General features: G+C 48.7%; 56 protein-coding genes and 2 tRNA genes. 40 read left to right on the forward strand and 18 right to left on the reverse strand.

The genetic code is table 11. The annotated features are described in order from the left end of the window. Positions 1-129: 129 nt before the first annotated feature. From ACTHS4_RS07205 to ACTHS4_RS07225, 5 genes are all read right to left on the reverse strand, one after another. Positions 130-1,383 carry an ABC transporter permease gene (locus ACTHS4_RS07205; protein ID WP_070826325.1) on the reverse strand — a complete coding sequence of 418 codons (1,254 nt, stop codon included), beginning with the start codon at positions 1,381-1,383 and terminating at the stop codon, positions 130-132. Then, positions 1,383-2,294, reverse strand: a complete 912-nt coding sequence (locus ACTHS4_RS07210) for an ABC transporter ATP-binding protein (RefSeq protein ID WP_070826324.1) — start codon at positions 2,292-2,294, stop codon at positions 1,383-1,385. The genes ACTHS4_RS07205 and ACTHS4_RS07210 overlap by 1 nt, the downstream gene beginning before the upstream one ends. A gap of 27 nt (positions 2,295-2,321) precedes the next feature. Next, positions 2,322-3,065 carry an SH3 domain-containing protein gene (locus tag ACTHS4_RS07215; protein ID WP_371460355.1) on the reverse strand — a complete coding sequence of 248 codons (744 nt, stop codon included), beginning with the start codon at positions 3,063-3,065 and terminating at the stop codon, positions 2,322-2,324. Positions 3,066-3,145: 80 nt separating this feature from the next. After that, positions 3,146-4,144, reverse strand: a complete 999-nt coding sequence (locus ACTHS4_RS07220; protein ID WP_371460354.1) for a BtrH N-terminal domain-containing protein — start codon at positions 4,142-4,144, stop codon at positions 3,146-3,148. A gap of 71 nt (positions 4,145-4,215) precedes the next feature. Next, the gene (locus ACTHS4_RS07225; protein WP_440365672.1) at positions 4,216-5,064 is read right to left on the reverse strand and encodes an RnfABCDGE type electron transport complex subunit B; all 849 of its coding nucleotides are present in this window, start codon (positions 5,062-5,064) and stop codon (positions 4,216-4,218) included. A 187-nt stretch (positions 5,065-5,251) separates the two neighbouring features. On the opposite strand from ACTHS4_RS07225, the gene ACTHS4_RS07230 reads away from it, so the two are divergent. Next, complete coding sequence (locus ACTHS4_RS07230) at positions 5,252-5,719, forward strand: YchJ family protein (protein ID WP_440365653.1); 468 nt, start codon at positions 5,252-5,254, stop codon at positions 5,717-5,719. A 265-nt stretch (positions 5,720-5,984) separates the two neighbouring features. On the opposite strand, the gene ACTHS4_RS07235 is transcribed toward ACTHS4_RS07230, so the two are convergent. Further along, the gene (locus tag ACTHS4_RS07235) at positions 5,985-6,773 is read right to left on the reverse strand and encodes an inositol monophosphatase family protein (protein ID WP_003684681.1); all 789 of its coding nucleotides are present in this window, start codon (positions 6,771-6,773) and stop codon (positions 5,985-5,987) included. 164 nt (positions 6,774-6,937) lie between these two features. Between ACTHS4_RS07235 and ACTHS4_RS07240 the strand changes: the two genes are divergently transcribed. The 4 genes from ACTHS4_RS07240 (at position 6,938) to ACTHS4_RS07255 (ending at position 9,763) form a co-directional block, all read left to right on the forward strand. Beyond that, entirely contained in the window at positions 6,938-7,663 is a 726-nt protein-coding gene (locus ACTHS4_RS07240) for a 16S rRNA (uracil(1498)-N(3))-methyltransferase (RefSeq protein ID WP_440365654.1), read from the forward strand. An 83-nt stretch (positions 7,664-7,746) separates the two neighbouring features. Next, on the forward strand, positions 7,747-8,037 hold the full coding sequence (locus ACTHS4_RS07245) for an acyl carrier protein (RefSeq protein ID WP_003748215.1): 291 nt from the start codon (positions 7,747-7,749) through the stop codon (positions 8,035-8,037). Continuing rightward, positions 8,034-9,092: a beta-ketoacyl synthase N-terminal-like domain-containing protein gene (locus ACTHS4_RS07250; RefSeq protein WP_440365673.1), complete on the forward strand. Its 1,059-nt coding sequence runs from the start codon at positions 8,034-8,036 to the stop codon at positions 9,090-9,092. The genes ACTHS4_RS07245 and ACTHS4_RS07250 overlap by 4 nt, the downstream gene beginning before the upstream one ends. Beyond that, the gene (locus tag ACTHS4_RS07255; RefSeq protein ID WP_070826319.1) at positions 9,074-9,763 is read left to right on the forward strand and encodes a hypothetical protein; all 690 of its coding nucleotides are present in this window, start codon (positions 9,074-9,076) and stop codon (positions 9,761-9,763) included. The genes ACTHS4_RS07250 and ACTHS4_RS07255 overlap by 19 nt, the downstream gene beginning before the upstream one ends. Positions 9,764-9,873: 110 nt before the next feature. Here ACTHS4_RS07255 and ACTHS4_RS07260 read toward each other — a convergent pair whose 3' ends face one another. From ACTHS4_RS07260 to cyaY, 4 genes are all read right to left on the reverse strand, one after another. Continuing rightward, entirely contained in the window at positions 9,874-11,187 is a 1,314-nt protein-coding gene (locus ACTHS4_RS07260) for a hypothetical protein (protein ID WP_371460352.1), read from the reverse strand. A 185-nt stretch (positions 11,188-11,372) separates the two neighbouring features. Beyond that, the gene (gene luxS / locus ACTHS4_RS07265) at positions 11,373-11,879 is read right to left on the reverse strand and encodes an S-ribosylhomocysteine lyase (protein WP_070826317.1); all 507 of its coding nucleotides are present in this window, start codon (positions 11,877-11,879) and stop codon (positions 11,373-11,375) included. Between the two features lie 21 nt (positions 11,880-11,900). Beyond that, on the reverse strand, positions 11,901-12,320 hold the full coding sequence (locus ACTHS4_RS07270; protein WP_070826316.1) for a DUF2251 domain-containing protein: 420 nt from the start codon (positions 12,318-12,320) through the stop codon (positions 11,901-11,903). 33 nt (positions 12,321-12,353) lie between these two features. Then, positions 12,354-12,677, reverse strand: a complete 324-nt coding sequence (gene cyaY, locus ACTHS4_RS07275) for an iron donor protein CyaY (protein ID WP_070585221.1) — start codon at positions 12,675-12,677, stop codon at positions 12,354-12,356. A gap of 50 nt (positions 12,678-12,727) precedes the next feature. Between cyaY and lptM the strand changes: the two genes are divergently transcribed. Beyond that, positions 12,728-12,919, forward strand: coding sequence for an LPS translocon maturation chaperone LptM (gene lptM / locus ACTHS4_RS07280; protein WP_003684659.1), 192 nt, complete (start codon positions 12,728-12,730; stop codon positions 12,917-12,919). A 17-nt stretch (positions 12,920-12,936) separates the two neighbouring features. Next, on the forward strand, positions 12,937-14,157 hold the full coding sequence (lysA, locus tag ACTHS4_RS07285; protein ID WP_070826315.1) for a diaminopimelate decarboxylase: 1,221 nt from the start codon (positions 12,937-12,939) through the stop codon (positions 14,155-14,157). 102 nt (positions 14,158-14,259) lie between these two features. Here the strand turns inward: lysA and ACTHS4_RS07290 are convergent, their stop codons facing one another. Both ACTHS4_RS07290 and ACTHS4_RS07295 read right to left on the reverse strand, forming a co-directional pair. Further along, the gene (locus ACTHS4_RS07290) at positions 14,260-14,487 is read right to left on the reverse strand and encodes a SlyX family protein (RefSeq protein WP_004518924.1); all 228 of its coding nucleotides are present in this window, start codon (positions 14,485-14,487) and stop codon (positions 14,260-14,262) included. A 1-nt stretch (position 14,488) separates the two neighbouring features. Continuing rightward, entirely contained in the window at positions 14,489-15,862 is a 1,374-nt protein-coding gene (locus ACTHS4_RS07295) for a Na+/H+ antiporter family protein (RefSeq protein WP_070826314.1), read from the reverse strand. Positions 15,863-16,209: 347 nt separating this feature from the next. Between ACTHS4_RS07295 and ACTHS4_RS07300 the strand changes: the two genes are divergently transcribed. Further along, positions 16,210-17,529: an MFS transporter gene (locus ACTHS4_RS07300; protein ID WP_371460351.1), complete on the forward strand. Its 1,320-nt coding sequence runs from the start codon at positions 16,210-16,212 to the stop codon at positions 17,527-17,529. Between the two features lie 317 nt (positions 17,530-17,846). Beyond that, on the forward strand, positions 17,847-20,462 hold the full coding sequence (adhE, locus tag ACTHS4_RS07305; protein ID WP_070826312.1) for a bifunctional acetaldehyde-CoA/alcohol dehydrogenase: 2,616 nt from the start codon (positions 17,847-17,849) through the stop codon (positions 20,460-20,462). 78 nt (positions 20,463-20,540) lie between these two features. Here adhE and leuS read toward each other — a convergent pair whose 3' ends face one another. Beyond that, positions 20,541-23,171, reverse strand: coding sequence for a leucine--tRNA ligase (gene leuS / locus ACTHS4_RS07310; RefSeq protein WP_070826311.1), 2,631 nt, complete (start codon positions 23,169-23,171; stop codon positions 20,541-20,543). A gap of 210 nt (positions 23,172-23,381) precedes the next feature. On the opposite strand from leuS, the gene dnaJ reads away from it, so the two are divergent. Next, positions 23,382-24,551, forward strand: a complete 1,170-nt coding sequence (dnaJ, locus tag ACTHS4_RS07315; RefSeq protein ID WP_070826310.1) for a molecular chaperone DnaJ — start codon at positions 23,382-23,384, stop codon at positions 24,549-24,551. 65 nt (positions 24,552-24,616) lie between these two features. Here dnaJ and ACTHS4_RS07320 read toward each other — a convergent pair whose 3' ends face one another. Continuing rightward, entirely contained in the window at positions 24,617-25,060 is a 444-nt protein-coding gene (locus ACTHS4_RS07320) for a MarR family winged helix-turn-helix transcriptional regulator (RefSeq protein WP_004518913.1), read from the reverse strand. Positions 25,061-25,209: 149 nt separating this feature from the next. Between ACTHS4_RS07320 and ACTHS4_RS07325 the strand changes: the two genes are divergently transcribed. The 5 genes from ACTHS4_RS07325 (at position 25,210) to ACTHS4_RS07345 (ending at position 28,163) form a co-directional block, all read left to right on the forward strand. Continuing rightward, the gene (locus tag ACTHS4_RS07325) at positions 25,210-25,665 is read left to right on the forward strand and encodes a hypothetical protein (protein WP_440365655.1); all 456 of its coding nucleotides are present in this window, start codon (positions 25,210-25,212) and stop codon (positions 25,663-25,665) included. Positions 25,666-25,688: 23 nt separating this feature from the next. After that, positions 25,689-26,126: a cytochrome b gene (locus ACTHS4_RS07330; RefSeq protein ID WP_070826308.1), complete on the forward strand. Its 438-nt coding sequence runs from the start codon at positions 25,689-25,691 to the stop codon at positions 26,124-26,126. 171 nt (positions 26,127-26,297) lie between these two features. Continuing rightward, positions 26,298-26,642, forward strand: a complete 345-nt coding sequence (locus ACTHS4_RS07335; protein ID WP_440365674.1) for an antibiotic biosynthesis monooxygenase family protein — start codon at positions 26,298-26,300, stop codon at positions 26,640-26,642. Positions 26,643-26,932: 290 nt separating this feature from the next. Continuing rightward, positions 26,933-27,511: a TMEM165/GDT1 family protein gene (locus tag ACTHS4_RS07340; RefSeq protein WP_128580150.1), complete on the forward strand. Its 579-nt coding sequence runs from the start codon at positions 26,933-26,935 to the stop codon at positions 27,509-27,511. Position 27,512: 1 nt separating this feature from the next. After that, positions 27,513-28,163, forward strand: a complete 651-nt coding sequence (locus ACTHS4_RS07345) for a TIGR01621 family pseudouridine synthase (RefSeq protein ID WP_440365656.1) — start codon at positions 27,513-27,515, stop codon at positions 28,161-28,163. Positions 28,164-28,241: 78 nt separating this feature from the next. Here the strand turns inward: ACTHS4_RS07345 and ACTHS4_RS07350 are convergent, their stop codons facing one another. Then, positions 28,242-29,168 (reverse strand): LysR family transcriptional regulator, encoded by a 927-nt coding sequence (locus tag ACTHS4_RS07350; RefSeq protein WP_003748251.1) that lies wholly within the window; start codon positions 29,166-29,168, stop codon positions 28,242-28,244. Between the two features lie 175 nt (positions 29,169-29,343). On the opposite strand from ACTHS4_RS07350, the gene ACTHS4_RS07355 reads away from it, so the two are divergent. The 6 genes from ACTHS4_RS07355 to ACTHS4_RS07380 all read left to right on the forward strand — a co-directional run bounded on the left by ACTHS4_RS07355 (position 29,344) and on the right by ACTHS4_RS07380 (position 34,379). After that, positions 29,344-30,093 carry a Nif3-like dinuclear metal center hexameric protein gene (locus ACTHS4_RS07355; protein ID WP_440365657.1) on the forward strand — a complete coding sequence of 250 codons (750 nt, stop codon included), beginning with the start codon at positions 29,344-29,346 and terminating at the stop codon, positions 30,091-30,093. 123 nt (positions 30,094-30,216) lie between these two features. Next, a complete protein-coding gene (gene petA / locus ACTHS4_RS07360) occupies positions 30,217-30,798 on the forward strand; it encodes a ubiquinol-cytochrome c reductase iron-sulfur subunit (RefSeq protein ID WP_070606098.1) in 582 nt (193 codons plus the stop codon). A gap of 18 nt (positions 30,799-30,816) precedes the next feature. Then, on the forward strand, positions 30,817-32,340 hold the full coding sequence (locus ACTHS4_RS07365; RefSeq protein WP_168163289.1) for a cytochrome b: 1,524 nt from the start codon (positions 30,817-30,819) through the stop codon (positions 32,338-32,340). 14 nt (positions 32,341-32,354) lie between these two features. Then, entirely contained in the window at positions 32,355-33,143 is a 789-nt protein-coding gene (locus ACTHS4_RS07370) for a cytochrome c1 (RefSeq protein WP_003748257.1), read from the forward strand. 214 nt (positions 33,144-33,357) lie between these two features. After that, positions 33,358-33,963 (forward strand): glutathione S-transferase N-terminal domain-containing protein, encoded by a 606-nt coding sequence (locus ACTHS4_RS07375; RefSeq protein WP_039861850.1) that lies wholly within the window; start codon positions 33,358-33,360, stop codon positions 33,961-33,963. An 11-nt stretch (positions 33,964-33,974) separates the two neighbouring features. Continuing rightward, positions 33,975-34,379, forward strand: a complete 405-nt coding sequence (locus ACTHS4_RS07380; protein WP_070826306.1) for a ClpXP protease specificity-enhancing factor — start codon at positions 33,975-33,977, stop codon at positions 34,377-34,379. A gap of 139 nt (positions 34,380-34,518) precedes the next feature. Here ACTHS4_RS07380 and ACTHS4_RS07385 read toward each other — a convergent pair. The 3 genes from ACTHS4_RS07385 to ACTHS4_RS07395 all read right to left on the reverse strand — a co-directional run bounded on the left by ACTHS4_RS07385 (position 34,519) and on the right by ACTHS4_RS07395 (position 35,935). After that, positions 34,519-34,594: transfer RNA gene (locus ACTHS4_RS07385), tRNA-Ala, on the reverse strand. Positions 34,595-34,600: 6 nt separating this feature from the next. Next, positions 34,601-34,677, reverse strand: a tRNA-Met gene (locus ACTHS4_RS07390). 106 nt (positions 34,678-34,783) lie between these two features. After that, positions 34,784-35,935 carry a class I SAM-dependent methyltransferase gene (locus ACTHS4_RS07395; protein ID WP_371460345.1) on the reverse strand — a complete coding sequence of 384 codons (1,152 nt, stop codon included), beginning with the start codon at positions 35,933-35,935 and terminating at the stop codon, positions 34,784-34,786. 401 nt (positions 35,936-36,336) lie between these two features. Here ACTHS4_RS07395 and mraZ point away from each other — a divergent pair, with 401 nt between their 5' ends. From mraZ to ACTHS4_RS07490, 19 genes are all read left to right on the forward strand, one after another. After that, positions 36,337-36,792 carry a division/cell wall cluster transcriptional repressor MraZ gene (gene mraZ, locus ACTHS4_RS07400; protein ID WP_003748265.1) on the forward strand — a complete coding sequence of 152 codons (456 nt, stop codon included), beginning with the start codon at positions 36,337-36,339 and terminating at the stop codon, positions 36,790-36,792. Next, positions 36,789-37,751, forward strand: a complete 963-nt coding sequence (gene rsmH, locus ACTHS4_RS07405; protein ID WP_371460344.1) for a 16S rRNA (cytosine(1402)-N(4))-methyltransferase RsmH — start codon at positions 36,789-36,791, stop codon at positions 37,749-37,751. Before mraZ ends, rsmH begins: the two co-directional genes overlap by 4 nt. A gap of 63 nt (positions 37,752-37,814) precedes the next feature. Beyond that, a complete protein-coding gene (gene ftsL / locus ACTHS4_RS07410; protein ID WP_003681879.1) occupies positions 37,815-38,078 on the forward strand; it encodes a cell division protein FtsL in 264 nt (87 codons plus the stop codon). Between the two features lie 78 nt (positions 38,079-38,156). Continuing rightward, positions 38,157-39,905, forward strand: coding sequence for a peptidoglycan D,D-transpeptidase FtsI family protein (locus tag ACTHS4_RS07415; protein ID WP_070826304.1), 1,749 nt, complete (start codon positions 38,157-38,159; stop codon positions 39,903-39,905). 26 nt (positions 39,906-39,931) lie between these two features. Continuing rightward, entirely contained in the window at positions 39,932-41,410 is a 1,479-nt protein-coding gene (locus ACTHS4_RS07420; RefSeq protein ID WP_070826303.1) for a UDP-N-acetylmuramoyl-L-alanyl-D-glutamate--2,6-diaminopimelate ligase, read from the forward strand. A 181-nt stretch (positions 41,411-41,591) separates the two neighbouring features. Continuing rightward, positions 41,592-42,113 (forward strand): M23 family metallopeptidase, encoded by a 522-nt coding sequence (locus ACTHS4_RS07425; RefSeq protein ID WP_440365675.1) that lies wholly within the window; start codon positions 41,592-41,594, stop codon positions 42,111-42,113. Positions 42,114-42,224: 111 nt separating this feature from the next. Further along, on the forward strand, positions 42,225-42,464 hold the full coding sequence (locus ACTHS4_RS07430; protein ID WP_168167207.1) for a hypothetical protein: 240 nt from the start codon (positions 42,225-42,227) through the stop codon (positions 42,462-42,464). Further along, entirely contained in the window at positions 42,410-42,784 is a 375-nt protein-coding gene (locus ACTHS4_RS07435) for a hypothetical protein (protein WP_070826301.1), read from the forward strand. Before ACTHS4_RS07430 ends, ACTHS4_RS07435 begins: the two co-directional genes overlap by 55 nt. A 364-nt stretch (positions 42,785-43,148) precedes the next feature. Next, a complete protein-coding gene (locus ACTHS4_RS07440) occupies positions 43,149-43,616 on the forward strand; it encodes a hypothetical protein (RefSeq protein WP_440365658.1) in 468 nt (155 codons plus the stop codon). A gap of 127 nt (positions 43,617-43,743) precedes the next feature. After that, entirely contained in the window at positions 43,744-44,241 is a 498-nt protein-coding gene (locus ACTHS4_RS07445) for an FG-GAP repeat protein (protein ID WP_141761466.1), read from the forward strand. Then, a complete protein-coding gene (locus tag ACTHS4_RS07450) occupies positions 44,216-44,848 on the forward strand; it encodes a hypothetical protein (RefSeq protein ID WP_440365659.1) in 633 nt (210 codons plus the stop codon). The genes ACTHS4_RS07445 and ACTHS4_RS07450 overlap by 26 nt, the downstream gene beginning before the upstream one ends. Positions 44,849-44,874: 26 nt before the next feature. Beyond that, positions 44,875-45,318: a hypothetical protein gene (locus tag ACTHS4_RS07455; protein ID WP_440365660.1), complete on the forward strand. Its 444-nt coding sequence runs from the start codon at positions 44,875-44,877 to the stop codon at positions 45,316-45,318. Beyond that, positions 45,315-45,683: a hypothetical protein gene (locus tag ACTHS4_RS07460; protein WP_440365661.1), complete on the forward strand. Its 369-nt coding sequence runs from the start codon at positions 45,315-45,317 to the stop codon at positions 45,681-45,683. The genes ACTHS4_RS07455 and ACTHS4_RS07460 overlap by 4 nt, the downstream gene beginning before the upstream one ends. A gap of 80 nt (positions 45,684-45,763) precedes the next feature. Then, positions 45,764-46,303, forward strand: a complete 540-nt coding sequence (locus tag ACTHS4_RS07465; RefSeq protein ID WP_070826296.1) for a lytic enzyme — start codon at positions 45,764-45,766, stop codon at positions 46,301-46,303. Between the two features lie 30 nt (positions 46,304-46,333). Continuing rightward, positions 46,334-47,701, forward strand: a complete 1,368-nt coding sequence (locus ACTHS4_RS07470; RefSeq protein ID WP_070826295.1) for a UDP-N-acetylmuramoyl-tripeptide--D-alanyl-D-alanine ligase — start codon at positions 46,334-46,336, stop codon at positions 47,699-47,701. A gap of 32 nt (positions 47,702-47,733) precedes the next feature. Further along, complete coding sequence (locus tag ACTHS4_RS07475) at positions 47,734-48,135, forward strand: hypothetical protein (protein ID WP_128580140.1); 402 nt, start codon at positions 47,734-47,736, stop codon at positions 48,133-48,135. A 16-nt stretch (positions 48,136-48,151) separates the two neighbouring features. After that, on the forward strand, positions 48,152-48,301 hold the full coding sequence (locus ACTHS4_RS07480; protein ID WP_003748282.1) for a hypothetical protein: 150 nt from the start codon (positions 48,152-48,154) through the stop codon (positions 48,299-48,301). A gap of 101 nt (positions 48,302-48,402) precedes the next feature. Further along, positions 48,403-49,485, forward strand: coding sequence for a phospho-N-acetylmuramoyl-pentapeptide-transferase (gene mraY, locus ACTHS4_RS07485; RefSeq protein WP_003685861.1), 1,083 nt, complete (start codon positions 48,403-48,405; stop codon positions 49,483-49,485). A 123-nt stretch (positions 49,486-49,608) separates the two neighbouring features. Continuing rightward, on the forward strand, positions 49,609-50,188 hold a 580-nt coding region (locus ACTHS4_RS07490; protein WP_440365662.1), incomplete at its 3' end, for a tetratricopeptide repeat protein.

The raw sequence follows: 50,188 nt of genomic DNA on the forward strand, positions 1-50,188 counted from the left end.
GAAGGTGCTCATGGAAAATCCCCTAAATGTCTTGGTGGGAATTTAGGGGATTTTGGGGAATTTTGCAAAGGTCTCAAGCAGTATGCTATGCATACTGCTTTTTTATTGGGTAAAAGGATATCAATAGGTTTAAAACCTTACCTGCGTCTGCAACTGCCTACGATAAACCAATACGGCAGCAGTCAGTGTAGCAAAAGAGAATGCAGACAATAAAAGCAGATAACGACCGATTCCGTCCAAGCCGCTGCGGTTGAGCAGCAGTTCTTGAAAAGCCTTTAAGCCCCAAGCCATCGGGGAAATCCAAGTGAGTTGCTGCATGGTTTCGGGCATGACGTGTGCAGGCACCATAATGCCGCCGATTGCCGCCATCAGGATGATGCCGCCGCCGCCGAGGACGACGGCGTGTTCGGTGGATTTGGCGCAGACGCTGATTAATAGCGCGTAGCCGAGTGCGGTGGCACTGACGGCGGCGGACAACAGCGCGTAGGGAACAAGGCTGCCGTTGAGTATGAGGGCGGGCACGCCGATTTCGGGCAGCAGGTAGCGGCCGAGCAGCAACATTCCGACAAACTGAAGCTGGTTAATCAGGAAATAGGGGACAAGTTTCGCTGCAATCAGGCCGGACGCGGAAGCGCGGGCGAGGCGCAGACGGGTGATGGTGTTGGTCTGGCGTTCCAGCGCCATGACGTTCGATAGCGGTATCATGATGAAAAACATACCGAAAATCAGCCATGCGGGGACGCTGTGCTGTACGGCGTTGGGTTTTTCCACTGTGCCGCTGCCTGCGCTCAGGTAATGCTCTTCCAGCATTTTCTTATCTAAAAAGCTGCGCACGGCGGCAAATTGTTCGTCGTTTTTTTCATCCACTTTTTTCTGGATGTCTTTGCGGATGGCGCGGGGCAGTTTTTTATTGTCGATTTTGATGCCGTCGTTGTTGTCGAAATAGGCGTCCAGCCGCGTTTCAGTGTAGTGCTGCTGCAAAACGCCTTTGACCGCCGCCAGCCATGAAGGCTCGGTATCGGGCGGTACATAGATTTGTAAGGCTTTGTTGTCGGCGATTTTGTCGGAGGCGAGGTTTGGGTTGTGCAGCACCAGTTGGAAACGCTTGTCGTGCAGGCCGTTTTGCGCGTCGGTCAGTTTTTCAGACGGCATCAGCGTAACATGGATCTGCTCTTTCTCCAGCGTGGCGGCCAGTGCGGTATTGATACTATCGTTTGCTGCGCCAACCAGTGCGATACGGCTGTCGGTGTGCGGGTCTTGGTCGCGGCTCAGCGCCAACGACATAATCAGCATGAAGGCGATGGGCATCACAAACAACACGGCCAAACCGTGCAGGTCGCGACAGAGCAGTTTGAGTTCTTTGAGGAGGGAGGAAATCGTCATTATGGATCTTGCTTATCTGTTGCTGGCTCGTCTTTGCGTAGGAAATCAAGGTAAAACGTTTCCAGTGAACCGTGTCCCTGCTGGAAGTAGCGGATTTGTGCGCCGCTTTCTTGCAGGGCGGCGTAAACGGCGGCGGCATCGTGCGCCGTTTCCATCATACCGCGGCTGTCCACTTGCTTTGCACCCAAGGCGGCCATCGTTTGAGGCGGCAGCGGCGGTTCGACGGTAAAACGCACGACACCGGTTTGCGTGCTTAGAAGCTCGTCCAAACCGCCGTGATACACCAGCTTGCCGTGTTGCAGCAGCGCGATTTTGCCGCAAAGCTGCTCGATTTCCGATAGATAGTGCGAGGTGTAAACCACCGTTACCCCCTGCCGTGTCAAATCCGCCACGCTGTCGAGGATAAAGCGGCGCGACTGCGGGTCGATGCCTACCGTGATTTCGTCGAGGAACACCAGTTGCGGCGTGTTAATCAGACCGATGGCAAAATTCAGACGGCGTTTAAGTCCACCCGAAAGATGCTTTGCCGCTTTGTTTTTGTGGGCGGTCAGGTCGGTCTGTTCTAGAAGCGCATTCAGACGGCCTTTGTCGCGCACTTTGTAAAGCGAGGCGAAAAACAGCAGGTTGTCCCACACCGAAAGCTGCGGATAAAACGCAAAATCCTGCGGCACCAAACCGATTTTCTGCCGCTCGCTACGGCTTAACAGGCGCAACGGCTTGCCGTCAAACAAAATTTCGCCCTGCCGCACTTCCTGCAAGCCGGCCAAAAGCGACATCAGCGTCGTTTTTCCTGCACCGTTGTGACCGAGCAGCCCCAAACATTCGCCGTCGGCAATATCGAACGACACATTGTCCAGCGCGGCGGTTTCGGCTTTGGGGTAACGGTGGGAGAGGGATTGGATTTGAATCATGGTTTCAGACGGCCTTTCGAGCGATATTTAAATCGCAGCACCCCATAAATAACGGCGCTGGAATTTGCCGTCCTTAAATATAAAGCAGACGCCGAAAGGATCACCGTCCGAACCTTGTCTGCCGAACAGGTAAAGCGTCTTATCGCTGTGGCGGTAATAGGCTTTCCAGCCTTGATATACATTGCTGCCGCGTGCGGTGGCGGCAAAATCGGGTGAGAACAGTCCTTGCAGTTCGGCAGCGGGAACCGCTTGACCGTTTAGCGTGATGCGTTCAAGCGCGAACACGCTTTTGGGAATGTCGTAGTCTGTACCATAGAAAGGTTTGCCTCGATAGAGCCGCGCGGTGTATTTGTCTTTGTTGATGCCCGAGAAGTCGCTGAGTTTTGGATGGATGCGGCGGGCTACGATGTGTACCTTTTGACCGTTGCCGGACAAAGTCAGTGTATCGTCATGACCGGATTGTTCGCGCAGGCGGACGAAGTTTTTGTCGGAGGCGGGAAATGTTAAACGGCTGTAATGGATAAAGCCGGAATCGTCAGCGCTTGCCTGTTGCAGCTGAACAAAACAGAAGTCCGGCCTGTTTTCACTGAGTTCTTCTATACATTCCAACGGTGTGCCGTCGGGGATTTTTGCCAAAACTTTGGCTTTCAAATCGGGGCGTTCGCGTAAGTTGGTGTGTCCGTCGGCATCATGAACCAAGGCAAAACCGTCCTGCGGCGCGGCATGGGTTAAGGAGGAACACAAAAATAAGACAGTAGCTAGGTAACGCATTTTAAATTTCTTTTAGTTTTCAGACGGCCTGAATGTCAAAATAATTCACGGTAGATTAATCGGGATCGAATAAATCCTGATTATTTCAATAATCCCCGCCATAACGCTTCTTCATCATCCGCAATTTTGCGCAGAAATTCGGCAATGTTGCGGCAGCCGTTTTCGGACGGTTTTTTGCACTGTTTCACGCACATTGCTGCGAATTGGCGCCATTGGTCGCCGATGGCGGTCATTTGTTCTGAGGCCGTCTGAAATGTAGGTTCGTTGCAGATATGGGCGGCTTGTTCGAGGAAGTAGGCGTAGATATAGCGGAAACCTGCTCCGCCGGTACCGATTTCTTCCTGCATCCGCACCAAATGGCCGAGGAACAGTTTTTGGTATTTGTCGTTTTGTTTGGCAGGCAGGGACTCGATTTTTTTGGCCAGCGTGCGGATGCCTTTTACACCAATGAAAAAGACCGGCGCGAGCATATGTTTGGCGTTTTTGCGTATGGCTTTGCGGATAATAGCGGGCAAGTCTGCCATGATTTTTTCAGACGGCCTGTTGTCTTCTAATGTGTACATCATGCCTTTTGCCGCCAATACGCCTTTGGCAAAGCGCGCCCGTTGCAAATCTTCGGCGGCGCAGCGTTGTACGGTTTCAAATACGGGGTCGCTGATCAGGTAGTCGTTGCCGTCTTTGCCGTACACCAAGAGATTGTGTGCGTTGAAATGGAAACGCATTTGCGGCGGGAAGTAGGGCAGCCAAAAGACGGAGGTTTGCAAACCAGCCAGTTTGCCTGAGGACAGCGCGGCATCCAATGCGGCTTGTCCGCTTTGTGCGTCGGAAAATTTGCGGACGGATAATTTCAGCCCCAATGCTTTGCAGGTGTTTTTGATGATGCTGCGCGGCGCGGTGCGGTAGGAAACCAGCGGCATGCCGTTTAATTTGATCAGCGGCATCCAGACAAATGTCAGCGCGTGGGCAATGCCGAAAATCATGGCTTCGTCTAAATTGTGGCCATGGTATTTGAGCAGGGTGGACATCACACCGCTTTCGCAATGGGCGGTATGCTGGTGTGGAAATTCTTGTGTGGTCATAAAGTTATTGGTTTTCGTACAATGTTTTCAGACGGCCTGATGCAGTCGGAATGGGTTTGTTGTTTTGGAAATCAGCGGGCTTCTTTGGCCGCTTCCTGCTCGGCTTTGTAGCGGCGCAGAAATTCGATGGCGGCGGCTTTTTCAGCCTCGTTGCCGTATTTGGCATCACGTTGGGCGCGGCGCAGTTCAGCGCGTTCTTTGGCTTCTTCGATTTGGCGCGCTTTGAAGTCTTCTCGGTTGTCGGAGGAGACGAGTTTGTCCTGCTGCGATTGCGCTTTGGCCATGGCTTTGGCAATCAAATCCATGGGGTTGAATGCGGCGCTTGGCGCGGCTGTTTGGGTTTGTGCCTGTGCGGCCTGTTTGACTTTGACGGCGGCTTCGCGTTGCGCCAGCAGGGCTTTGCGTTCGTCATCGTCGCGCTGTTTGCGTGCGGTATGGCGTTCAAAACGGCTTTGAGCATGTTCGGCGGCAGCAAAGCGCGGTTCGGCAGAGGTGCTGAAACGGCGTGCGGACGGCAGGAAGGGCTGCGATACGGGAACCATGTCGATGCAGTCGACGGGACAGGGGGTAACGCACAAGCCGCAGCCGGTGCATTCGTCGCTGATGACGGTGTGCATCAGTTTGGACGCGCCCATAATGGCATCGACAGGGCAGGCGCGGATACAGGCGGTACAGCCGATGCAGACGGCTTCGTCAATCAGGGCTACGGCTTTGATTTGTGTTTTTGCCTGGGCGAGGTAGGGTTTGCCCAACAGGTCGGCAATATCTTTCATGACGGTTTCCCCACCCGGTGCGCACAGATTTACCGGCGCTTCTCCTGCCGACAGGGCGCGCGCATAGGGTAAGCAGCCTTCATATCCGCACTCACGACATTGGGTTTGCGGCAACAGGCGGCTGATGCTTTGGATGGAAATGGTCATCATGGATAGTCAAAATCGAAAAGGCGCATTATATCAGATTGTTGCGTTTATTTTGGCGAAACCCGCTTTGCTTATTTTAGCGAAACTCTCTACGCTCGTTTGAACTAAACTCGCTACGCTCGTTTTCAGACGGCCTGAGTCGGGTTTGCGTTATAATTTTAAAATTGATTTATTCGGATAATTAGGAATGACGGCTACACTTTGCCCCTGTCAGTCGGGGCGCGTATATACGGAATGTTGCGTACCGTTTCATGCGCGTGAGGCAGCGGCCTCGACGGCGGAAGAGTTGATGCGTTCGCGTTACAGTGCATATGTTTTGCAGGAGATTGACTATATCGTGGACACGACCGTCCCTGCGCAGCAGAATTTGTTGGACAAGCAGGATTTGGCGGCATGGAGTAAGCAAACGCAGTGGTCGGGATTAAAGGTTGTCCGTCATGTACCGTTTGGCAAGCTGCATGCTTTGGTCGAGTTTGAGGCGTATTTTGAAGAGAACGGGCAAACCGAGTGCCATCATGAATTGTCGGCGTTTGTGAAAATAGACGGGCGTTGGTACTTTATTGATCCGACCGTTGCTTTGCCGACGATGAAACAGCCTTGTTTGTGTGGCTCGGGCAAAAAGTTTAAGGCGTGTTGCGGACAGTTTTTCAAATAGTAGTGTAAACAGGCCGTCTGAACGTTCAGACGGCCTGAGCTGTTTTTTTCAGATAAAAAAAACCATTCATACTAAGGGAGAAGTATGAATGGCCAATACATTGCGGGAAAACGTCTTACTTGCTGCACCGCCCAAAAGGGATGAAAGAGCGGTGTTGTGTCAGCGATTAATATTCTACCGTTTTTAGTATTAAATGCTGTTAAGAAGTGAAATAATTTCAATAAGTTGCAAGATAATCGTGATTTTTTGAAGATAAACGGTATTTTTACTGATTTTCTCGAATCCATTTTACCCATTGCTGAAACAGCTCGGGTTGCAATGCGGCAATGACGGAACGCTTGAATACATGTTCGCCGCTCCAAAAATCGTCGCCTTCCAGTGTGGTCAGGCAGCCGCCGGCTTCTTCAAAAATCAATGCGCCGGCAGCGTAGTCCCACAGCTTTTGTCCGCCGTGGATGTAAATATCGTAGCGGCCGCTGGCAAGGTAGCACCAATCGAGCGTGCTGCTGCCCATGCTGCGGATTGTGCCGAATGGAGCAAGGGTATTCATGCGGCTGGCGAGTTTGCCCGAACGCAGGTATTTGATTTCCACGCCGGCAATGGATTCGTTGAGTTTTTTGTTTTCCGAACGCAGCGGAAGCGGCGTGCCGTTGAGGAATGCGCCTTTGCCGCGTTCGGCATAGAAACATTCGCCGCTGACCGGATTGTAAATCACGCCCAATTCGGCGTGGCCGTTTTTAACCAGCGCGACGGATACGGCAAAATGCGGCAAACCGTTGACGAAGTTGTTTGTGCCGTCGATGGGGTCGACAATCCACAGGCCGTCTGAATGTTCGTTCCACAAACGGGTTTGCTCCTGAACGCTCATCTCCTCGCCCAACATCGGACAATCCTCCAATAAGGGCAGGGCGGCGGCAAAAGCGGTTTGTGCGGCCAAATCTGCTTCACTCAAAACCGAGCCGTCTTCCTTGCGTCGTGACGGCGTGTTCAGAAAACGCGGCATGACTTCGGTTTGGGCGATGTGGCGGACGACTTTCTGTAAACGGTATAGCACGGCGTATCCTTGTTTTTTGCAGTTTTGCGTGACAGTGGATTAAAATTCGGGAAGTTCTCAAATTATAGTGGATGAAATCGAAATCAGGCAGGCAAGTGTATGTCGCCGTGTTTCAACTTCGTTCACGAAAGTTCAAATTATATACATGAATAAAGCAGGAAACCATGCCCCGATTTTATGTTGATTTTGCCTTAAGCCCCGACAGCGTGGTCGAATTGCCCGATAATGTGGTGCGCCATCTGAATGTATTGCGCGTGAAAAACACGGAAGAAATCGTGTTGTTTAACGGTAATGGCAAGGCATATCCGGCTTTGCCCGAAGTTTTGGAAAAGCGTCGCGCCAGCGTGCGGATTCTGCGTGAAGAGGCAACGGACAACGAATCGCCGCTGAACATTACGTTGGTACAGGCGGTATCCGCCGCCGAGCGCATGGATTTCACTTTGCAGAAAAGCGTGGAATTGGGCGTGGCAGAAATTCGCCCGGTCATCAGCGAACGCTGTGTCGTCCGCTTGAGCGGCGAGCGCGCTGAAAAGCGGGTGGCGCGTTGGCAGGAAATCGTTGTTTCAGCGTGTGAACAAAGCGGCCGCAATATTGTGCCGAAGGTTTTGCCGCTGACGACTTATGCGCAGGCTCTGCAACAGTTGCCGCAGGAAACGACCAAACTGTTAATGAGTTTGAACCGCGCACAAAAACTGAGCGATGTTCGGCCGCAATCCGGTAAGATCGTGTTTATGGTCGGCCCGGAAGGCGGCTGGACGGAGAAGGAAGAGCAGCAGGCATTTGATGCCGGTTTTCAATCCGTTACGCTTGGAAAACGGGTGTTGCGTACCGAAACCGCCTCACTTGCGGCCATTGCCGCCATGCAGACGCTTTGGGGCGATTTTGCATAAAGTTCAGGCCGTCTGAAAACGAGCGTAGCGGGTTGCACTAAAACGAGCTGTTGCGTCATGAGATAAAAATGGGAGTTTAAAAAATGTCTTACACCTTTACACTGGCTGAGCACGAGCTGGAAGCGGAATTGAAAAAGTTAATCGTACAAGAGGCCGATAAGGCCGACGATGTGGATATGGATGATTTCACCGACGATGCACTTTTGTTTGGCGATGACAGTCCGGTCGGTTTGGATTCGCTTGATGCGCTGCAAATCAGCGTTGCTTTGCAACAGTATTTCCAAGTGCGCCTGCAGGGCGACCGGATGGTGCGCAAACATATGATGTGCGTACGCGATTTGGCGGCGTTTATCCGTGCGGAGCATGGCGCGTGAGTTGGGTTTGCGGTACGGCGGCTACTTCTGCCTTGAATCCGCAAATGGATTTCAGACGGCCTGATGCGGTGTCTTATACGTTTTTAAACCAACCGCAGCAGGCTGCTTATTTTCGTGCATTTGCCGGCGACAGTTTGGGGCGGAAGGAATTTGCGGATATTGCCGAACAACATTTGCGCCGAGCCGCTGAAAATGCAGGCTGGCCGTCTGAAAGTTGGCATGATGCGCCGGTTTTTATCGGTTCTAGTTCCTACTCCATTTCCGAATATGAAAACCGCCATTTTGCAGGCAATAGGGCGGTAGAAGAACATAATCTGCTTTATCTCGCCGAAGATTTGCGCCGGCGTAGCGGCAATCGGCAGATTTTCAGTTTCGCTACTGCCTGCACTTCATCCGCCCATGCGCTCATTCAGGCGGATAACTGCTTGCGCGGCGAGGCGGAGCGTGCCTTTGTGCTTGGGATTGAAAACCTCAACCGACTGACTTTGCTGCATTTTCACAGCTTGGGTTTGCTGACCGAACAGTATCAGCCTTTTGGCGGAAACGGTTTGATTTTAGGCGAAGGTGTTGCCGCACTTGCCTTATCTTCTGCTGCTCCTGAATCTTCTTCAGGCCGTCTGAAACTTATCGGACACGCCGCCAATACGGGTAATGACCTGATTCAAAGCGATGGCCAAGCGCAGGAGCAAGTGATGCGTCGAGCTTTGGATGTTGCAGGCATCGCTCCTGAAAACATTGCAGCCGTTAAAACACACGGCATCGGCACGGCTGACAGCGATGCCGCCGAATTGGCCGCACTGGAAAATATATTCGGTACACTGCCGCCTTTGATGGCGTTCAAACCGCAAATTGGACACACGCTTGGCGCAACGGCAGCCCTCGAAACAGCTCTGCTTTTATCCGCTTTAAAACAAGGCGGAAGCAGCGATTATCAGGGGCGGAAAATTCGTTTTTCCGAGTGCGCGGCTTCACAAAAAGGCGGTTTTTTCTGTTTGGCCAATCAGTTTGGTTTTGGCGGCAGCAACACATCTTTGGTATGGCAATGGCAACCGTAAATCCTAATATCCGTATTACTGCCGCTGTGCGTTTTGATACTGACGCCGGCACCGGCGGCAAAATCCTCAAACAAACCTTAAAGCAGCAAAGCGGTATAGATACCCGCCGCCTCAGCCGTTTGAGTTTGATTGCCGCGCTTGGCGCAGGGCAACTGAAGGAACAAAGCGAAATCCGCCCTGATTGCGCCGTTTTTCTCGGTACGCTGTTTTCTTCGCCATCCGTGTTTGAAAAAATGGCAGACAATGTGCTGAACCATCACGCCGCGATGCCGTTTGACTTTATTGCCAACCTGCACAACGCTCCCGTTTTTCATGCTGCGCAAGCGTTAGGAACGCATGGTGCAACTTTGGTCGTAGCTGTCGACAACAATATAGATACTTGCTTTCATCCATTGTTGCTGGCGATGCAATCTTTGCAAAATGGCGGACAAGCTGCGGTTGGTTGGGCATATGAACATCAAGCAGTTCATGCCGATACTCATGAAGGCAGTATTTGGATTGTGCTTGAAGCCGGTGCAGAGCAGGGCGTTCCCGTTGTGTTGAATGATGAAGTGATGCAGGCTGATAGGTCGTCTGAAAAGCCGCGATATTATTGGCAAAGTATCGCTGATTGGATAGAAGCAGTAATGGCGCACGAGGGTGGGGTTGTAAAGAAATGTACTTTGGCATGATCGGCAAATGATTTTAGCGAAAGTATTTGTCTTTTGAATAAATAAGGTTTGCACCATTAAAAAGGCCGTCTGAAAATATTTTCAGACGGCCTTTTTGTATCAAACGCCAATCAACGAGACATCTCACCTTGAATAGCGCGGATATTCGCTTTGCGGTCGTTGATAGTACGGGTCAGCTGTTGGATTTTAATCTGGTCACCTTTTTGTTTGGCCGCATTCAGCTGTGTTTGAAGGCGGGTAATGGCGGCCTGTTCGTTGCGAATTTCCCCTTGTAATACCTGTTTACGTGTTTCTTTAGGTTTGGGTTGTGGTGCAGCAATGGTTGCAGGAATGGTACGAATTGGTGCTTTGCGGCGGATGTCTTGCTGGCTATTTTGCTTGGCCTGGCGTTTCTGTATGCTGTTGCGTAGGAGGATATTCAGACGCGGATTAGCAGCTTCGGCAGTATTGGTAACGCCACCGATCGGACCATTTAGCAGAATTTTGATGTCGTTATCGACATCTTTATCGCTGAAGAGTGCATCAGTGGTTGGTCCATATGCTTTGGGCAATGGGGTTTTGGTAGGCTTCGTTGGAGTTGCTGCCGCTGGTATGGGTTCGGTCGGCTTGACCGAGTCTGTCAGTGCGAAAATCTCGGTTGTAGATCCTGTTAATATATTGGTTTTGTCGGACGATGCAGAAGAGTTTTCAGCGTTAAGTGGTTTGGTTACTGTTTTTTTAATATTGGTTGTGCGGTTTATCGATGTTTTGGAAACAGTTTGTTCTGTGTGTGTAACTTCAGTTTTGGCCGGTTCTTCGGCTGTTGTACTTTTTGCTGTCTTGTTGTCCAATGGCTCCAAATCTAGAGAATGATTCAGGAATTGGGTGGTGGTAGCTTGGTCAGTGTGCACGTTCGGGGCGGTGAGAGTTTGGGTAGGTATCTGTTCAGTATGAGGAGAGAAAAAGCTATCCGATCTATGACTTTCCTGAGGGGTAGTTTGTACCTGAGCGATAGGTGCAGAGGGGTATACTTGAACAACAGGTGTGGTATTGAATATGGCGAAAGTATTAACGGGATATTGCTTGGTTTCAACAGGAGCTATTGCCGTTTGTGTTTCTATAACAGGAACATAGTGATCAGCCGTTGATCTAGTAGTTTTTTGGTTTGTTACTCCTGTTTTATCGAAAATGTTCTGTGTTCCAACCAATTTCGGATCTGTTTGTTGCTCTGCAAGAGTCGAATTCAAATTTAGCTGCTCAGCATTTGTTTGAAATACATTTGTTTCTACTGGACTGTACGAATCGGTAACGCGGCAGGTATTGTTGATCTGGTGTGAGGTATAAACGGTGATGCCTTCAACATTGCAGACATACTCGGCAGCGTTGGCGGCGGCGGGGAGGATCAGGCTGAGGGCAATGGCGGTTTTGCAGAAAAACGGTTTCATAAAAGCAATAGAATCAGGTTGTTTGTTTAAAGTGTAATTATACTATGTACACTGTCAGCATCCGCCAACTTATTTTTAGGCGGTGTAAAACTGTGGCTGAAAGGTTGAAAATTGGAATAAAAGGTCTTAGGCCGTCTGAAACTTGTCATAATAAAGTTTCAGACGGCCTTTGCTGTCATTGAGTATTAAGCGTTTAACAGGTTTTCGTCCAATGTCAGGTCTTCGTTTTTATTGACGGCGACTTTGCGCGTCAGGACGTTTTGTGCGATTTCCTGCGCTTCGGCGAGCGAGTGCATCATGTAAGTGCCGCATTGGTATTCGTTCAATTCGGGAATTTTGCTTTGGTCTTTGACATTGACCACATCCTGCATCGAAGCGAGCCATGCGTCGGCGACCTGCTGCTCGTCGGGCGTACCGATGAGGCTCATATAGAAACCGGTGCGGCAGCCCATCGGGGAAATGTCGATGATTTCGACGCCGTTGCCGTTCAAGTGGTCGCGCATAAAGCCCGCGAACAAATGCTCCAGCGTGTGGATGCCTTTTTCGGACAGGATTTCTTTGTTGGGAACGCAAAAGCGCAGGTCGAATACGGTAATGGTGTCACCTTTGGGCGTGGTCATGGTTTTCGCTACACGCACGGCAGGGGCGTGCATACGGGTGTGGTCAACCTTGAAACTGTCTAACAGGGGCATTTTGTTATCCTTTTGAGTGGGTTATGTAGATTTTCGGGATAGGATTTTGTCCAGCAATTCATCGTCCAAGACGCGGTTTTCGACTTTCACCCATTCTCCGTCTGTTTCAGGGAAGCCGTTGCGGCAATATCCTGCCTGCGCGACAAAATCATAGACGGCATGGATGTAGTCGTTGATGCACAAAGCTGCCAAAGTGCAGGCATCGTCCCATAAGATCAAGACATGATTGGGGATATGTTTGTCGGATACATCTTCGACATTGTAGATATGCAAAGCATCCAGAATTCCATCTTTCGAGGCAGCATAGAAGTAGCCTGTGTCGCCATCGTCTTCAAAGACGACGCCATAAGGGACATGTTCGAAAAATGATTGTAAAACTTCGGGCGTGCCGACAGTAAAGTCTTTGATTTCGGAAGTCAGATATAGCGGTAATTGTGCCATTGGGTAACGCTCTCTTTAGTGATCACTCTCAAATTACAATTCGGCAATTTCCACCGCTTCGCCCGAAGCCGCGCTTAAGGCTTCGTTCAAAACGTCGTAAAAATCGCGACTGTCGCGCGTTGCCAGCCATTTGCCGTTTTGCTCGGCGAAATGGTAGCCGCCGCTTTTGGCGGCAATCCACAATTCTTGATTGGGCGTGTGGCGGTTGACGATGATTTGCGTGCCGTCTTCGGCTTCGATGGTCAGCACGTTTCCGGCAAACTGGCAGTCGAAATCCCAGCCGTTTTCATCGATTTGGTCTTCAATGTGTTCAAACAATTCTTCGCTCATGCGGATGAATTCGCTTTCGGTCATCATGGCTTTTTGTGTGGTTTTTGTTTAAGATACCGAATCTTGCCACATTCGTAATGATGAAGAAAGTTTTACTGATGAAATACGGCGTATTTTTTGCAGCGGCAACGGCTCTGCTGCTCTCTGCCTGCGGTTATAAAGGCGACCTCTACCTGCCCAAAGAAGGCGACAAGGCGCGCTTCGGCGTGATTCAGACCGGCTTGAAATTCGATACGGCAAAAGAGCCGACCACTCAAACCAACGATTAAAAAAAGATTTCACAAACATGACATTATCCTGCGAACAAATCTCTTATTCCCACCTTGCCGAGGAATTCGGCACGCCGCTTTATGTGTACAGCAAATCTGCGCTGACCGAGGCGTTTGAAAACTACCAAACCGCGTTTGCGGCTTTGAATCCGCTTGTCTGCTACGCGGTTAAAGCCAATGGCAACCTGAGCATCATCAAGCACTTTGCTTCTTTGGGGAGCGGTTTTGACATTGTGTCCGGCGGCGAGTTGGCGCGCGTTTTGGCGGCCGGCGGCGATGCGGCGAAAACGATTTTTTCCGGTGTGGGTAAGAGTGAGGCAGAAATTGAATTTGCGCTGAATGCAGGCGTGAAATGCTTCAATATGGAGAGCATTCCCGAAATCGACCGTATTCAGAAAGTTGCCGCGCGCTTGGGTAAGGTCGCTCCGGTTTCCCTGCGCGTCAATCCTGATGTCGATGCCAAAACCCATCCTTATATCTCCACCGGCCTGAAAGCCAATAAATTCGGTATTGCCTATGCCGATGCGCTTGAGGCCTATCGTCATGCTTCCCGACAAAGCCATTTGAAAATTGTCGGTATCGACTGCCATATCGGCTCACAACTGACCGACCTCAGCCCGCTTGTCGAAGCCTGCGAACGTATCTTGGCCTTGGTCGACCAATTGGCAGATGAAGGCATTGTGTTGGAACACTTGGACTTGGGCGGCGGCGTCGGCATTGTTTACCAAGACGAAAATGTGCCTGATTTGGGCGCGTATGCCAAAGAAGTTCAAAAACTGATGGGTACACGCCGTCTGAAACTGGTTCTTGAGCCAGGCCGCAGTTTGGTCGGCAATGCAGGTGCGTTGTTGACGCGCGTTGAGTTTGTCAAACATGGCGAAGAGAAAAACTTTGTGATGGTCGATGCGGCGATGAACGATTTGATGCGCCCGGCGCTTTATGATGCCTATCATCACATTGAAGCGGTCGAAACCAAAGACATTGAGCTTCTGACGGCCAATATCGTCGGCCCGATTTGTGAAACCGGCGACTTCCTCGGCAAAGACCGCACCATCGCCTGCGAAGAAGGGGATTTGCTGCTTATCCGCAGCGCCGGTGCGTATGGTTCAAGCATGGCGAGCAACTACAACACACGCAACCGTGCGGCGGAAGTGTTGGTTGATGGCAGTGAGTGCAAACTTATCCGTCAACGTGAAACCGTCGAGCAGCAAATGGCCAACGAATTGGCTTGTTTGTAAGGTTTGATTGTTTAAAAGGCCGTCTGAAAGCTTGATAGACTTTCAGACGGCCTTTGTTATGAAAGGAAAGGGCGTGTATCCAACACGCCCTTTTTTAGTTTATCAATAATGCGGCGGAATCTCATCGCGCAGGCTGTACGGTTCGCGTTCGCCGTTTGCGCCTTTATCCTGCATCCGTTGATACAGAAGCCGCAGCTGGCCTTGCTGCAAATCCAAAGCCTGCTGCATCTTGGCGATGGTGTCGTTCAGGCTGCCGATTAAATCTTCCTGCAAGGCCGTCTGAATTTCCAGCTCGGTGACGCGGTGTTCCAATTCCTGAATATCGCTCATCTTACAGCACCATCGCGGCAATCCAGCCGGCAGCCATCAGCGGGATATTGTAGTGGATAAAAGTCGGGATAACCGAATCGCGGATGTGGTCGTGTTGGCCGTCGGCGTTCAGACCCATGGTCGGACCGAGCGTTGAGTCGGAAGCGGGGGAACCCGCATCGCCCAGCGCGCCTGCCGTGCCGACAATGGCCACGGTAGCCATTGGGGAGAAGCCCAAGCTGATGCACAAAGGCACATAAATCGCGGTAATAATCGGCAAAGTGGAGAAAGACGAGCCGATGCCCATGGTTACCAGCAGGCCGACAAACAGCATGGTAAAGGCGGCCATGCCTTTATTGCTTCCGAACAAAGCCATGCTGTGTTCGACCAAAGGCTGAATCTCGCCGGTCGCGTTCATGACAGCGGCGAAACCTTGAGCCGCAATCATAATAAAGCCGACCATCGCCATCATTTTGATGCCTTCGCCGAAGACATCGCTGGCGGCGGAGCGGTTCATCACGCCTAACATCATAAATACAGCAAAGCCCAACATAGCGCCCAATACCAGCGAACCATCGTACGAAAGCTGAATGGCAAAACACACGGCAATCGCCACGGCCGCCACCAAGCTGCGATAGGTTGAAGGCTCTTGTTGTTGCACTGCCGCACGGTTGTCTTCCGTGTCAGTGGTATTGTTCTGATAAATGCGCGGCTTGCGGTAGTGCAAAAAGGCCAGCAGCAAGCCGGACACCATGCCCAAAGCCGGAATCGCCATTGCGTGCATCACATTGATGCCGCTGGTGTCCATGCCTGCCGAGCGGATATTGCCCAACATGATGTCGTTCAAGAAGATGGCGCCGAAACCGTAAGGCAGGAACATATAAGTCGTTACCAAGCCAAACGTAATCACGCAGGCCACCAAGCGGCGGTCGAGTTTCAAACGATTGAACACCAACAGCAGCGGCGGAATAATCATCGGGATAAACGCAATATGAATCGGCACAATGTTTTGGCTCATCACGCCCATGCACAAAATAATCGCCAGCAGCAGCCATTTGACCGCGCCTTCGCCTTTCGCATTGCCTTCGCCGCCGTTGAGTTTGCGGATAATCACGCCGGCAAGCTGTTGCGGCAGGCCGGAATGAGTGATGGCCATGGCAAACGCGCCGAGCATGGCATAAGACAGCGCGATTTGCGCCCCGCCTTTCAAGCCTTCGTTAAAAACAGGAATAATCCCTTGCTGCACCACATCGCCGGCCGCGTTGGTTACATTCTCCAAAGGCATACCGGCCACCAAGCCGCCGACAAACGCGCCGACAGCCAAGCTGAGCACCACATGCACGCGCGATAAAGACAGCACAAGCATGATGATGACCGCAATTACAACCGCATTCATATCGTTCTCCGTTGTTTCAGACGGCCTGTTATGTAAAAACAGGCAATCATCTGTTTACATATTACAAATAAACATCATAACCCAAGCATGAAGCCTTTGCAAAAAACGACAGGCCGTCTGAAAAACAGACCATCGGTTTCAGACGGCCTGCCGTGAACCCTTATTCAGAGTTTTAATAGGGCGTGCGGTTCTGGCGATAAAAATATCTAAAAAACACGCGCTTCCTATTCTTTGCATATGGTACCAATGTTAAAATCGACACAATGTCTCGGTTTCAGGTTTGTCACTGAAATTAAAGCATTCATTGCTAAAACCCAATTCAATCATACAAACAAAGGAAAGAAGTGATGGATATTCTGACGCGGCTGCACAATCTGCCGCCCTCCCGCTTTCATTACAAACTTCTGGTTTTGGTCGGTATAGGCTGGTTGTTTGATGCCATGGATACAGGCTTGGTATCGTTTGTATTGCCGGCTTTGGGCAAAGATTGGGCGCTGGCTCCGGCGCAGTTGGGTTGGATTGTCAGCATTGCCTTTGTCGGCATGGCTCTGGGCGCAGTATTCAGCGGCTGGCTGGCGGACAGGTTCGGACGGAAAACCGTTTTTGCCGGTACGATGGTGGTGTACAGCATTGCCACAGGTTTGTGCGCGTTTGCACCTGATTTGACGGTTTTGCTGGTGAGCCGCTTTTTTGTCGGCGTCGGTTTGGGCGGCCAACTGCCCGTCGCCGTGTCGTTGGTCAGCGAATATGCGCCGCCGAAAGTACGCGGCCGTTTTATTGTGTTGCTGGAAAGCTTCTGGGGCTTGGGCTGGCTCTCAGCCGCGCTGGTGTCTTATTTCTTTATTCCGCAAACCGGCTGGCACAGCGCGTTTTTATTCGGCGCCTTGCCCCTGTTTTATGTGCCGTTGGTGTTGAAGTTTGTTCCCGAATCCGTGCCTTACCTGCTTTCCCACGGCAAAACCAACGAAGCGCACCGTTTGGTATCCGCGCTGGAAATCCAATCGGGCATCACGCCGCCGACAGAAGCCGTTGCCGCACCGGCCGCCCCGCGCGAACGCATCCGCTTCTTCCAACTTTGGCAACATCCATTTGCACGGCGTACGCTGATGCTGTGGCTGGTTTGGTTCGGCATCGTGTTTTCGTATTACGGCATTTTCACTTGGTTGCCCAAATTGCTGGTTGAGCAGGGCAATACCGTGGTCAAAACTTTTGAATATGTGCTGGTGATGATTGTTGCACAACTGCCCGGCTATATAGCCGCCGCGGCTTTGGTGGAAAGAATCGGCCGCAAAGCAACGTTGGCAGGCTTTCTGGCCGCTTGCGCCGCATGCGCATGGTTTTTCGGGCAAAGCACCACTGCGGCCGAAGTCATGATTTGGGGCAGCCTGATGTCCTTCTTCAACTTGGGCGCATGGGGCGTTTTATACACCTACACCCCAGAACTCTACCCCTTGCGCTTCCGTGCCTTCGCATCCGGCTGGGCAGGCGCCATCGGGCGCGTCGGCGGCATACTCGCGCCCATGGTGGTGGCGGCGATGGTGGGCAATAGTGGCGGCTTCGGTAATATCTTTATGATGTTTGCGCTGGTTATGCTGCTGATTGTGGCGGTAATCTTGGTATTGGGTGAAGAAACCAAAGGCCGTACGCTGGAAGACATCAGCCAATAAAAGATAGACATGAAAAGGCCGTCTGAAAAAGATTTTCAGACGGCTTTTGTCTATTTGAGCTTGTAATTTTAATACATCTTTTTTCTGTTTTTATCTTAATTATTGAGAAAAGCAACCAAAAATGACCGTCTTCGGTTGTATAAGGATAAAATCATTATACTTCAATAAATTAAAATGAATAAATGATAAAGAGGCCGTCTGAAAAGTTCAATCATGGTTTGTGATGTAGGTCAAAGCAAAATGTAACTAAATTACCTATAGTTATAGTAGTGAAAATTTATTAACCTTATTGCCACCTTTTATTAAGGAGATACACCATGAATGCATCAGCCGACAACGTCGTCAGCCCAGCCGTAGCCGAGGTAAACAGCCTGGTTGACAAGGGTTTACGGGCATTGGATGAGTTTCTTAAGTTGGATCAGGAGCAGATTGATTTTATTGTGGCTAAAGCCTCTATCGCCGCGCTGGACAAACATGGTGTACTCGCCATGCACGCGGTAGAGGAAACGGGACGCGGCGTGTTTGAGGATAAGGCGACGAAAAACCTGTTTGCCTGCGAAAATGTCGTGCGCCGCCTGCGCGATTTAAAAACCGTGGGCGTCATCAGCGAAAACGATGTAACCGGTATTACTGAAATTGCCGATCCGGTCGGCGTGGTTTGCGGTATTGTGCCGACAACCAATCCGACTTCCACCACTATTTTCAAATCCTTGATTGCGCTGAAAACCCGCAATCCGATTATTTTCTCGTTCCACCCGTCCGCCCAGCAGTGTTCCGCCCATGCCGCGCGTATCGTGCGTGATGCGGCGATTGCGGCCGGTGCGCCGGAAAACTGTATCCAGTGGATTGAAAAGCCGTCTATGGAAGGCACTTCCGCGCTAATGAAGCATCCGGGCGTGGCAACGATTTTGGCGACCGGCGGCAATGCGATGGTGGAAGCCGCGTATTCTTGCGGCAAACCTGCGCTCGGCGTCGGGGCTGGCAACGTACCTGCTTATGTTGAAAAAACGGCGGACATCAAACAGGTGGTACACGATATTGTGATGTCGAAATCTTTCGATAACGGCATGGTGTGCGCCAGCGAGCAAGCGGTGATTGCCGATAAAGAGATTTACAAAGAGTTGGCCGAAGAATTCAAATCCTACGGCGTGTACTTTGCCAACAAAAAAGAAAAAGCCATGCTCGAAGAGTTTATCTTCGGCGTAACGGCGAATTGCGCCAGCTGCGGCGGGGCGAAACTCAATTCTGCGGTAGTGGGCAAACCGGCAACATGGATTGCCGAACAGGCCGGGTTTAAAGTGCCTGAAAAAACCAACATCATCATCGCCGAATGCCGTGAAGTCGGTCCGAACGAGCCGCTGACCCGCGAAAAACTTTCACCTGTTTTGGCCATGATTAAGGCGGATTCGACCGAACAAGGTTTGAAGTTCGCCGAAGAAATGGTTGCCTTCGACGGCTTGGGACATTCCGCCGCCATCCATACCGCCGACGAAGAATTGGTCAAAACGTTCGGCTCCCGCGTCAAAGCGCTGCGCGTGATTTGGAATTCACCTTCCACCTTCGGCGGCATCGGCGACGTGTACAACGCCTTCCTGCCTTCTCTGACCCTCGGTTGCGGCTCTTACGGTAAAAACGCCGTCGGCGGCAACGTCAGCGCAGTCAATCTGTTAAACATCAAAAAAGTAGGCCGTCGGAGAAACAACATGCAATGGTTCAAAGTGCCCGCCAAAATCTATTTTGAACGCGATTCCATCCAATATCTGCAAGACATGAAAGACTGTGAAAAAGTCATGATTGTGACCGACCGTTCGATGGTTGATCTGGGCTTTGTCGATAAAATCACCCACCAACTGCATCAACGCAAAAACAAAGTGACCATCCAGCTGTTTACTGACGTTGAAGCCGATCCAAGCGTCCAAACCGTCTATAAAGGCACGGATTTGATGCGCAGCTTCCAGCCGGACACCATCATCGCGCTGGGCGGCGGCTCACCGATGGACGCAGCCAAAGCCATGTGGCTCTTCTACGAGCAGCCCCAAGTCGATTTTGAAGACTTGGTGCAAAAATTCATGGACATCCGCAAACGCGCGTTCCGTTTCCCTGAATTGGGCCGCAAAGCCAAATTTATCGGTATCCCTACCACATCGGGCACTGGCTCCGAAGTGACGCCGTTTACCGTCATCAGCGACGGCGACAAAAAATATCCGATTGCCGACTACTCGCTGACACCGACCATTTCGATTGTCGATCCTGCGTTTACCATGACCGTACCGGCAGGCGTAACCGCCGATACCGGTTTGGACGTACTGACCCACGCCGTAGAAGCATACGTTTCCGTACTGGCGAACGACTTTACAGACGGCCTCGCCCTGCAAGCCATCAAGCTCGTGTTCCAATACCTCGAACGCTCCTACAAACACGGTGCGGCCGATCCTGAAGCGCGCGAGCATATGCACAATGCCTCCACCATCGCAGGCATGGCGTTTGCCAATGCGTTCTTGGGCATCAACCACTCGATGGCACACAAAATCGGAGGTAAATATCACGTTCCGCACGGTCGTGCCAACGCCATCCTGCTGCCGCACGTCATCCGCTACAACGGCACGCGTCCGCAGAAAACCGCCACTTGGCCGAAGTACAACTACTACAAAGCCGACCTGAAATATCAGGAAATCGCCCGTACTTTAGGCCTGCCGTGTAGCACACCGGCAGAAGGCGTCGAATCCTTCGCCCGCGCCTGCCATGAGTTGGCGGTCAACGTCGGCATCAAAATGTCTTTGAAAGAGCAGGGCATCGATGAGAAAACCTTCCTCGATGGCAGAAAAGAGCTGGCCATGATGTCTTTTGAAGACCAATGCACCCCGGCCAACCCACGCCTCGCCATGGTCGCCGACATGGAAGAAATTCTGACCAAAGCCTATTACGGCGAATAAAATTTGGTAGATAAAAAGGCCGTCTGAAAACCAAGTTTCAGACGGCCTTTATCCGTATGGCTAAACCTTAAAAGTGGTTTAGACGACGATATTCACCAAGCGTCCGGGAACGACGATGATTTTCTTCGCAGGTTTGCCTTCCATGAATTTCACTGCGCCTTCGTTGGCAAGGGCGGCGGCTTCGAGGTCGGCTTTGGATGTGTCGGCGGCGACGGTGATTTTGCCGCGCAGTTTGCCGTTGACTTGAACCATCACTTCGATTTCGGATTTGACCAAGGCGGCTTCATCGACTGTCGGCCAGCCTGCTTCCCACAGTTTCGCGCCGTTCAATTCGCTCCACAAGGTTTCGCAGATGTGCGGCACGATGGGCCACAGCAGGCGTACGGCGGCTTCCAATACTTCTTGGGCGACGGCGCGGCCTTGTTCGCCGCCGGTGTCGGTTTTGTCGTATTGGTTGAGCAGTTCCATCACGGCGGCGATGGCGGTGTTGAACTGCTGACGGCGGCCGTAGTCGTCGCTGACTTTGGCGATAGTGGAATGCAGTTTGTGGCGCAGGTCTTTGAGTTCTTTAGACAAACCGTCTTGGCTGCCTGCGAACGCTTTGACCGCTTCGCCTTGCTTCAGGTATTCGTAAACGGTACGCCACAGACGACGCAGGAAGCGGTGTGCGCCTTCGACGCCGCTGTCGCTCCATTCGAGGGACTGTTCGGGCGGTGCGGCGAACATCATGAACAGGCGGGCGGTATCCGCGCCGTAGGCGTTAATCAGTTCTTGCGGATCGACGCCGTTGTTTTTGGACTTGGACATTTTTTCCGTACCGCTGATGACGACGGGCAGGCCGTCGGCTTTCAGAACAGCAGAAACAGGGCGGCCTTTGTCGTCGAAAGTCAGCTCGACATCGGCAGGGTTGATCCAGTCTTTGCTGCCGTTGGCGTTTTCGCGGTAGTAGGTTTCGCAGACAACCATACCTTGCGTGAGCAGGCGTTCGAACGGTTCGTCAACATTGACCAAGCCTTCGTCGCGCATCAGTTTGGTGAAGAAGCGCGCGTATAAGAGGTGCAGAATCGCGTGTTCGATGCCGCCGATGTATTGGTCGACCGCGCCCCAGTATTTCGCGGCGGCAGGATCGACCATGCCGTCTGAAAATTTGGGCGACATGTAGCGGAAGAAATACCAGCTCGATTCCATGAAGGTGTCCATGGTGTCGGTTTCGCGTTTTGCCGCGCCGCCGCAGCATGGGCAGGTGGTTTCGTAAAACTCGGGCATTTTTGCCAGTGGCGAACCCATGCCGTCGGGTACGACGTTTTCAGGTAGGACGACGGGCAGTTGGTCGGCAGGGACGGGGACGTCGCCGCATTGTTCGCAATGGACGATGGGAATCGGGCAGCCCCAGTAGCGTTGGCGCGAAATACCCCAGTCGCGCAGGCGGTATTGGGTTTTCGGTTCGCCTGCGTCTTGGCTTTGCAGCTTGGTAGCGATGGCGTCGAAGGCCGTCTGAAAATTCATGCCGTCCAAGTCGCCGCTGTTGACCAATACGCCGTTTTCTTTGTCGCCGTACCATTCTTGCCATTGGTTTGCGTTGAATGCGCTGTCGCCGACGGCAATGACTTGTTTTTTCGGCAGGTTGTATTTGGTGGCAAACTCGAAATCGCGTTCGTCGTGCGCCGGAACAGCCATCACCGCGCCGTCGCCGTAGCCCCACAATACATAGTTGGCAATCCACACTTCCAGCTTGTCGCCGTTGAGCGGATTGACGACGTAGCGGCCGGTCGGCACGCCTTTTTTCTCCATCGTCGCCATGTCGGCTTCGGCAACCGAACCGGCTTTGCATTCGGCGATAAATGCCTGCAACTCGGGTTTGTCGGCGGCTGCGGCGGTTGCCAGCGGATGCTCGGCGGCAACGGCGACATAAGTCGCGCCCATCAGCGTGTCGGGACGGGTGGTATAAACTTGCAGGAATTTCGCGTAATCGCCTTCCAAACCTTGTTTGCTGTCGTCTGAAACGGCGAAGCGCACGGTCATACCGCGTGATTTGCCGATCCAGTTGCGCTGCATGGTTTTGACTTGTTCCGGCCAGTGTTCCAGCTTGTCCAAATCGTTGAGCAGCTCTTCGGCGTAATCCGTGATTTTGAAGTAATACATCGGGATTTCGCGTTTTTCGATCAACGCGCCCGAACGCCAGCCGCGTCCGTCGATGACTTGCTCGTTGGCAAGGACGGTTTGGTCGACAGGGTCCCAGTTTACCGTGCCGTTTTTGCGATAGACGATGCCTTTTTCAAACAGCTTGGTAAACAGCCATTGTTCCCAGCGGTAGTATTCGGGTTTGCAGGTGGCGACTTCGCGCTCCCAGTCAATCGCAAAACCCAGGCTTTTGAGCTGGGTTTTCATGTATTCGATGTTGTCGTAGGTCCAAGCGGCAGGGGCGACGTTGTTTTTCATCGCCGCGTTTTCCGCCGGCATGCCGAACGCGTCCCAACCCATAGGCTGCATGACGTTGAAGCCGTTTAAGAGTTTGAAGCGGCTCAATACGTCGCCGATGGTGTAGTTGCGTACATGCCCCATGTGCAGCTTGCCGCTGGGGTAGGGGAACATGGAGAGGCAGTAGTATTTGGGTTTGGAAGCGTCTTCGGAGACGTTGAAAATACGGGCGTCATCCCATTTTTTCTGCGCCGCAGGCTCAATGGCGGCGGGTTGGTAATGTTCTTGCATGGTCATTCTGTTTTTCGCTTGAAAACGTTGGAAAAAATAAAGATGGGATTATAGCAGGTTGTCGGGCCTGTCGGTTTGACAAAGGCCGTCTGAATGTTTGGATGTCGGAAAAGCACAATTTCAGACGGCCTTGAAAATACTGACTTGAGTTTTTGATACTCGCCCACATATCCCACCCAGTTTGAATTCATTCTTAACACTATCAAAATTATGAGCAATAAAGATTTTTACGAAACCCTTGGTGTTGCCCGCAGCGCTAGCGACGATGAAATCAAAAAAGCCTACCGCAAGCTGGCAATGAAATACCATCCCGACCGCAACCCTGACAACAAAGAAGCGGAAGAAAAATTTAAAGAAGTCCAAAAAGCTTATGACACCTTGTCTGACAAGGAAAAACGTACCATGTACGACCAATACGGCCATGCCGCGTTTGAACAGGGCGCAGGTGCGGGCGGATTCGGTGGCTTTGGCGGTTTCGGCGGCCAAGGCGGATTCGGTGGCACGCAAGGCTTCGATTTTTCTGATATTTTCAGCCAAATGTTCGGCGGTGGCGGCAGCGCAGGCGGCCGTCAGCCGGATTACAGCGGCACGGACTTGCAGGTCGGCATAGAGATTTCGCTTGAAGAAGCCGCCAAAGGCGTGAAAAAACGCATCAACATTCCGACTTACGAAGAATGTGATGTCTGCCACGGCTCAGGTGCTAAGCCGGGCACATCCGCATCGACTTGTTCGACCTGTCATGGCTCAGGTACGGTACACGTCCGCCAAGCCATTTTCCAAATGCAGCAGACGTGTCCGACTTGTCACGGCACAGGCAAAGAAATCAAAGATCCTTGCGTCAAATGCCGTGGCGAAGGCCGCACCAAAACCAGCAAAACGGTTGAAGTCAACATTCCGGCAGGCATCGACGACGGTCAACGCATCCGCTTGAGCGGCGAGGGCGAGCCGGGTCAACACGGTGCACCGGCAGGCGATTTGTACGTCAATGTCCGCGTAAGACAGCACAAAATCTTCGAGCGCAACGGCTTGGACCTGCATTGCGAACTGCCGATCAGCTTTGCCATTGCCGCATTGGGCGGTGAAGTCGAAGTGCCGACTTTGGACGGCAAAGTCAAACTGCACATTCCGAAAGAAACGCAAACCGGCCGCCGTATGCGCGTGAAAGGCAAAGGCATCAAGTCTCTGCGTTCCAGCTCGACCGGCGATTTGTACTGCCACATTTTGGTTGAAACACCGGTCAACCTGACCGACCGTCAGAAAGAGTTGCTGGAAGAATTTGAAAAAATCTCTTCCGGCCTCAATCTCAGCCAAACCCCGCGCAAAAAATCGTTTTGGGAAAAAGTAGGCGAAAAAGTAGGCGATTTGTTCTCCGATAATTAATCGCTGTGAAAAAGGCCGTCTGAAACCTGTTTACATTAAGTTTCAGACGGCCTTTTTTATATTTTTCAGACTTTTATCATCTTTTGTTGCTTCAATATAATCTTCTGTGCCATTTCCAAAAACAGCTTCTGCTCGTCTGCCGACAGATCCGCCAAGGATTCTTGGTTGATGGCTTTGGCAATTTCGGTGGAGCTTGATTGTAAAGCACGCGCGTGTTCTGTCAGCATAATCAAACGGCTGCGTGCATCTTCAGGATTAGGCTCCCGTGTAATCAATCCGTCTCGCTCCATCCGTGCCAGAGTGTTGGCAATCGTTGCCTGCTTCAAATCGGCACGCTCAACTAATTCCTGTTGGCTCAAGCCGTCTTTATTCCATAGCTCGATCAAAATTGGAAATTGTGCAGGCGCAATCCCCAGTGGTTTTAAGCCTTCGCTCAATAAAATGGCAAATTGGCGGGCAATGTGGTTCATCAGATAGCCTGCCGATTCAGTTTTGAAAACTTCGTTCACTTTGTTTCCTTTAAAATCAGATTGTTGCGGATTATATCACAAATATAGCTTGCTATCTTAATTCATAGCACGCTATACTTATTTCAACTCGATAGCTTGCTATTTAAATGTTTTCAGACGACCTCTCTCAAATGTTCAAGGAAACCATAATGAACCGCAATACTTTATGCAAAATCCACGCCGCCACAGGGGTGGGTGCATTTTTATTCATCGCTTCGTTTTGGAGCAGCACCGTGTTCAGCGAACTCTTCGGCTCGCACGAAACTGTCGCCGCCGTGAAGCAAACCATTGTTTATGCGCTGTTCGGGTTGATTGCCTGCATGGCAACCGCAGGCGCAACAGGCATGAAAATGGGCGGCAAAAGCAAACACGCCGCGATTGCCGCGAAACGCCGACGCATGCCGTTTATCGCTGCCAACGGAATGCTGATTTTGCTGCCTTGTGCCTTTTTCTTGAATAACCACGCTTCTGCCGGACAGTTTGACAGCGTGTTTTATATCGTTCAAATCGTAGAACTGATTGCCGGTATAGCTAATCTGACGCTGTTGGGACTGAGCATGAAAGACGGATTTTCTATCCGTAAACCCAAATTGAAATCCATTTAATTGTTAATTTAAGAGAAAACATCATGAAACCTGATATTCCGCAACGTTACGGCACTACAACCCGCTTTCTGCATTGGACTATGGCGGCCTGCTATCTGTTTATGTTTGCAACCGCCATTGCTTGGAATATGGATGAAAGTCTGAAGTTTTTGACTAATCCTCATAAGGTGGTTGGCTTTCTTCTGCTGATATTGTCTGCTTGGCGTGTGATGCGGGCAATCCGCCAGTCCAGCAATCGACCGGTTGGCAGTATGGCTGCCAAACTTGGACATTGGGCAATGTATCTCCTGATGCTTGCCGTTCCAGTCACAGGTGTTATGAGACAAATTACTCAGGAAGGGCAGATTCACGGAGCACTGGCATTTTCGTTGTTGTTCTTGTCTTTGGGACATATCGGCATGGTCGTTTACCACTACATCAAAGGCGAATCCGTAATGCCCCGAATGTTCGGAAGAGATTAAATATCTCACATCAATTCAAACCTATAAGGATCTATCCATATGAATATCCGTAAAAAAACAGCTCTGATTGCCGCTGCTGCCACTGCCTTTGTCGCTGTCGCTGTCGGTTGTACTGCAAATGCCAAACAGTAGCAGGAAAAATGTGAGGCCTTTCAAAACAGTGTCGTCCTCATTAATACTTTTGAAGTGCCACAGGGTAAAGAAGCCGAAGCTTTGGCTTCTTGGCAAAAAGCGCGTGATTTTTTGAAAACCCAGCCGGGCTATATAGCTACGCGCCTGCACCAAAATATAGATCCAAACGGTAAATATCATTTGGTCAACGTAGCCCGTTGGTGCAATATGGAAGATTTTAAAGCCGCTACTGCCAAGATGCGTCAGGCCCTGCCGGATAATATGCCTGAAGGGGTTACAGCCAGCCCGGGTTTGTTTAAAGTGATTGAAAACGATATGCCGCATGGTTTTGGCAGATATAATGGCAAAGGATTCGGCCGTAAATTTGAAGTATGCGGCAAGTAATCGCAGGCCGTCTGAAACCTGCTTTACATTGGGTTTCAGACGGCCTTTTGTTTTTCTTTTTGTTGCTTTAAGCCATAGTTTGCCTTACAATCCGCGCTTCACTCTTACGGGAGTAGCCATTCGGCGCAATGCCGAAACCGTTGTCAACATAATCGGCTTGTGCGGCCGTGGCAGCGGTATCTTCTCTGCTTTATCGGAAGACAGGCAAGACGTAAGCGTTGTCCATACCCTTGCGGGCGGTATGCACAGCGCTTTTTGTTTGCCCGCTTTTCGGTTGAGTATCTTAAATCATGGAAGCTTTTTTCTCCTCGACGCTGGGCGTTGCTATTGCCGAAATTGGCGATAAAACGCAATTGCTCGCGCTCTTTTTGGCAGCACGTTTTGCCCACAAAAACGCGATTGTTGCCGGTATTTTTATTGCAACCCTGTTGAACCATCTTGTTTCAGCCGCACTCGGTGTCTGGCTGGCATCTGCTATTTCGCCCGAAGTCATGAAATGGGTGGTCGGCGGCAGTTTTATTGCGGTTGGATTATGGCTGCTGTTGCCGGATAAAGACGAAGACCCTGATGGCAAATGGTTGAAATACGGCGCATTTACGGCGACGGTCGTCCTGTTTTTCTTGGCGGAAATCGGCGATAAAACGCAAATTGCGACGGTTCTTTTGGCGGCAAAATACCAATCTATCCTGCTGGTTGTGGTCGGCAGTATTGCCGGTTTGATGATTGCTTCTGTGCCTGCCGTGTATTTGGGCGAAATGCTGATGCGCAAGATTCCGGCCAAAGCAGTGCGTATTACTGCATGTATCTTGTTCTGCCTGCTGGGTATTTTGACCCTGCTTGGTGACGGTATTGTGTTGAAGGCCGTCTGAAATGTGGGACATTGTTTTTGAACACGAAGACTTTGTAGTCATCAATAAGCCTTGCGGTGTATCGGTGCACAGCGAATTGGAAGGAGATGTTTGCCTGACCGCTTCGCTAGCGCAGCAGCTCGGCGTTGAACGCGTGTGGCTGGTTCACCGTTTGGACAAAGCCACCAGCGGCCTGTTGCTGCTTGCGCTCAACCGCGACAGCGCGGCCGCTTTGTCGGCGCAGTTTGCCGAAAAAACCATGCGTAAAACTTATTTGGCACTCGGTACGCACAAGCCGGCGAAAAAGCAGGGCTGGGTGAAAGGCGGTATGGTGCGTTCGCGGCGCGGTACATGGAAGCTGACGCGAGACGAGGATAATTTTGCCGTTACCCATTTCAGCAGCCAAAGCCTGAAGCCCGGTTTGCGCCTGTTTGTGTTGCAACCGTTTACCGGAAAAACCCATCAGCTGCGCGTGGCCATGAAAAGCATAGGCAGTCCGATTTTGGGCGATACGCTGTATGGCGGCGATGAGGCGGGACATCTGTTTCTGCATGCTTGGCGTTTGGTTTTCGACTATCGCAGCGAGCATTTCGATATTCGGGTTGCGCCTGATAAAACATGGCCGTCTGAAATCGATTTGTCGGCGTGTTTGGGTTCGGATGAGTCGGAATAGAAGCAGTGAGATTTTTGTATGTATGAAAAAAAAAGGCCGTCTGAAAATTGTTCAGACGGCCTTTTGATTATTTCAAGTTTACATTTCCAATTCGCTCAAACCCGGCAAGTCGGCAAAACAGCGGTCGTGCGTGATTTGGCAGAAGTTGTCCAGATAGCCTTTGTTGGCATCTTCCGTACGAATGGCGGCATAAAGTTTGCTTTGCAGGCCGTCTGAAGTGATTTTGCGGTGGACGACGTAGCCTTTTTCTAAATACGGCATGACTGTCCAATAGGGCAGGGCGGCGATGCCGCGTTTGCTGGCAACCAATTGAATAATGGCAATGGTCAGCTCGCTATGGCGGCGCGGCGGATTAATGCCTTTGGGTAGCAGCACTTTTTTGGGCAAATCCAGCATCTCATCGGGGACGGGATAAGTAATCAAGGTTTCGTCGATAAAATCTTCCGCTTCCCAAACGTCTTTGTCGGCAAGCGGGTGGTCTTCTGCGCAGATGCCAACCATTTCATAGGCAAACAGAGGGCGGTAGCTGATACCGTTGAGCGGCTCGGCTTCGGAAACAATGGCGAGGTCGGCGCGGTGTTGCAGCAATAGTCCGACCGGATCGGCTTGGAAACCGGAAACGATGTCCAATTCAACTTGCGGCCATAACGGGCGGAATTCGCCCATGGCAGGCATCAGCCAGTCAAAGCAGGTGTGGCATTCGACGGCAAGTCTGAGTTCGCCCGCTTCGCCTTCGATAATCCGCACCAAATCACGTTCGGCGGCGGCAACCTGCGGCAACAGCTCGCGCGCCAGTTGCAATAGGCGCATACCGGCCGGTGTGAAGCGCAAAGGTGTGGATTTGCGTTCAAACAACGGCGTTTCGTAATAATTTTCCAAGGCGCGGATTTGGTGCGACAGGGCAGATTGGGTCAGGAAAACCCGTTTGGCGGCAAGGGAAACGCTGCCGGTTTCTTCTAAAGCCAGCAAGGTTTTGAGATGACGCAATTCGATAATAGAGTCCATGTGTTTTCAGACGGCCTGTGGGTAAGGTGGGGTATATTAAAATAATTCATGATGATGTGCAAATGATTAATGTTGGGAATGATTGCTGAAATCGGAATGTAAGGATTTGAGGCATAAACAGATTTTGCGGTTAGAATGCGAAGCTGTTTTTGAAGATAGATATAAGGAGCGGAATATGGCTTTACGCCGCGAAATTCTGGCTTGGTGTGATGAGACATTGCAGGTCGGGCTGTTTAAGGACTATGCGCCCAACGGTTTGCAGGTCGAAGGCAAAGAAGAAATTGCCAAAATCGCCACTTCGGTTACCGCCAGCAAAGCTGCAATCGATTTTGCCGTAGCGCAGGGGGCGGATATGCTTTTGGTCCATCACGGTATGTTTTGGAAAAGCGAGCCTGTCACGATTACCGGTTGGAAAAAAGCACGCATTGAAACCTTGCTGCAACACCAAATCAATATGGCGGGCTACCACCTGCCGCTGGACGCGCACCCGCAACTAGGCAATAACGCGCAGTTGGCCGAGAAACTCGATTGGGTGCTCGAAAAACAATTCGGCGAGCAAAACCTGTTGAATACAGGCCGTCTGAAAACCACGCAAACGCTGGCGCAGTTGTCTGAACGCATCGAGGCGGTATTCGGCCGCAAGCCGACCGTTATCGGCGATCTTGAACGTGAAATCAAACGCATTGCCTGGTGTAGCGGCGGTGCGCAGGGATTTTTTCAGACGGCCGTAGACGAAGGTGTCGATGCGTATCTGACCGGTGAGATTTCCGAAGCGCAATATCACCTTGCCAATGAAACGGGTGTGGCGTTTATCAGCGCAGGCCACCACGCGACAGAACGTTACGGCGTCCGCGCCTTAGGCGATGCCGTGGCAGAAAAATTCGGTATCGAAGTGGTTCACTTTGATGAAAACAATCCTGCTTGAGTATTGAGCAATATCATAAAAACTTTACCTTATTTTAAATAATGCTTTGAGTATTACAACAAACTAGGTAGAATTACGCTGTTTAATGGCTCGGTATTCCCAAAATTTTAGGACGACTGAATAATGGATAATCAAGAAATCAACAACGGTCGCCGCCGTTTCCTGACACTGGCTACTTGCGGTGCAGGCGGTGTGGCGGCTCTGGGCGTAGCTACGCCTTTCGTGGCCAGCTTCTTCCCATCGGAGAAAGCTAAGGCTGCCGGTGCTGCTGTCGAAGTAGATGTCAGCAAAATCGAAGCAGGCCAAATGCTGACTGCCGAATGGCAGGGTAAACCGATTTGGCTGGTCAACCGCACAGATCAACAGCTCAAAGACTTGAAAAGTTTGGATGGCGCAGTTGTCGATCCTAATTCCGAAGTGGATCAGCAACCGGAATACGCTAAAAACGAGCACCGTTCGATCAAGCCGAACCTCCTCGTCGCTATCGGTATCTGTACTCACCTGGGTTGCTCTCCGACTTACCGTCCCGACATTGCTCCCGCCGACTTGGGCGCAGACTGGAAAGGCGGTTTCTTCTGCCCTTGCCACGGTTCGAAATTTGACATTGCAGGCCGAGTATACAAAGGTGTTCCTGCACCGACCAACTTGGTTGTACCGCCTTACAAATATCTGAGCGATACAACTGTTTTGGTGGGCGAAGACTAAAAATAAGGAACGATAATTATGGCAAACCAAACCAATAGCAAAGCAAAAGCATTGTTAGGCTGGATGGACGCTCGCTTCCCTCTGTCTAAAATGTGGAATGAGCATTTGGCTCAATACTATGCGCCGAAGAACTTCAACTTCTGGTATTACTTCGGCTCTTTGGCCCTGCTTGTCCTTGTGATTCAAATCGTCAGCGGTATTTTCCTGACCATGAACTACAAACCGGACGGCAACCTTAACGCCTACCATCTGCCTGCTGCCTTTACCGCAGTAGAGTACATCATGCGCGACGTTTCCGGCGGCTGGATTATCCGCTACATGCACTCCACCGGCGCATCTTTCTTCTTCATCGTCGTTTATCTGCACATGTTCCGCGGCCTGATTTACGGTTCGTACAAAAAACCTCGTGAATTGGTGTGGATTTTCGGTTCCCTGATTTTCTTGGCATTGATGGCAGAAGCCTTTATGGGTTACCTGTTGCCTTGGGGTCAAATGTCCTTCTGGGGTGCGCAGGTAATTATTAACCTGTTCTCCGCCATCCCTGTTATCGGTCCTGATTTGTCCACTTGGATTCGTGGTGACTTCAACGTTTCCGACGTTACTCTGAACCGCTTCTTCGCCCTGCACGTTATCGCTGTACCTTTGGTATTGCTCGGCTTGGTTGTGGCTCACATCATCGCCCTGCACGAAGTGGGTTCTAACAACCCTGACGGCGTTGAAATCAAGAAAAACAAAGACGAAAACGGTATCCCACGCGATGGTATCCCATTCCATCCTTACTACACCGTTAAAGACATCTTGGGCGTCGTTGTATTCCTGATTGTCTTCTGTTCTGTGTTGTTCTTTGCACCTGAAGGCGGCGGCTACTTCCTCGAGGCGCCAAACTTCGATGCAGCGAATGCGCTGAAAACACCTCCGCACATTGCGCCGGTATGGTACTTCACTCCATTCTACGCAATTCTGCGTGCGATTCCTTCGATGGCAGGTACTCAGGTATGGGGTGTAATCGGCATGGGTGCAGCAGTTGTATTGATTGCCTTGTTGCCTTGGCTGGATAAGTCACCTGTAAAATCTGTTCGTTACCGCAACAACTCTTTCAAAGTAATGTTGGCGTTGTTTGTTGTATCTTTTATCGGCTTAGGCATTCTGGGTGCATTGGTAGCAGATGATACTCGTACAGCTTTTGCTCGCGCATTCAGTGCATTCTATTTCTTGTTCTTCATCGGTATGCCTTTGCATACAAACCCTAAATGGTTGGCTGAAAAAGCTGGTGGTATTAAATATTTAATTAGCCTGTTTGTTTATGCAGCTTTAATTATTTATAACCTGTATTTAGTTGCAGTCTTGCCAAATTACATCGTTAAGGCGTTTGTTCTGGCTTACACTGTTTTCTTTGCAGCTATTCCATTCCTAAATGCGTTTAATAGCGAAAAAGCTACGCCTGAACGCGTAACCATGAGCACTACTAAACAAAAAATTATGTTCTTTGTTTATGTCGGTATTACCGTTGTTGGTGCTTACTTGTTTGCAACCAATATCTGATGAGGGCAGCGAAAATGAAACAAACTCTGAAAAACTGGTTTGCTGCCTTATTGCTGGCAGTGCCTATGAGTGCAGCCGTCGCCAGCGGCGGCCATGCAAACTATGAAAAAGTCGATATCGACCTGCGTGACCAAGTCAGCCTGCAGCACGGTGCGCAAATCTTTACAAACTACTGTTTGTCTTGCCACTCTGCAAGCGGTATGCGCTTCAACCGTCTGAAAGACATCGGTTTGACTGAAGATGAAATCAAGAAAAACCTGATGTTTACAACAGACAATGTTGGCGATGTCATGGTAGCGGCAATGGATCCGAAAGATGCTTCCAAATGGTTGGGTGCGCCTCCACCGGATTTGACCCTGATCGCCCGTTCTAAAGGTGCAGACTACCTGTACGCTTATATGCGCGGCTTCTATAAAGACCCAACTCGTCCGACCGGTTGGAACAATACCGTTTTGGCCGGCGCGAGTATGCCTCACCCATTGTGGGAGCAACAAGGTGTTCAAGCCGTTGAGTTGGATGCCAAAGGTCAGCCCGTTATGATTAAAGACGAGCACGGCAACCTGACTCCTAAACTGTATTGGGAATCTACCGGTCTGCATAGCCGTCGTCTGCCTAACGGTAAAGTAATCCAAAAAGAGTACGATGCTTATGTGCGCGATTTGGTAAACTACCTGGTATACATGGGCGAACCTGCTCAATTGCAACGCCACCGTATCGGTTACATGGTTTTGACATTCCTGTTTGCCGTAATGTTGCCGTTGGCGTACTTCCTGAAAAAAGAATTCTGGAAAGACGTTCATTAATTCTTTTGAATCAAAAAGGCAAACCTGTTTCAGGTTTGCCTTTTTTGTTTGCTTAATCAATTTATGTCGAATCAATGCAAATCTAAAAATTACTTAATGTAAACAGTGTGTTATTTTAAATTTCTGGATTAAGTGTTTGAAATTATGTATAATTCTTTCTAAATTTTTATAAGGCTTAAGGCCGTCTGAAAAGATTGATTAGGAGTAGAAGATTATGATGACTTTGTATTCGGGTATTACTTGTCCATTCAGCCAACGCTGCCGTTTTGTGTTGTACGAAAAAGGCATGGATTTTGAAATCAAAGATGTGGACGTGTTCAATAAACCTGAAGACTTGGCTTTGATGAATCCGTATAACCAAGTACCGGTTCTGGTTGAGCGTGATTTGATTTTGCACGAATCAAACATTATCAACGAATACATTGACGAGCGTTTCCCTCATCCTCAGTTGATGCCGGGTGATCCTGTTATGCGCGGTCGCGGCCGTTTGGTGCTGTACCGCATGGAAAAAGAATTGTTCAGCTTAGTGCAAGTGTTGGAAAACCCTGAATCTACCAATAAAGAACAAGCTAAAGCGCGTGAAGCCATTGGCAATGGTTTGACATTGTTGGCACCGTCTTTTACTAAAAACAAATACATCTTGGGCGATGACTTCTCCATGATTGATGTTGCCTTGTCTCCGCTGTTGTGGCGTTTGGACTATTACGACATCAAACTGGGTAAATCTGCTGCGCCTTTGCTGAAGTACGCCGAGCGTATTTTCCAACGCGAAGCCTTTATTGAAGCATTGACGCCGGCTGAAAAAGCCATGCGTCGTTAAGGGATGGATCTATGGCAACTTCAACCAAACCGTATTTGTTGCGTGCTTTGTATGAATGGTGTTTGGACAATAACCAAACACCGCATATCGTAGCTTGGGTAAATGAACATACCCGTGTGCCGATGCAGTATGTTCGCGATAATGAAATTGTTTTAAATATCGGTCCTACCGCCAGTCATAACTTGAATATCGACAACGAATGGGTCAATTTCTCTGCGCGTTTTTCCGGCGTGGCACACGAGATTTGGATTCCGGTCGGTCATATTGTCAGTATATTTGGCCGCGAAAGTGGAGAGGGTATGGGGTTTGAGGTAGAACCATATCAGCCTGCTTCTGTTGAAGCTGCGGAGGCCAAAGATAAAAAAGCTGAATCTGCGGAAGAAAAGCCGAAAAAAGTATTGAAGCTTGTGAAGTAATTAAAGACAAAAGGCCGTCTGAAATGTTTCAGACGGCCTTTATTAATTAGGTGTTGAAATGGCAAAATTAATGAGCAATCAGTTATTAATTAAGCCAAACAAAAAAGCTCTTGCGTTTAACAAGAGCTTTTTTGTTTAGTGGTGGAGGTAAGCGGGATCGAACCGCTGACCTCTTGCATGCCATGCAAGCGCTCTACCAACTGAGCTATACCCCCGAAATTTGGTGGCGAATCAGGGATTCGAACCCCGGACACAAGGATTATGATTCCTCTGCTCTAACCGACTGAGCTAATTCGCCGTTTCGTGAAGTCGCTATTATAGTTTTTTTTGAATATTTGGCAAGCACTAATTTTGGTTTTTTTTATTTCTTATTGTTTTTAAAAAATAAAAAGTAGGTTGTCAGGCTATAGCTTATGGCAAATATCGCCGTGGCTAAAGCCTGCCCAGTCGATATCGATGTTTTTGCCAAAAGCGATCACTTTAAAAAGTTCGCCCATTTCGTGCTGATGGATCAGTTTCTGTACTGCGGCGGCTGCTTGGATGTATTCAACTGAATCTGGGCTGCCGATTTGTGTCAGTAGATCAGTGATGCCGAGATTAAGCAGGAAATAAGATTGGGGCAGATAGCCGATTAAATCCAAACCTGACTCTGTACCGGCGCGTGCAATATCGGTGAAATTGACGTGCGCAGTCAAATCGGTCAGACCGATATTGAAAAAAGGGTCATGGATAGTGTGGTGACGATAGTGGCCGATGAATGTGCCTTCCTTGCGTTGCGGATGGTAATACTGAGCGGCATCGAAGCCGTAATCGATAAATATCATGCCGCCGCGCTGCAATTTGGCGGCCAGGGTTTGGATAAAGGCATATTGTGCTGGATGCAGCTCGCTTGTGTATGAAGGGAGAGGAGGGAAGTACAAGGTGGCTGTTTGTGTAAGTTCGGCTTGGGCCAATGGTCTGATGGCTTCGATTAGCTCGTCATTCTCTAGGCTGACGCCGATTTGTTGAAATCCTTCATCTTGATAAATCAAGCGTTCAACCGGCATGGCATCCAATACTTCGTTGCCGATGATGATGCCGTCAAAGTATTTGGGTAATGCGGTGAGGTGGATGACTTTTGCGGCGGCTTCAGGGGAAGTATGTTCAAGAATATGTTGGCGTTGTCTCTCTGCAAGCTCTGATGATAGTTCGATAATATAGTAATGATTCAGGCCGTCTGAAAGGTTTTGCAAGAGTGTGGCAGCGAGATGTCCTGTACCTGCACCAAATTCGTAGATATTGCCTGCTGCTTGTGGCAATAATTCGGCAAGTTGTTTGGCAAGGGTTTGTCCGAATAGGGGGGAGAGGGTGGGGGCAGTGATGAAGTCGCCGTCCATGCCAATTTTATGGCTGCCTCCGCTGTAATAACCGTATTGAGGTGTGTAAAGGGCAAGCTCCATAAAACGGGAGAAGGGTATCCAGTTTTGATGTTGTTCAATTTCGTTTTTTATGAGCTTCGTCAGGTGTGCTGAAGAGGCTTGTGCATCAGGGGAAGGAAGGGGGAGTTGTGGCTTCATGACTGTTAGATAATGTAAAAAATTTGAATTTGTTTGTATATTATAGCCCCTTGTGAGAGGGGTGGTAATTGGGTATAAAAATACTATATGTAGTATTTTAAGAATACAAATAATACTATATATAGTGTTTTATGCTATATGGAATGACTGAAATATCAATTTGTCATGCATTTCTATATATATAACCTATTGAATTTTAAGCATTTAGTGTTTCATTTCAGATAAAGGGTTGATTTGACCTGATTGCCAAAATTTCTTATAGTGTCGGTTAGTGGGGCATAGTGGGTGAAAGTGGTTACTTTTTCCTAAAAAGTGTTCCGTGAAAGTGAAAACGAAATATTTTAGGAAGGTGGGATTTTTAATCCCACTCTGTTTTATTTTAATCGAATTTGGGGTGTGATGTGTTTGGCGGTGCTCATGAATTGAGTATGGACAGTAAAGGGCGGTTGGCGATTCCTGCCAAATTCCGCGATATTTTGCTGCGCCGTTATACGCCTGCAATTGTGGTCACTCTGGATTCCCGAAAAAAATTATTGATGTACCCCGAGCCCGTTTGGGAAGAAAAAGCCGAGCAGATTTTGAAGTTGAAAGTGGCCGGCAATGAGTCTTTGCAACGGTATCAGAATCTGCTGCTGCACAATGCGGAGATTTTGGAGTGGGATAGCGCCGGACGCGTTTTGATTCCGGCGAATCTGCGTAAACGCGTGGATTTTGAAAAAGAAGTTACTTTGGTTGGTCGTGCAAACCGTATGGAGTTGTGGGGCCGCGAACATTGGGAAGAGGAAATGAATCAGGCTTTGGATATCGATCCTGACGAATTGGCTTTCCAATTGAGTCAAACGGATTTGCAATTGTGAGTAAAGTTGAAAATTATCAGCATGTTACTGTCTTGTTGCATGAGGCGGTGGATGCGTTGGCAATCCGTGAAGACGGGATTTATGTGGACGGTACGTTCGGTAGGGGAGGGCATTCCCGGCTGATTTTGTCGCGTTTGGGTGAGCAGGGTCGTTTGGTTGTTTTTGATAAAGACCCTGAGGCAATTGCGGTAGCCAATGAGCTGGCGGCGCAAGATAAACGTGTCCGTGTCGTACACAATGGTTTTGAGACATTTCAGACGGCCTTGGATGAATTGGGCATCGATAAGATTGACGGTGCGCTTTTCGATTTGGGGATTTCGTCGCCGCAAATTGACGATGGCAGCCGCGGATTCAGTTTCCGCTTTGATGCGCCGTTGGATATGCGGATGGATCCGACCCGCGGGATGTCTGCGGCAGAATGGATTGCAACCGCATCCGAACAGGATTTACACGAGGTAATTAAGAATTATGGTGAAGAGCGGTTTAGTCGCCAGATTGCGCGCGCCATTGTTGCGCAACGCGAGGAGAGTCCCATCGATACAACCCGCAAGTTGGCGCAGCTTGTGGCGCAAAACGTCCGTACTCGTGAGCGCGGACAAGACCCTGCAACGCGCACCTTCCAAGCAGTTCGCATCTTTATTAACCGCGAGCTCGAAGAGGTAGAGGCAGTTTTGCCGCAAGTTGCAGGCCGTCTGAAAGAGGGTGGGCGCTTGGCTGTCATTGCGTTCCATTCGCTGGAAGACAGAATTGTGAAGCAGTTTATTAAAAAATATTCGCAACATGCGCCATTGCCCCGTTGGGCAGTGGTCAAGGAAGCGGATTTGCCTCAGCCGCCTTTGAAGGCTGTGGGCAAAGCAATCAAACCGGGTTCGACAGAGACTGAAGCCAATCCGCGTGCGCGCAGTGCAGTTTTGCGTGTGGCGGAGCGAAGCAGTGGCGAATTTTCGGTTATTGAGTAGGGGATGGCGTCTGAACGCTGTCGTAAGAGATAGTCCTGTTATCAGGCCGTCTGAAAGTTTGAGATGGGTAAGTTGAATATTTTATTGCTGGTTTTGGTGACGGTCTCAGCCTTTGCCGTAGTGTTTAAGCAAAACCAGTCCCGTTTGCATTTTATCGAGTTGGATAAGGCGCAAAAACGGGAAATTCAGTTGGAACAGGATTACGCGCGCTTGAAATTGGAGCAGGCTAGGCTGGCAAACCACAAACTGATTAAAGTGGCGGCCGAAAAGCAACATCTGCTTCCGCCGGGTGCGCATAATACGGCTATGCTGGAACGCAAAAAATAAGAATACAGAGCCTTGCATTGGTGCAAGATTTACGGGATTTGATGGCTCACTGAGCAGCTAAGTCATGAGAAGTTCAACATGTTAATTAAGAACGAATATAAACCTCAAATGCTGTCTGGAACAACAAAAACGAAAAAGCCGCTGACAAGTAACGGACGAATCGGTTTGGTGCTGGGCGCTGTTGCGCTGGCATTTACCGGTCTGTTGGTGCGCGGGGTTTATCTGCAAACCAGTCAGCATGAATTTTTGAAAAATCAGGGCGACCAACGTTTTGTGCGTACGCTTCCGCTGCCGGCATCACGCGGTATGATTACCGACCGCAATGGTGCTACATTGGCTTTGAGTGCGCCTACAGAATCATTGTATGCCATGCCTTCCGGTATGGAAGAAATGCCGACTGCAGAACAATTAGAAAAGCTGTCGGCCATTGCCGATGTGCCTGTTGAAGTTTTGAAAAATAAATTGTCTAAAAAAGACAAAGGCTTTATCTATCTGAAACGTCAACTTAGCTACGAGAAAGCAGAAGAAATCAAGGCATTGGGTATTAAAGGCATTGCATTCCAAAAAGAATTGAAACGCCATTACCCGATGGGCAATCTGTTTGCGCACGTTATCGGTTTTACCAATATCGATGGCAAAGGTCAGGAAGGTTTGGAGCTTTCTCGTGAAGACAGCCTGCGTGGTGAAGATGGTGCGAAAGTCGTATTGCGCGACAACAAAGGCAATATCGTTGACAGCCTCGACTCTCCACGCAACAGCGTGCCTAAAAACGGCCAAGACATGATTTTGTCTTTGGATCAGCGTATTCAAACGCTGGCGTATGACGAGTTGAACAAGGCTGTGGCTTATCACAAAGCCAAAGCGGGTACAGTTGTGGTATTGGATGCACAAACTGGCGAGATTTTGGCTTTGGTCAACAGCCCGGCTTACGATCCGAATCAACCGGGTCAGGCCAATAGCGAACAACGCCGCAACCGCGCCGTAACCGACATGATTGAACCCGGTTCTGCCATGAAGCCGTTTACCATTGCCAAAGCATTGGATTCCGGCAAAGTGGATGCAACCGATACGTTCAATACCCTGCCTTACAAAATCGGTCCGGCTACCGTGCAGGATACCCACGTTTATCCTACTTTGGATGTGCGCGGCATTATGCAAAAATCTTCCAACGTCGGTACCAGTAAACTTTCTGCCATGTTTACGCCTAAAGAAATGTACGATTTCTATCACGATTTAGGTGTGGGCGTGCGCATGCATTCAGGCTTTCCTGGCGAGACTGCAGGTTTGTTGAGAAGCTGGCGCAGATGGCAAAAAATCGAACAGGCAACCATGTCTTTCGGTTATGGCCTGCAATTAAGCCTGTTGCAATTGGCGCGTGCCTATACTGTTTTGACTCATGACGGCGAATTGTTGCCGGTCAGCTTTGAAAAACAAGCGGTTGCACCTAAAGGCAAGCGCGTCATCAAAGCCTCTACTGCGAAAAAAGTGCGCGAGTTGATGGTTTCTGTTACTGAAGCTGGCGGTACCGGTACCGCAGGTGCTGTCGATGGTTTCGACGTAGGTGCGAAAACCGGTACGGCGCGTAAACTGGTCAATGGCCGCTATGTGGACAATAAACACGTCGGTACGTTCATCGGTTTTGCTCCGGCTAAAAATCCACGCGTGATTGTGGCCGTTACCATCGACGAACCGACTGCCAACGGCTATTACGGCGGCGTGGTTGCCGGTCCCGTATTCAAAGAAGTCATGAGCGGAAGCTTGAACATCTTGGGCGTTTCCCCGACCAAGCCTTTAAGTAATACTGCTACTGTCAAAGTACCGTCATAATCCAAACAATCAAAGAGATATTGTTTATGTTCAGCAAGTTAACCCCCTTGGCTGAAACCAACTTTCCGCCTCTGCTGTGTGAAAACGCAGCAGGGCGTTTGTTGCATTCAGACAGCCGACAAATTAAACAGGGTGACATTTTCGTTGCCTGTCAGGGCGAATATACAGACGGCCGCAGCTATATTCCTGCTGCCATTGCCAACGGTGCGACCTTTGTTTTTTGGGATGATGACGGCAAATTTACATGGAATCCCGAATGGAATGTTCCCAATCAAGGCATTAAAGATCTGAAACATCGCGCCGGTATGTTGGCGGCACAGGTTTACGGCAATGTTTCAGACGGCCTTAAAGTTTGGGGCGTAACCGGTACCAACGGTAAAACCTCCATCACACAATGGTTGGCGCAAGCCGCCGATCTTCTGGGCGAAAAAACCACTATTATCGGCACAGTCGGCAACGGCTTTTGGGGTGCATTGGAAGAGACCACGCATACCACGCCTGCCCCTGTCGATGTCCAAACCCTGCTCTACCGCTTCCGCCAGCAAGGCGCAACAGCCGCCGCGATGGAAGTTTCCAGCCACGGCCTTGACCAATCACGCGTCAACGGCGTGCCGTTTTGCAGTGCAATCTTCACCAATCTCACCCGCGACCACCTCGACTATCATGGTACCATGGAAGCCTACGGTGCCATCAAATCGCGCCTGTTCTACTGGCGTGGTCTGCAACACGCCATCATCAATGTCGATGACGCATACGGTGCAGAACTCGCAGGCCGTCTGAAAAAAGACTGTCCCGATTTAGCCGTTTATGGCTATGGTTTCAGCGAGCAAGCCGATATCCGCATTACCGATTTCACCGCTTCTTCAGACGGCATGGAAGCCATATTCCAAACACCATGGGGCGAAGGAAAATGCCGTACCCGTCTGCTCGGACGATTCAACGCGCAAAATCTCGCCGCCTGCGTTGCCTTGCTGTGTGCCAACGGTTATCCACTCAATAACGTTTTGGATGTATTGGCAAAAATCCATCCTGCTTCAGGCCGCATGGATTGCATCATGAACAGCGGAAAGCCCTTGGTCGTCGTCGATTACGCCCACACGCCCGACGCATTGGAAAAAGCACTCTCCACCTTGCAGGAAATCAAACCGCAGGGCGCGGCTTTGTGGTGTGTCTTCGGCTGTGGCGGCAACCGAGACCGCGGCAAACGCCCATTGATGGGTGCGGCAGCAGTTCAGGGTGCCGATAAAGTTGTCGTAACCAGCGATAACCCGCGCTTGGAAAATCCACAAGACATCATCAACGATATTTTGCCTGCCGTACCTAATCCTGAACGCGTCGAAGTTGATCGCGCCGTTGCTATCCGTTATGCGGTTGAGCAGGCTGCCGCGAACGACATCATTCTAATTGCCGGTAAAGGGCATGAAAACTATCAGGATGTACAAGGCGTGAAGCACCATTTCTCCGATTTTGAAATCGCAGAAAAAGCATTGGCAGAGCGCGGATAGACCATATCGCAAATGTTCAGACGGCCCGAAACCTTAAGGCCGTCTGAAAAAGATTTAAACATATACAATAAAAGCAATACGACACACGCATTACGGCACGTCAGCCATTAAACCCATCACAGTTGTTTGTTTCATAAGGTTTTTTTAGAAAGGCCGTCTGAACAACAAGGAGACCGATTTGATGCTGAAAATGCCGACAAAAACCTTATTAATCAGTGCAGCCGTAGTTTTATTCGCAGGCTGTACAACCAAACAACTTCCGCGTCCTACTGCCGAAATCGAGCAGTTGAGGGCGCAACAGCCTCCGGCCGAGCAAAGCCTGCCGAATCCTGTGAAAGGCAAACGTTTTGACGACACTTGGGGCGCAGCGCGCAGTCAGGGGCGCAGGCATGAAGGTGTGGATATTTTTGCTAAGAAAAACACGCCGATACGCAGTACCACGCCCGGCATCGTGACCAAAATCGGGCGCAGCCGATTGGGCGGTAAAGTTATCGGTATTCAAGGGCCGGGTGCGTGGCATTACTATGCCCACCTGAATAAATTTGCCCGTATCCGCCTGTATGAACGAGTAAAAGAAGGACAGGTCATCGGCTATGTCGGTAAAACCGGCAACGCCAGAACCACACCGGCCCACCTGCATTACGGCGTGTATCTGCCGAACGGCGCGGTAAATCCGTATCCGCTGATTAATCAGAACAGATAGACCGTCTGAATTGAAGATAGTCTTTTAGATTGTCTTATATTTTGCTTGTTAATTTATTTTTTAATAAGATTTGATGAATAATCGTTAAGTTTTTGATTTTAGGAGTTAAAAATGAATGGAAGAGTATTATTAGGTTTGCTTTGTATCGTATTTTCTATAGATATTTCTGCTAAACCCAGCAATGTTCCAGCCTCTCAGAGGAATATGCAGCTTAAAGAATTATTGTTGATTTTTTCAGACACACAACAGCCTGAAGTAGGCACTGAAGCGGAACGATATAATATTAAAGGTATGAAATGGCAGTATGGCAACATAAAAAAGAGAAGAATATGTATAACTCCAGTAAGATAAAGCTAAAAATTTTAAAGGATAGTGAAATAACCATATCTGGTAGGAATGGCTATATCGATTCAATTAATTTGTCAGATTCAGAGCCAAATCAGAAATTTAAAAAAATTTTGGAAGCCAATTTAGGTAAGGATGTGGTTAAAGAGTTAGTGGGTTGTAGAAGCGAATTTATACAAACGGAAAAAGCCTATCAAATCAGTTTTAAAGACAGGGCGGTTATTTATGTGAATGCGGATGCAAATTTTGATTCTGAACCCTTTATGTCCCCGTTATATACACTTTTTCAGTTCAGTTTGACGCGTCCAAGTCATTGGAAGTGTTGATCTGAAATATTCAAAATCTAGATATATCATTTCGTTAAGAAGAATTAATTAACTAAGATGGCAATATATGTATCTGCCCAGCGGCGCGGTGAATCCGTATCCACTGATTCATCGGAGCAGATAGGCTGTCTAAATTCGATATGGGATTTTTTTAGATTGTTTTGTGCGTTTTTCTATGGTTTTGTTTTGTAATTATTTTTTGTTTTAAATGGAGTTTGGCTATGAAATTTCTTAAATTAACAGCTTTTTTTGCTTTAAATGGTTTTTTTGTCATGCATTAGCTACTGAAATTTCTACGCCAGAGCAACAAAACATACCAAAAGAATTATCAGTATTTGTTGGACATGATGATTTATGGGCTTATGTGTATCATGATTTGGATGGAGATGGGGATACAGATGCTTTGTTAATAACTAAGCCTGAAAAAATAAAATCACTAACTGCAAAGAATAATCTTGTTCTTTCTATTTTGGAAAAGAATAAGAATGGACGGCTTATAAAAGTAGCAGAAAATAATAAGATATTTTTATATTCCAAAACTCCCAAACACCTTTTTTCCAGCGAAGATTTTTTCAAATTCCAAAAAAATCAGTTTAGCATTTATCAAGAAATACATGCAGGGACTTCTCATAATAGTACCTATACTTTCCGTAAATTCAAGAATGGGCAGTGGTATTTGACAGAGATGGAAAATACACAGACCGCCAATAACCCAAATACTGGAATAGTTGATGTGGTAACAGACTTGAAAAAATATCCTAAAAGTCTTAAGAAGATTCGTTTTGATCAGTTTAATCCTGATTCATTAGTAAGCGAATTATATAGCAAATGAAAATCTAAACAGGAGTGTAGTATGACCTTAAAGAAATTTTTATTGTTAGCTGTAAGTGGAACTGCAATGTTGCAAGCTTCTTCAAAAGGCTATATTTCTTAATGATGAATCATTTAAATCCAACGGGATGGATATTAGATTTTCTTCTAATCAATGTAACGCATTCTTGGAAAAGTTATATGAATGTAAAAACACATCTATCAAAATCCTGCCAATCAAGCAAACTTTAAAATTGCATACTGCTTGGATAAATTTGGATTATGCTGTTTATAATGGAAAATTAGATGATAAATATGCAGATGATAAATATTCTATTGTTTTCTCAGATATTAACGGAGATGGTGTCAATGATTTAATTATTCAAACAGGAAAAAAAGGTGCTTACGGTGGTCCGTCATATAACATCTATTTATATCGGAAAGGAAAATTCATTTATAACCGACCGCTTTCTCAATTAACCATTGGTACAAATTCTTTATTCAGGGTAAATGGCAATATTTTAACGGTAGGTAAAACAAGTGGATGCTGTGAATATAATAAATTTACATATAAATTACATAATGATGCAGTTAAGCTAGTGAGAAAAGAGACTGAGGTATGTGAGTCATCATCAGAGAAATGTTAAGTTGAAAGGAGAAAGTTATGGTTTTGGATTGTATGTGGGTAATACATTTATTGAATTGATTCAATTTGAAAATTATATGAGAGGTAATATTATGAAGAAAATAATGGTTTTGAGCTTGATTGCTGTATGTGCGATAACTGATGTTTATGCTAAAGGAAAGATGGCTGTTATTGCTGATACGCTGCCGCAAATTAAAAAAGATATTGCAGGGAAGCTGGAGAAATGCTTGCTATCTCCCGAGCAAGGCAGTGGGAACGATTATGTCAATGTATGCTATGGCGAGGCAGCAGATGGTTTTCTTCATGTAGGAAACCGTTATGTCAACTTGAGTTTAGCTCGGGCAGATAACCAGCTGTTGAAAGAGGAAATCAGGAAAGATCAATTATTTCTCAAGCAGCAGATTCAACATTGTGATGAGTTTCAAGGAGCAAGTGTTCCTCCAGCACAAAAATTGAATTGGATTACTATATGTAAATTGCAACGTTCGCAGGCATATGCAGAATATTTTTATCGACCTTCTGATGTTGAAATTAAGAAGGATAAAAAATATTCGCAATCTTGGAATATTTTTGTAAAAGAAACAGTAAAGAGCTTAATTGGAAATTAATCTATTAATTATTATGGAGTTTTGAGATGGCTAATTTAAATGCAAATCAAAAGAAATTGTATAACTTATCCTTAAAATATAATGAGGATCCTGCTAAATGGCTGGCTATATATGAAATTGAAAGTACAAGTGGTACAAATATGAAAGCAAGTTCAGGAGCTACTGGACATTTTCAAATTATGCCTCAATTTTATAAAGATTATGGTGTAACAAGAGATGAAACTATGGATTTGGAAAAATCATTTCTTGCGGTTAGGCAACATCATGCAAGGAATTCTACACAATTGCGAGCAAAATTAGGACGTGAATTAACTGCTGGTGAATATTATCTAGGAATCAGCAGGGATGGACTGGTGCAACTGCGCTATTATCTCATCCAAAAGACAATGTGGTGGATGCACTGGCTACTGTTATGTCGCGAAAAAAAGCAGAAAATTCAGTTAAGCAAAATGGTGGGAAAACGAGTATGACTGCTGAACAATTTGCCAATATGTGGATAAAAAGGGCAGATGGTCTTCAAGAAAAATATAATAATCAAGGATATGGTCGTAAAGATCATCAAGATGATAAGCTTAATCTTCCTGAGAAGGATACTAATACCTCACAATCCAAATATGAAGAAACCCGTTCCATGCTTCAAGGTTTGCTAAGTGATACTGACGGTTCATATGCCAAAAAGCTTCTAGCAAATAATCAGGAAGAAGTTGCTGGTTTTAGCGAGAAAATCCAAGGACGTATCATCGAACAAACAAAATTGCAAGAATTGACTGAACGTGAAAGCAGAAATACGCTGCAACAAGAAGAACAACAGCGGAATTTTTCCCGTTCTGTATAGTTTTTGTATGAATATTGGTAATTTAGTCTCCCTATGGAAGTTTATCCATAGGGAGTTTGGATTGACATGTGAGATTAATAATGAATGAGCTTGATAGAGCTTCAGAGCAAATACAAAACCTGATGATTGATATGGTCATGGTTATGGAAAAATATAAAGAGAATAGTGGGAAAATTGTAGATAATATTCAAAAAGAACTAGATAGTTCTTTAAATCAGCAGCGAAAAATGATAGTTGATATGGTCAGGGATGATATCCTTCATCACGCTTCTACCCAAGTAAAGGCATACACTCAAAATATGGATGATGCACGGAAACAGATGGTTGAGCAGGTGCGTGAATTTAATACTTATTTATGCGCAGTTAAAAGTGAAAACCAAAAAATATTTAGAATGACTGTATTGGGTATGGCACTTACTTTAACTATGTTAGTTCTCGGTGGTATTGCATTGGTTTTCTTCTATTCGAACATTATCTCTCAAAAGAAATTGGAGGCAGATATGCTGAATCGGATTAATAGTTCGGATATTGTTCGTTGCGGAGATAGTCTGTGTGCAAAAACAGGAAAGGTTGGAAATAATGGTTATCGGGTTATTCAACATCGATTTTCAGATAAGTAAACAGCCATTTTATTATTAATTAAAAAAACTATGAAACCACTAGACCTTAATTTTATTTGTCAGACCCTCGGCCTTACGATGCCGTCTGAAAATCAACCCGTTTCGCGTATTGTTACAGACAGCCGCGATATTCAGGACGGCGACGTATTTTTTGCGCTTGCCGGCGAGCGCTTTGACGCGCATGACTTTGTTGAAGATGTGTTGGCAGCGGGGGCAACGGCGGTTGTGGTTTCGCGCGAAGATTGCGCGGCTTTGAAAGGCGCGTTGAAGGTTGACGATACGCTTGTGGCTTTGCAAAAACTGGCGAAGGCGTGGCGTGAAAATGTGAATCCGTTTGTCTTCGGCATTACCGGCTCTTCCGGAAAAACGACGGTTAAAGAGATGTTGGCTGGCGTATTGCGTCATCGATTCGGTAATGAAGCTGTGTTGGCGACTGCCGGTAATTTCAACAATCATATCGGCCTGCCGCTGACTTTGCTGAAATTGAACGAAAAACACCGCTATGCCGTCATTGAAATGGGTATGAACCATTTTGGCGAATTGTCTTTGCTGACCCGAATCGCCGGTCCGAATGTTGCTTTGGTCAATAATGCCTTGCGCGCGCATGTCGGTTGCGGTTTTGATGGTGTCGGCGATATTGCCAAAGCCAAAAGTGAAATCTACGAAGGTTTGCTTGCAGACGGCATTGCGCTGATTCCGTGCGAAGATGCCAATATCGCTACATTTGAAGCTGCTACTGCGCAATTGAACGCTCAGACTTTCGGCGTTACCAGTGGTGATGTCCATGCAGAAAATATTGAGTTGAAACCGTTGTCTTGTGCGTTTGATTTGGTGCGTGGCAATGAACGTGTTGCCGTGGTACTGCCGGTCCCCGGCCGTCACAATGTGCATAATGCCGTAGCAGCGGCGGCTCTGGCTTTGGCGGCAGGTTTGAGCCTTGCCGAAGTTTTAGACGGCCTGAAAAATTTCAGTAATATCAAAGGCCGTCTGAATATCAAGCAAGGCATTAAAGGCGCGACTTTGATTGACGATACTTATAATGCCAACCCCGACAGCATGAAAGCTGCCATTGATGTGCTCGCCGCTATGCCTGCGCCGCGTATTTTTGTGATGGGTGACATGGGCGAATTGGGCGAGGACGAAGCCGCCGCCATGCACGCCGAAGTTGGCGCGTATGCACGGGATAAAGGCATCGAGGCCGCGTATTTTGTCGGCGACAACAGCGTTGAAGCGGCAGAAACATTTGGCGTGGAAGGTTTGTGGTTTGCTGACAAAGATCCGCTGATCCAAGTGTTGAGCCACGATTTACCTGAACGCGCTACTGTATTGGTCAAAGGCTCGCGCTTTATGAAGATGGAAGAAGTGGTCGAGGCACTGACGGATAAAGAGGTTGTCTGAAAATGGAACAGGAAAGGAAACGGCCTATACTGTTGCAGGTTATCGTTGGGATGATGGTAGTGGCAGCAGTTTTATGGCCGGTTGTAGTGTGGCAGTACATCAAAGATGTAGGGTTTGAGGCAATAAGCGAAGCATACGAAAGTACAAGTGGACGTTGGGGGTGGTTTGAATTTTGGTTAGGAAATTTTCATTTGCTTGTGCAAGTGATATTGATGTTGGTTAGTGCTGTTGGGCTATGGAGAGGTAAGGATTGGGCGCGTAGATTGTGGCTGTATGGCTGTATACTGTATATCGTCTACAATATGGTCGGTTATTTGGTTTCCCCTAGGAATGGGTTTCCATTGTTGGATGTCATTATTCGTGTTGTAATTTGTTACAGCTTGTTTTGTTTACATCCCAAAGATTATTTTCAGACTCAAGAAAATAAAACTTAAGAAGGCCGTCAGAAATATGAAAAAGATTTTACTATTGGCTGGTTTGCTGATTGCCGCGTTTTATGCCGGAATGAAAGTACAGGCATTTATCTATGAAGATACCTGCTTGGATTTGGGCGGCGGAAAGAATCCTGGAAACTATCCGATTTGCGTGGTAGAGAAATAATCTTACTCAACAAGGCCGTCTGTAATTTCAGACGGCATACCGATTGATTTTTAATTGGGCAATAAGCCCGCTGTAACAACAAAAACAAAAAAGGAAGCCCCATGTTTTTATGGCTCGCACATTTCAGTAACTGGTTAACCGGTCTGAATATTTTTCAATACACCACATTTCGTGCCGTGATGGCTGCGCTGACTGCGCTGGTATTTTCATTATTGTTGGGTCCGTGGACCATCCGCAAGCTGACTGCACTTAAAGTAGGCCAAGCCGTCCGTACCGACGGCCCTCAAACCCACCTGATCAAAAACGGTACGCCAACCATGGGCGGCTCGCTGATTTTGACCGCCATTACCGTGTCCACAATCTTATGGGGCAACTGGGCAAATCCTTATATCTGGATTCTCTTAGGCGTCTTGCTTGCTACCGGTGCACTCGGTTTTTACGACGACTGGCGCAAAGTGGTTTATAAAGACCCTAACGGCGTGTCTGCCAAATTCAAAATGGTGTGGCAGTCCAGCGTTGCCATCATTGCCGGTTTGGCATTGTTCTACCTTGCGACAAACTCTGCCAACAATATCCTGATTGTTCCCTTCTTCAAACAAGTTGCCTTGCCGCTTGGCGTAGTCGGCTTCTTGGTATTGTCCTACTTGACTATCGTCGGTACATCCAATGCCGTTAACCTGACTGACGGTTTGGACGGCTTGGCCGCATTCCCCGTTGTACTTGTTGCCGCCGGCCTTGCCATCTTTGCTTATGCAAGCGGACACTCCCAATTTGCCCAGTACCTGCAATTGCCTTACGTTGCCGGCGCAAACGAAGTGGTGATTTTCTGTACCGCCATGTGTGGCGCGTGTCTCGGTTTTTTGTGGTTTAACGCCTATCCGGCACAAGTCTTTATGGGCGATGTCGGCGCACTCGCGCTTGGCGCGGCGCTCGGTACCGTTGCCGTCATCATCCGCCAAGAATTTGTCCTCGTCATCATGGGTGGCCTGTTTGTTGTTGAAGCCATTTCCGTTATGTTGCAAGTCGGTTGGTACAAACGAACCAAAAAACGCATCTTCCTGATGGCGCCGATTCATCACCACTACGAACAAAAAGGCTGGAAAGAAACCCAAGTCGTCGTCCGCTTTTGGATTATCACCATCGTCTTGGTATTGATCGGCTTGAGTACCCTCAAAATTCGCTGAACCTATGCCGTCTGAACACCTTTCAGACGGCATTTGAACGTGCAAACCTGCGGCGGTAATCTGTCCCGTCTTATCGTTAACGGCGGCTGAAAAACCGCCCCATACCGAAATAGGAGAGAAAACATGAAACAGACAGTCAAATGGCTTGCAGCCGCCCTGATTGCCTTGGGCTTGAACCAAGCGGTGTGGGCGGATAATATGCCGGATTTTCAGAAAACGCTTCAAGCTGCGAAGCAAGGGAATGTCGATGCCCAATATAATTTGGGCGTGATGTATGCCATCGGGCAAGACGTCCCTCAAGACGATGCACAGGCAGTGCAGTGGTATCGCAAGGCGGCAGAACAAGGGGATGCCCAAGCCCAAGTTAATTTGGGCCTGATGTATGAACAAGGGCAAGGCGTCCGTCAAGACTATGCCGAAGCGTTCAGATGGTATCGTAAGGCAGCGGAGCAGGGATTAGTCCAAGCCCAATATAATTTGGGTGATATGTATAACCAAGGGCGAGGCGTCCGTCAAGACTATGCCGAAGCGTTCAGATGGTATCGTAAGGCAGCGGAGCAGGGATTAGTCCAAGCCCAAACCGATTTGGGCAATGGGTATGCACAAGGGCAAGGCGTCCGTCAAGACTATGCACAGGCGGTGCAGTGGTATCGCAAGGCGGCAGAACAAGGGTATGCTGGTGCCCAAGTTAATTTGGGCCTGA

Source organism: Neisseria sp. P0014.S009, from assembly GCF_051958155.1.
Taxonomy (GTDB): Bacteria; Pseudomonadota; Gammaproteobacteria; order Burkholderiales; family Neisseriaceae; genus Neisseria; species Neisseria flavescens_C.

Bases quoted from the DNA above. Each gene is read 5' to 3' on its own strand.
- ACTHS4_RS07480 (WP_003748282.1), top strand. From the start codon at position 48,152: ATGAAAAAGATTTTACTATTGGCTGGTTTGCTGATTGCCGCGTTTTAT.
- ACTHS4_RS07270 (WP_070826316.1), bottom strand. From the start codon at position 12,320: ATGGCACAATTACCGCTATATCTGACTTCCGAAATCAAAGACTTTACT.
- ACTHS4_RS07230 (WP_440365653.1), top strand. From the start codon at position 5,252: ATGACGGCTACACTTTGCCCCTGTCAGTCGGGGCGCGTATATACGGAA.
- cyaY (WP_070585221.1), bottom strand. From the start codon at position 12,677: ATGATGACCGAAAGCGAATTCATCCGCATGAGCGAAGAATTGTTTGAA.
- ACTHS4_RS07455 (WP_440365660.1), top strand. From the start codon at position 44,875: ATGGCTAATTTAAATGCAAATCAAAAGAAATTGTATAACTTATCCTTA.
- ACTHS4_RS07325 (WP_440365655.1), top strand. From the start codon at position 25,210: ATGAACCGCAATACTTTATGCAAAATCCACGCCGCCACAGGGGTGGGT.
- mraY (WP_003685861.1), top strand. From the start codon at position 48,403: ATGTTTTTATGGCTCGCACATTTCAGTAACTGGTTAACCGGTCTGAAT.
- ACTHS4_RS07245 (WP_003748215.1), top strand. From the start codon at position 7,747: ATGTCTTACACCTTTACACTGGCTGAGCACGAGCTGGAAGCGGAATTG.
- lptM (WP_003684659.1), top strand. From the start codon at position 12,728: ATGATGAAGAAAGTTTTACTGATGAAATACGGCGTATTTTTTGCAGCG.
- luxS (WP_070826317.1), bottom strand. From the start codon at position 11,879: ATGCCCCTGTTAGACAGTTTCAAGGTTGACCACACCCGTATGCACGCC.
- ACTHS4_RS07225 (WP_440365672.1), bottom strand. From the start codon at position 5,064: ATGACCATTTCCATCCAAAGCATCAGCCGCCTGTTGCCGCAAACCCAA.
- ACTHS4_RS07240 (WP_440365654.1), top strand. From the start codon at position 6,938: ATGCCCCGATTTTATGTTGATTTTGCCTTAAGCCCCGACAGCGTGGTC.
- ACTHS4_RS07465 (WP_070826296.1), top strand. From the start codon at position 45,764: ATGAATGAGCTTGATAGAGCTTCAGAGCAAATACAAAACCTGATGATT.
- petA (WP_070606098.1), top strand. From the start codon at position 30,217: ATGGATAATCAAGAAATCAACAACGGTCGCCGCCGTTTCCTGACACTG.
- ACTHS4_RS07415 (WP_070826304.1), top strand. From the start codon at position 38,157: ATGTTAATTAAGAACGAATATAAACCTCAAATGCTGTCTGGAACAACA.
- ACTHS4_RS07445 (WP_141761466.1), top strand. From the start codon at position 43,744: ATGGATATTAGATTTTCTTCTAATCAATGTAACGCATTCTTGGAAAAG.
- ACTHS4_RS07365 (WP_168163289.1), top strand. From the start codon at position 30,817: ATGGCAAACCAAACCAATAGCAAAGCAAAAGCATTGTTAGGCTGGATG.
- ACTHS4_RS07330 (WP_070826308.1), top strand. From the start codon at position 25,689: ATGAAACCTGATATTCCGCAACGTTACGGCACTACAACCCGCTTTCTG.
- ACTHS4_RS07435 (WP_070826301.1), top strand. From the start codon at position 42,410: ATGGCAGTATGGCAACATAAAAAAGAGAAGAATATGTATAACTCCAGT.
- ACTHS4_RS07295 (WP_070826314.1), bottom strand. From the start codon at position 15,862: ATGAATGCGGTTGTAATTGCGGTCATCATCATGCTTGTGCTGTCTTTA.
- leuS (WP_070826311.1), bottom strand. From the start codon at position 23,171: ATGCAAGAACATTACCAACCCGCCGCCATTGAGCCTGCGGCGCAGAAA.
- ACTHS4_RS07355 (WP_440365657.1), top strand. From the start codon at position 29,344: ATGGCTTTACGCCGCGAAATTCTGGCTTGGTGTGATGAGACATTGCAG.
- ACTHS4_RS07210 (WP_070826324.1), bottom strand. From the start codon at position 2,294: ATGATTCAAATCCAATCCCTCTCCCACCGTTACCCCAAAGCCGAAACC.
- ACTHS4_RS07220 (WP_371460354.1), bottom strand. From the start codon at position 4,144: ATGACCACACAAGAATTTCCACACCAGCATACCGCCCATTGCGAAAGC.
- ACTHS4_RS07420 (WP_070826303.1), top strand. From the start codon at position 39,932: ATGTTCAGCAAGTTAACCCCCTTGGCTGAAACCAACTTTCCGCCTCTG.
- dnaJ (WP_070826310.1), top strand. From the start codon at position 23,382: ATGAGCAATAAAGATTTTTACGAAACCCTTGGTGTTGCCCGCAGCGCT.
- lysA (WP_070826315.1), top strand. From the start codon at position 12,937: ATGACATTATCCTGCGAACAAATCTCTTATTCCCACCTTGCCGAGGAA.
- ACTHS4_RS07370 (WP_003748257.1), top strand. From the start codon at position 32,355: ATGAAACAAACTCTGAAAAACTGGTTTGCTGCCTTATTGCTGGCAGTG.
- ftsL (WP_003681879.1), top strand. From the start codon at position 37,815: ATGGGTAAGTTGAATATTTTATTGCTGGTTTTGGTGACGGTCTCAGCC.
- ACTHS4_RS07215 (WP_371460355.1), bottom strand. From the start codon at position 3,065: ATGCGTTACCTAGCTACTGTCTTATTTTTGTGTTCCTCCTTAACCCAT.
- ACTHS4_RS07460 (WP_440365661.1), top strand. From the start codon at position 45,315: ATGACTGCTGAACAATTTGCCAATATGTGGATAAAAAGGGCAGATGGT.
- ACTHS4_RS07395 (WP_371460345.1), bottom strand. From the start codon at position 35,935: ATGAAGCCACAACTCCCCCTTCCTTCCCCTGATGCACAAGCCTCTTCA.
- ACTHS4_RS07260 (WP_371460352.1), bottom strand. From the start codon at position 11,187: ATGAAACCGTTTTTCTGCAAAACCGCCATTGCCCTCAGCCTGATCCTC.
- ACTHS4_RS07340 (WP_128580150.1), top strand. From the start codon at position 26,933: ATGGAAGCTTTTTTCTCCTCGACGCTGGGCGTTGCTATTGCCGAAATT.
- ACTHS4_RS07425 (WP_440365675.1), top strand. From the start codon at position 41,592: ATGCTGAAAATGCCGACAAAAACCTTATTAATCAGTGCAGCCGTAGTT.
- ACTHS4_RS07300 (WP_371460351.1), top strand. From the start codon at position 16,210: ATGGATATTCTGACGCGGCTGCACAATCTGCCGCCCTCCCGCTTTCAT.
- ACTHS4_RS07375 (WP_039861850.1), top strand. From the start codon at position 33,358: ATGATGACTTTGTATTCGGGTATTACTTGTCCATTCAGCCAACGCTGC.
- adhE (WP_070826312.1), top strand. From the start codon at position 17,847: ATGAATGCATCAGCCGACAACGTCGTCAGCCCAGCCGTAGCCGAGGTA.
- ACTHS4_RS07470 (WP_070826295.1), top strand. From the start codon at position 46,334: ATGAAACCACTAGACCTTAATTTTATTTGTCAGACCCTCGGCCTTACG.
- ACTHS4_RS07430 (WP_168167207.1), top strand. From the start codon at position 42,225: ATGAATGGAAGAGTATTATTAGGTTTGCTTTGTATCGTATTTTCTATA.
- ACTHS4_RS07345 (WP_440365656.1), top strand. From the start codon at position 27,513: ATGTGGGACATTGTTTTTGAACACGAAGACTTTGTAGTCATCAATAAG.
- ACTHS4_RS07255 (WP_070826319.1), top strand. From the start codon at position 9,074: ATGGCAATGGCAACCGTAAATCCTAATATCCGTATTACTGCCGCTGTG.
- ACTHS4_RS07290 (WP_004518924.1), bottom strand. From the start codon at position 14,487: ATGAGCGATATTCAGGAATTGGAACACCGCGTCACCGAGCTGGAAATT.
- ACTHS4_RS07350 (WP_003748251.1), bottom strand. From the start codon at position 29,168: ATGGACTCTATTATCGAATTGCGTCATCTCAAAACCTTGCTGGCTTTA.
- ACTHS4_RS07380 (WP_070826306.1), top strand. From the start codon at position 33,975: ATGGCAACTTCAACCAAACCGTATTTGTTGCGTGCTTTGTATGAATGG.
- ACTHS4_RS07205 (WP_070826325.1), bottom strand. From the start codon at position 1,383: ATGACGATTTCCTCCCTCCTCAAAGAACTCAAACTGCTCTGTCGCGAC.